Here is a 57,671-nt window from a genome sequence, read left to right on the forward strand (position 1 = left end):
AATATATATAAAAGCGCAACAAACAGACTCAAATACATTTAAAATAACCAAATTTAACGAAAATTTATTCAAATTTAGTATATAAAAGTATTTTTACGGCTAAAAAAACAACTGCAACCGCCTAAAAACATGTCATAAAAGATATGATTAAACACATCAAAAATTAACATATTTAACATTCATCAAAGAAGGCAACTTTAGCACCGATGACGAGATAATGTTGTTCTGTTAATGCGGCAGGTAAATCAATCGCGGATAAGATCAAGTAGGTGACTAAGTGCACACACTACGTGCAAGATCAGTAAGGTGATAAACAGATAAACAAACGAATGGTGCCAACTTCGCCAGAACAGCGCTTCGTTACTGCCCTGCTCAAAAAACCACATACCACCGCTAAAGCAGACTGCCAATAGCGCCACCATAGTCAATCCTTCCACCAGACTGAACAGACCGACCCCACCAGCTGCTGGAATTCGACCAAGTCTCAGGCCGTTAAGATCATGCCATAGCGGCTGCCAGTTCCCGACAAACACGCCAAAGTACTGGCGCCAGCTACCGCCAATGATGTTGCTGATAAAAAAGGTCGTAGCGACAACACAGCATACAAACCCCAGCCAAACATGACTCAGGTTCCAGAACCCCGGATTCGCAGGTAGAGCGCGTAACATGACCAACTGCCCACCTTCTGCCAACAGGAAGATGCAAAGCACCATCAGCAACAAATGTTGCAACCGTTGATACAAGGCCAACAGGCTATTCATTATTAGCTCCTATGCTGCAGTCGCAAACTTATCGGTAAACGCGGCGACTTTCTGCCAGTCGGTATATTCCACGCAGGTGTTCGGATCTGTTGGCCCTTTCGTTATCCACATGATGAAACGGATAATATTACGATCCATCGCATCATATCCCTGATAATTCAGATTACCGCCGAACACCGCCAACAACTTCGGCCGCCAACCGGATTTAGCAAGAAAAGCTTGCATATAAGGGTTGGTTTCCGGAGTATTTTTCGCTGGTTTACGGGCCACTAAGCTCACCGAAAAAAAGCCATTAGGCTTAGTGTCCAGAAGCGCCTGATGCTGGCGAATAAAATCATAAACGGCGGAATTATGTTTGCCATGGCGGATACTGGCACCGATCAGAATACGGTCAAATTCCCCCAATTCCGGCGCTTCACTAATGGCCGCCAAGGTCACATCCTGCCCCTGCTGCTGTAAGCGTTTGGCCATAAATTCACATATTTTACGGGTTTGCCCATGCACGCTGGAAAATAGAATGAGGGTTTTGTTCACCTTAACACCTGTATGTTCAATCTGTTAGCTATAGATAATGGTAGGGAAATAATGCCATAGATTTCATGAATCAGATCACGAGCATTGGCAGTGGTGTCCAGTAAAAGTCATTAATTAAAAGCAGTTCACAAAATAAATAATGCTTGTGACAGCTTGAGGTTCATCCGCGCAAATTGCTGCAGAGATCTGGACAGCAGACCGCCCTTTCCGCTTATAGTAAGCCATATCAAGCTTAATCCAGAATGATGCTATGGCAGAAAACCGTCAGCTGAATGATGCACCTCAGGTCGAAAATGCGCTAGACATGTCCGCACGTAAAAAAGTGCTGCGGCTCGGGCATCTGTTGGGGCTAGCATCCGAACAAGATTATCATCCTGCCAGCGCTACCTTAGGGCAACGCGCCAGTTTCCGCTTAGCCCAGCAGCAACAACAATATCAGCAGAATCTGGAAAATATCTATGCGATGGCGTTGAGCTATTCCTCTTCAGAGGTAGCGGGGGCAGAACTGGATCCAGACTGGATCCATCAGTTTTTCCAGATGGCGGAGCAGATCCATAATCGCAAAATGCAGGATCTTTGGGGCAGGATCCTTGCCAGTGAAACGGTAAACCCAGGCAACTTTAGTCTACGCACGTTAGCGACATTGCAGCAACTGACACTGCGAGAGGCACAGTTAATGGAAAAAGCCCTAGGAATGACGGTAAAAATCAATAATGAACAGCGAGGCAAGCTACTAGGCAACTACCGTGTTGCCGGAGGGTTAGGACAATATTTCCGTAAACACAGTGCAGTAAATCTGGGATTGTCGCAGTTTGGTCTGCCTTACTCTAACTTGCTAACACTTATGGACGCTGGCCTCATTCACAAGAGTGAATTTGAAACGGGCATCTTGCCTGCAAAACAGGCCATGACATTACAGTTAAACCAGCAACAGCTGACGATTACACCGAAAAATAATCATCTGCTGTTTGGCTATTACCGCTTCACCGCCATTGGTGAAGAACTGGCGCAATTGGTACCTCCGCGGCAAGATCTGGCGTACGTTGATGCCTTAAAGACCTTGCTCCAACAGGATTTCCAGGTCAACTAACAGTTGTGATAGGTCATTGTGCCAGAGCTGCGGGCACAGTCATTGCCTGAGGTTCAAACCAATTGAGCTGTGCAGCGAGACTAGCAACCTGACCTATCACCATCAGTGCTGGCATTTCTAACTGTGGATGGCTGGCTAATGTCCCGAGTTCGTTTAACGTCCCGAGAAAACACTGTTGCCGTGGCGTGCTGGCACAAGACACCAGCGCCACCGGTGTATCAGCCGCCCGCCCTGCCGCTAACAGACCATCACGGATAGCCGTGGCGTTGAGTATTCCCATATACACTACCAACGTCATATCGGCATCACAGTATTGACGCCAGTCGACTGGCATACCGGGACGCTGGCAATGGCCGGTGATAAAAGTTACCGATCGCGCGAGGTCACGATGGGTAAGCGGAATACCCGCATATGCTGCAGCACCACTGGCAGCGGTGATTCCGGGCACGACTTCAAAGCGGATACCAGCGGCGGCTAACGCTTGCAGTTCTTCACCACCACGACCAAAAATAAACGGATCACCACCCTTCAGACGTACTACCCGTTCACGGCTATAAGCTTTAGCAACTAACAATTGGTTGATTTGCTGCTGAGAAGCACTATGGCTACCAGCACGTTTACCCACAGCAATTTTTTCAGCCGACGCCGGGAGTAGTGACAGGATCTGCTCACTCACTAACGCATCATAAAGAACCACATCGGCGCTTTTCAAAAGCCGCCAGGCTTTGAGGGTCAGCAGTTCAGGATCGCCAGGGCCGGCCCCCACCAGATAAACTTTTCCTTTAACCTGTGCATCGGCTAGATGTAGTAACGCCATATCGATGAACCCCGCTTGTCATTAGCGGCAATATAGCGGCTTAAATATTCTTTATTAAATATATAATTATTAGTTTTTATGCCTATTGGTTATTTAAAGCCGCTATTAGTTGTTACGATGGCAGTTGCATTTACCATGTTCGTCAAGCTGCAATCCCCGACGTAAATTCAAGCGACTGTTAAACCAATTATTTTCAATGCTACACTGCTGACGCACGCTTAACTATTGATAGGTCTCAGGGAGAAAGGACGCATGAATTTTCCATATTTCGCCGCTTCGATTCTTGGATTCAGCAGTGCGCTATGCAGCTACCAAACACTCGCAGCTGACGATGGAGAAAACCAGACATCTTTAGTGGAGCAGAGAGTTAATCAGGAACTGAAAGCGTCTGATAATCCGTTTGTTATCATGCCGCATAAGGTCAACTATTTCCTCCCCGTTACTTACAGTTCATCGCCTAACAGCAAGCCATTTGTCGAAGATATGGAACAACAAGGCTACAGTCTCGATCATGTGGAAGCAAAATTTCAGATCAGTTTTAAATTTCCGTTAGCCTACAACATCTTTGGCAATAATGGTCATCTGTTTTTCGCCTATACCAATCAATCCTGGTGGCAGGTATATAACAAAGACAGCTCATCACCTTTCAGAGAAACCAATCATGAACCAGAGCTGTTTATGTTGTTCAACAATGATTGGAAAATCGGCGACTTTACCAACTCCTTCTGGGGATTTGGTGTTGTGCATCAATCTAACGGGCGTTCGGGATTGCTGTCACGCAGTTGGAACCGCATCTATGGCAACATGATTTTTGATAAAGGACCGATGGCGATATCACTCAACGTCTGGTGGCGTATTCCAGAAAGCGATAAGCAATATGCCGGTGATCCCGAGGGGGATGACAACCCAGATATAAATGACTATATGGGTAATTTTGAATTAACCGGGTTATATGGCCCTGGGAAACATCGGTTCAGTGTGATGCTGCGGAATAATCTCAACACCAGTGACAACCGTGGTGCCGTGCAACTGACCTGGAGTTATCCGATTTTGGGAAATCTGCGGTTCTACGCGCAGTACTTCAATGGCTATGGTGAAAGTCTCATCGACTACAACGCTCATACGGAACGTTTGGGCATAGGTGTGGCTCTTAACGATTTGCTGTAACACGAGGTAACAACGCTGCAATGGCAATGAGGTCTGGCTTCAGGGAGATTTTTTATCTATTTTTGCTGATGCTGTTGATTAGCAGCCTGCAACTATTGCGATTTGTACTGCAACGACCATTACCTCAAGGTGTGTTGACTCACGAACAAATGGTGTTGGATCTTCAGCTATTACAACAACAGTTGAGTGATTATTCAGCTTTTGTGGTACTACGACCCGACCGCCTCAAGCTATTGCAGCAACGGGTAAGTCAAATCACCGCACGCTATCCTCAAAATATTAGCCTTAATCGTTTTAATACCGAGGTCCGTAAACTGGTGAGTCTGATAGACGATCCAGGTGCCAGTGTTTCAGCGTTGCCCTTAGCCTCGGCATTACTGCCAATCACTGTGCAACAGATGCAACAACAGTGGCTGGCACTGGATGATAGCGGACAACCACTAGATTTATCACGCCCATTTCTGAGTCATATCGATGGATTACCGATAGCGCTGTGGCTGCAAGCAGCAAGCACTATGGCGACACCAAAACAGCCGCTGGCACCGCTGCTGCAACAGTTACAGGTACTGCGACAGGAACTCGGACTACGCGACAAAGACACCGTCACCTTAACGCTGACAGGTCATAACGTCGACACCGTAAATATTGAACTGCCCATCAGATATAAGCTGACGACTAAACGCAATCCGGCAATCAGCCAGTGGCAGTGGTTGGATACAGAAACTGAATTATTCCGTTTTGGCGATCTGGATAGGCTGGAGAACGATCGGCAACTACAGCGGGATTTCCAAAAGGCATTACAGGCCAAAACGCTGATCCTAGATATGCGACAAACCAGTGGTTTCAGCCCAGTGCTACTACAACTGCTAGCTAAGGGCCGACAATATCCCGCCTCGCAGCCAATGGGATATGCTCGTTATCGTCGGGCATCGCAGCTACGCAGTGACTTTCTCAATCCTTTGGGGTACGTACCGTTAAATCACTTTCAGTTATTTCCGCCAATCAGTGCAGTATTAAGCCGCCAACCACAACCAGAACTCAGTCAATGGTATGCTCGGCCACCGATGGTTACCCCCAAGGATGTGGTGCCGCTAGCGACACAGCAATTGCTGCTGTTAATTGGGCCGGGATGTCGCCATGAATGTGAGTGGTTGGCTTACTATGCTAAGGGCTGGCGTAAAACATTGCTGATTGGCGATTCCACTTCTGGCGATTTAGCGCGCAAACATGATTTCAGGCTGCCAGCCAGCGAAATTACCGTGAGTATCAGTGCCTCACTGGTATATGACCAATACGGTAACTTACTATCGGGTAAAGGCACCACGCCAGATCTGCAACTGCCACTACCACAAACATTACCATGGTCCAAATTGTTACAGGCGCTAAGGCTACATTTTACAAAAACGCCCACGGGACAATAATCGAACACGGCCCAGTCTCAGCCAGTTAGGACAGTAAAAAACGCGGGCAATCGTGGTCGGCAAGTCAATTAAAGCGGCGCGCAGGTCAATAGCGCAGTTATCACCTTCAACATCAGCTTATCGTCAAAGGCCCGTATCGACCTTGCCCGCCAGCGTTTAGCCTAGACGGCTAACGGTGGGCCTCGTTTCCCACACGAGAAGACATAATGTTTATGGATAACGCTGTAAACAACCTGCCTCCCGTTTGTTTGACAAGCGATAACGATTGCAGCATCACCATTAACGCACTGTTTATTCTGCCTTTAGATTTCAAAATGCAGGCCACATTCCCGTTTAAGGCCATTGAAACGGGTTTCCTCTTCGCTCATTCCAGGCTGAAGTGGTTGGCTAGAATGGGTATCCCCTACTGACACATAATTTTGGTACCACAAGGGGTGGTAAGGCAGTTCGTGCTGTTGCAGATAATAGTGCACATCGCGATTGCTCCACTCAACGATAGGCAACAGCTTGTAGTGACGGCCATGAATCGCCAGCAACGGCAGCGCTTCTCGGGTAGATGCCTGGCTATGCCGCAACCCCGCAAACCAAGTGCCTACCTGCAACTCTGCCAGTGCCCGTTTCATCGGCTCGACTTTGTTGATGCGATTATAAAACTCAAGCCCCTCTAGCCCTTTTTCCCACAGTTTGCCAAAGCGTGCCTCTTGCCAGGCTGGCGTCAATTCCGAGCGATACACCTTAAGATTCAAGTGCAGTCGGTCAGTCAGCTCATCAATAAACTGATAGGTTTCTGGAAACAGATAACCGGTGTCGGTAAGGATCACTGGCACATCAGCGCTGATACTACTGACCAGATGCAACATGACCGCTGCCTGGATGCCAAAACTTGAGGAAAGCGCATGATTTCCCGGCAAATAATCTAACGCCCACTGAACACGCTGCGCAGGCGTTAATTGCCCAAGGAAAAGATTGATAGCCGCCAGTTGCCGCTGCTGCTCAGTTTCATCCGCTCGCAATAACGCAGTTAGCTGAGCGGCCGTTAGTGGTGAATGAACTTCAGCCATGGAAATCCTTAGCCGCGTCCAGCACCGCCTTAACAACACCAACGCGCACCACGAAATCGCCAAAGTGTTCGCCAGCATTACGTTCAACAGCATAACGTGCGAATAACCCATCCAGTTCGCTTAATATTTCCGCTTCCTGAATATTTTCTCGATACATTTTATTGAGCCGGGTGCCCTCGAAACTTGCGCCCAAATACAGGTTGTAGCGTCCTGGTGCCTTGCCCACTAAACCGATTTCTGCGGCAAATGGGCGAGCACAACCATTAGGACAGCCGGTCATACGCACAACAATCGGCTGCTCGGCAATATAATGTTTATGTTGCAGCGCCTCAATTTTATCCATGAGTTCCGGGAAATAACGTTCTGCTTCCGCCATCGCTAGCGGACAGGTTGGCAATGCCACGCAGGCGATGGAATGCCCGCGGCTGGCACTGATCACTTCTCCCAGTAAACCGTGTTGACGGGCGAGGTCTTCAATCTGTTGTTTGGCCCCGTCTGCCACCCCAGCGATGATAATGTTCTGGTTGGCGGTCATGCGAAAATCCCCCTGATGGATTTTGGCAATCTCCCGCAAACCGGTTTGCAGTGTTTTTCCGGGGAGATCCTTGATGCGGCCGCCTTCGATAAACAGTGTCAGATGCCATTGGTTATCGACACCTTTGGCCCAGCCATAACGATCGCCGCGATCGCCGATAACCACTTCACGCTTGGGCTGAAACTTCACTCCTGCACGGTTTTCGACTTCCGCTTTAAATGCCGCAAAACCGCGATCGACGATGGTGTATTTCAGGCGCGCGCGTTTACGGTTACTGCGATTGCCCCAGTCCCGTTGTAACGTCATTACCGCTTCCGCAAACTTAATGGTGTCTTCGGCGCGGATAAAACCAAAATCATCGGCCAATCGTGGGAAGGTTTCCACCTCACCATGGGTCGACCCCATGCCGCCACCAGCAACTAAGTTAAACCCAACCAGTTCCTCGTTTTCAGCAATCGCAATCAGGCCAAAGTCGTTGGTATAGACATCCACATCGTTATCCGGTGGCACGGCCACTGCCATTTTGAATTTACGTGGCAGATAGGTGTTACCATAAAGCGGTTCTGCTTCCGTTTCGGTACTCAGCAGTTTTTCGTCATCCAACCAGATCTCGGCATAGGCCTTGGAGTGCGGCAACATATGGTCCGACAGCTTTTTAGCCCAGTAATAAGCCTGCTGATGCAGTTTGGATTGCACCGGATTAGGATTACACATCACGTTACGGTTAACATCACCACAGGCGGCAATGGAATCCAGCGCTTTACGATCCAGCCCTTGAATAATGGTTTTCAAATTGCGCTTGGGAATACCGTGATACTGAAAGGTCTGGCGTGTCGTCAAGCGAATGCTATTGGAGGTGGTCAGCTCGGATGCAATACGGTCGACTTCCAACCACTGCTGTGGCGTGCACACGCCACCAGGAACTCGAGCCCGCAACATAAAGCTGTAAAGTGGCTCCAGTTTTTGCTCTTTACGCTCATTCCGCAGATCGCGGTCATCCTGCTGGTAGAAACCGTGGAATTTGATCAGTTGCTGATCGTCCTCGCTGAAGGCGCCGGTAACATCAGTCGCTAATCCCTGCTTAATGGTGCCGCGCAGATGCTGACTGTGACTTTTAATACGCTCATTGGCTGATAATTTTGGCTCGCTCATAACTCACTCTCTTTGATGTCAGCCGGCCCATTAGCACAGCGCTGACCATAGCACTCAGTAAACGTCTTTTTGGAAACGCCCCTGCAACCGCAGATTTTCCAGATATTCAGTGGCCGCCTCGACGGCCAAACCGCCGTGTGTCACCACCACATCCAGTAAAGCCTGCTGCACATCCTTTGCCATGCGCTCGGCATCGCCACACAGATACAGGTAAGCACCACGTTGCAGCCACTGCCACACATCCTCACCTTGTTCACGGATCCGTTGTTGCACATAAATTTTCTGTTGCTGATCGCGGGAAAAAGCCAAAGAAATTCGGCTTAGCTGGCCATTTTTGAGGTATTGTTGCCACTCGGTCTGATACAGAAAATCCTGTTCAAAGTGAGGATTGCCAAAGAATAACCAGCTGTCAGCGGTTATCCCTTGGGCTGCCCGCTCCTGCATAAAGGCGCGGAACGGCGCCACACCGGTACCGGGGCCAATCATGATCACTGGCGTGTCAGGTTCCGTCGGCAAACGGAAATGTTTGTTTGCTTCCACATAAACCCGCAGTTTCTGCCCTTCTTGGGCGCGCGCCAGAAAACCAGAAGCGGCGCCATAACGCAGAATGCCATCTCGTAACTCCGCAACTAACCCGACGGTCAGATGCACTTCAGTATCGACTTCACGTTGGCTGGAAGCGATGGAATACAGGCGCGGGGTGATAGGCCGCAGCACATCGACAAGATGTTGGGCGTCAACCTGAGTGATGGGATACAAGCGTTGCAGATCCGCTAACTGATGATGTTTGATAAATAACCTGGTTTGCTCGCGGTCAGCGGCAATTGCTTGCAATTCTTCGCTTGCGCTGTGTTCGGCCCAGAATTGCACCAATCCCGGATACAACTGTGTCAGCTCTTTTACCTCGGTCAGTGCCTGACGCAGACTATATTCTTGCTGCTGGATGGCAACTGTGGTTTCACCATCAAGCTGGAGGCTTGAGAGCAGTTCATCCACTAATGTCGCGTAGTTGCTGAAATACACTCCAAGGGCATCGCCAGGTTGATACTGAATGCCCGATTCGCCCAAATCAATTTCGATGTGTCTGGTATCTTTTATCGAATCACGCCCGGTAATCTTCTGGCTGAGCAGGATCTCCGCTTCGTATGGTTGCTGCTTGCTAAAGACGGCGGAGGCACTTGCCTGTTTGGCACTATCGATAGCAACCACCTGCGCTGATGATTGTAAGTGAGGCTGCACCGCTGTTAGCAATTGCTGCTGCCATTGTTCAACAGCTTGCTGATAGTCCACATCGCAATCAACGCGCGCTAACAGCGACTGAGCGCCCAACGCTGCCAATCGCTCATCAAACTCTTTACCGGTCTGACAGAAAAATTCATAGGATGAGTCACCCAGTGCCAGCACAGCGTAATGCAACTGTTCGAGTCTTGGTGCTCGCTTTGATGCCAAAAACTTGTGTAACTCAATGGCATCGTCAGGAGCTTCTCCTTCACCTTGAGTGCTGACGATCACCACCAGTAACCGCTCTTGCTTGAGAGAACGTGCGTTATAGTCTCCCATAGCACTGAGGTTTACCGCATAACCTTGCGCGCTCGCCTGCGCTGCCAATTGGCTGGCAATCCCGCGGCCATTGCCCGTCTGACTGCCATACAGAATAGTTAAGGTATAACCGGGCTGTGTTTGCGCAGATGCCGATATAGGTGAAGCAGCGCCAGCGCTGGCCGCGAGATAGCCACTCACCCACGCCTGCTGTAACGGTGTTAACTCACTGGCAAATTGCTGTAGTTGAGCGACCTGAGAAACCGACAAGGGTGACGCCAGTGGTGAGAGTTCTTTTAATGACATGCAGCGGAGCCTTGAGACAAACAGATAATCGCAAGCTTATCTGTCACAGAGAAAGTCAAAAAAGAATAATATTTAATTTTTTATATTTTTTTTGAATATGAGATTGATAGTGGTTAAGTTAAAAAAGTGTGGCATAGCGCAAATTATTTGCTCCGACCAGCCAAGAAAGAGTCAGCTAAAGCAATCTGTGCTTGTTTCCATGTAAAGAGTTGCGACAATGCCCTAGCACTGTTTGTGCAGCAAAAGGAAGACTGTCGGTTCTCAAAAAATAGAGTAGTCTAGTATTCTGATGCTGCAGGCATTGTGTGACCGCGCTGCGGTATCTGCATTGTCTTCAGTTGACCGGACACACAGATTTTTATCTGCCTGCTTACGGAACAACGCGGGCAGATGTTTATTTACCAATCATCAGGAATCAGTCATGCAAATTGGAATACCGAGAGAAATTCTCCCCGGTGAAACCCGAGTCGCTGCGACCCCGGCCACCGTTGAGCAATTGAAAAAACTCGGCTTCGAAGTCGTCGTTGAGGCGGGCGCGGGGGCGCTGTCCAGCTTTGACGATGCAGCCTTTGAAGCTGCTGGGGCCAACGTCGCACCAGAAGTGTGGCAAGCGGATTTCATCTTCAAAGTCAATGCACCCACAGATGAAGAAATTGCCAAAGTGAAAGATGGTGCCACGCTAGTCAGTTTTGTCTGGCCCGCGCAAAACCCTGAATTGGTGGAAAAACTGTCTAAGCGCAACATCAATGTGATGGCGATGGACATGGTTCCACGTATTTCTCGAGCCCAATCCATGGATGCATTGTCCTCCATGGCCAACATTGGCGGTTACCGTGCAGTGGTTGAAGCGGCCCATGAATTTGGTCGTTTCTTTACCGGTCAAATCACCGCTGCTGGTAAAGTGCCACCCGCGAAAGTACTGGTTATCGGTGCTGGAGTTGCGGGTCTGGCAGCCATCGGCGCAGCCGGTTCGTTAGGCGCAATTGTCCGTGCTTTCGATACCCGTCTGGAAGTGGCTGAACAGATTGAGTCGATGGGCGGTGAGTTCCTCAAACTGGATTTCGGCGGTGAAGACGGCGCTTCTTCTGACGGTTATGCCAAAGTGATGAGCGAAGAGTTCATTAAGGCTGAAATGGAACTGTTTGCCAAACAAGCCAAAGAAGTCGATATCATCATTACCACTGCGCTGATCCCGGGCCGCCCGGCCCCTCGACTGATCACCAAAGAAATGGTGGATACCATGAAACCGGGGTCCATCATCGTGGATATGGCCGCAGCCACAGGTGGTAACTGTGAATACACCCAACCTGGTGAACTGTTTGTCACTGGTAATGGGGTAAAAATTATCGGCTACACCGATCTGCCCGGCCGCTTGCCAGCACAGTCTTCACAGCTTTACGGCACCAATCTGGTGAACCTGATGAAGCTGATGTGCAAAGAAAAAGACGGTAACGCGGTCATCGACTTTGAAGATACTGTGATGCGCAATATGACAGTGATCAAGGCCGGGGAAGTCACCTTCCCACCGCCAAAGATTTCTGTTTCGGCAGCGCCACAGCAACAGCCAGCAAAAGTGGCAGCGAAAGATGCCGCCGCGCCTAAAGCGCCATCTAAACTGAAATACGTGTTGGGTGCCGTGGCTGCCATTGCTTTTGGTGCCGTGGCGTCAGTTGCGCCACCAGAGTTTTTATCACATTTCACCGTATTTCTGCTGTCCTGTATTGTCGGCTACTACGTAGTATGGAACGTTACACATTCACTGCATACTCCGCTGATGTCCGTCACTAACGCTATCTCCGGGATTATTGTAGTAGGTGCATTGCTGCAAATTGGTCAGGGTTCGGCGCTGGTTACTGGCCTGGCCTTTTTTGCTGTGCTAATCGCCAGTATTAACATCTTTGGTGGCTTTACCGTCACGCAGCGCATGCTGAAGATGTTCCGTAAAGGTTAAGGGGGAAGATATCGTGTCTCAAGGACTGGTAACAGCGGCCTATATCATTGCAGCGCTGTGTTTTATTCTGAGTTTGGCCGGACTTTCTAAGCAGGAAACCGCTAAACAGGGCAATATTTTGGGGGTCACCGGTATGGCGATCGCCCTGATTGCCACTATCCTTAACCCCGAAACCACAGGTGTACAGTGGATCATTCTGGCAATGGTGATTGGCGGCGCAATTGGCGTGCGGCTGGCTCTAAAAGTTGAGATGACCCAGATGCCTGAACTGGTTGCTATCCTGCACTCCTTCGTGGGTCTGGCAGCCGTACTGGTCGGATTCAACAGTTTTATCGACCTGCATCCGGCAACCACCACCAGCGTGGTCGTAACCGCCGGTTCAGATCTGCAAGCAACATTGGATGCAGCAGCCGAAGCCTTTAAAGAAGCGGCCAAAGCGGCGCAGCATGCCCAGCTAACGGGGGCTATGCTCAATATCCACTTAGTGGAAATCTTCCTCGGCATCTTTATTGGGGCGGTTACCTTTACAGGTTCTATCGTGGCTTTCGGCAAACTGCGTGGCATTATCTCCTCCAAACCGCTGATGTTGCCACAGCGCCATAAACTGAACCTGCTAGCCGTTGTGGTGTCTTTTGTCCTGTTGCTGTACTTTGTGAATGTTGGTGGGAGCACCTTTGCCGTCTTGTTGATGACGCTAATTGCCTTAGCCTTCGGCTGGCATCTGGTGGCTTCTATCGGTGGTGCCGATATGCCAGTGGTTGTCTCAATGCTGAACTCCTACTCTGGCTGGGCCGCCGCTGCGGCAGGCTTCATGCTGTCGAACGATCTGTTGATTGTGACTGGCGCATTGGTAGGTTCATCAGGGGCAATTCTGTCTTACATCATGTGTAAGGCGATGAATCGTTCATTCATCTCGGTAATCGCTGGCGGTTTTGGTACTGATGGTGCCACGAGCAGCAGCGACGAAGAGCTAGGTGAATATCGTGAAACTACCGCCGAAGAAGTGGCTGATCTGCTGAAGAACTCCAGCTCAGTGATCATCACCCCCGGATACGGGATGGCGGTAGCGCAGGCACAATATCCTGTGGCCGAAATTACCCAGAAACTGCGCGCTATGGGCATTAAAGTCCGCTTTGGTATTCACCCAGTTGCGGGTCGCTTGCCAGGCCATATGAATGTACTGCTAGCAGAAGCTAAAGTGCCTTATGATATCGTGTTAGAGATGGATGAAATTAACGATGATTTCGAAGACACAGATACCGTTTTGGTGATTGGTGCCAACGATACCGTTAACCCGGCGGCGGCAGAAGATCCAAGTAGTCCGATTGCAGGGATGCCTGTATTGGAAGTGTGGAAAGCGCAAAACGTCATTGCTTTCAAGCGCTCGATGAACACTGGCTATGCGGGCGTGCAGAACCCATTGTTCTTCAAGGATAACACCCAGATGTTATTTGGCGATGCCAAAGAATCTGTTACCGCGATTCTGAACGCATTGTAATTTTACTACTTTGCGTTACAACTAAAAAAACCGGTGGCATGCCACCGGTTTTTTATTAAGGAGTGCAATTAGCCGTTAACCACTTGTAATTGCTCCAGCCCATGACTTGCCCGTAACTGCCGTAAAATCTCCAGCACTTCGCCGCCTTTATCACGGAATGTCGGTGCATGTTCCAAACGGCCGATAATATCTTCCGCACTTAACAAGCCGCGCATTTGCCCATTGCCATCCAACACCAACATAAAATCCCGCTGGATACTGCGGAACGTTTCCAGCACATCAAGGACGGTAACGTCCTGTAACTGCGCGTCATCTACTGCTGGCAGTTCAGAGATGGGCAACATCAAGTCAAACACGCTCCAAAAGGATGGCCCATGACTCTTATCGGTGTACTTCATTAGATTGTCGTTGGATAACCAGTTACGACTGACGATCCCCAACAATTCGTGATGATCATTAATTACGTAATTGATCTGGCTATTTTCAGCCGCCATGATTTTGTATGCCTCAGGCACTGGCATATCGGCATGCAGCGTCATACGGGTGGAATGACTGAAATTCATCAACGCCGCCGATGCTGGGGAATTTTCGCTTAAAGAAAAGCTATTATCGTTAATTTCCAGTGTGTTAAGAGTATAAGTTTGCAGTGTTTTCATGATACACCTCTGCTTGAATCCAAAATTTATTAAATATATTGAGGGATTTTCAAGCAAAGGCAGGCGGCGCACGAGTCAACGCCTGTGGGAAAACCGAATTTTTTAGAAGGGTACGTTTATATTCAGATTCAGGTAATACGCTAGCACTAACACGCGGAGTGACAAGTTTAGTGCGGGTGCGCGGTATAACCGGCTCAATGGGTTCAAAGCTATTTTCCGGCAACAACGCTGGCAGCGGATTATCCGGCAATACTGACTGCAACAGCACCTGTTGTTCAGCCAACAGTAACGGCTGCTCAATAGCCGACTGAGGCGCAGAAATAACAGCCAGCGACAGGGTCAGCATTACGCTGGCCAGCCACAGGGTGATTGCTTGCTGTATCCGCCTCATATGTGACCCATGTCTCAGTTTTTAAGATAACTTGACACTAGCACAGATTCTGATAGGGATGCAACGATTAAAAAACGGTAGTCAGATAACCCTGACAACCGTTTCCAGATCCACACCTTTAATCTTATGGGGTAGCACTTATATGGGGTTTCAAGCCGCTTTTGCCAGAAAAGAACAAGAAGACAACTGCAAGGCACTGGCGCCTAACAACTCCTGTACCTGTTCCCGCCCACTCAAACCGAGGACGGCTTCTGCCTGCTGCATTGCCTGTTCAACTGCGATAAATTCCGGCATTTCATCTTCAACACGGCCACACAAGCTAAAAAATAACCGTAAAACAGCTTGTTGTTCAGGTCTGATCATCGCCTGCTGCCAGGAACGTTGTAATGCCGCATTGCTGGAAAAATCCAGTGCTGAAATAAAATGCTCGCCAATACGCTCATTAAGCCGCAGCAGGAAATCTATTTTCCGCGGGAAATGGTGGCTCACACCAGTACGGCTGATGCCCAGCGCATCGGCCAGGGTGGAATAGGACATGGTTTCGAAGCCAATGGTCAGAATTTGACGGAATGCTTCATCCATGATCTGCTGAATGGTAAGTTCGGTCTGCGCCTTGGATCGCTTCGCCATGTGTTGTCCTCCGGTGAAAATCTCCTGTTAACCGCACAAAAGCTTACCAAAGGAATATCCTGATAGCTCGCACCAAAACCGCTTGATGGCGGGGTTTTTAAGATCTGTTCAGGGCAGATTCAGTTACCTGAACCGTCGATGAGCTTTGTGGCCACATGCGTTGCTGTTGTAACCAATGTTCAGCCGCTGTTGCCCCCATCAAGCGTACCAAGGTGGGTTTTAATACCGCTCCCAGCGCGGGGCGACGCCAAAACATGTAATCGGGTAACGGCAACACACTACCGGCACCAAACACCCGTTGCAACAAGCTGGAAAACTCGGCTATCGCGTCTTTATCGTAACGCTGTAAATTGGGGAAGAAATCACTAACAAAATCGGCATAGGAAGGAAAAGCGGCGATTTGCACTGCGCTATATCGTGTCAATATCGGCAACAGATATAACGAACTCCAGTGTGACAGATTATTAATATCGGAAATTACTCCAAGATTGCGACGATCATACTGTTGCCAAGCCAACACCAAATTGCCACTGTTTCTGACACTGCGCCACACCATATAACAGTCTGCCAACCACTCGTGTTCCAATGGCGTCAGTTGCGCAGGCAACACGGTTCCCTGCAGTCGGTGGATTTCCAGATGCCCTAGCTCATGCCACAACGTCAGCAAAGGTTGCTGTTGCAGTGGCAGTTGATACACTCGGCCATTCCATAGCGCGCTTTGGCTATCAGCCAACTGTTGTGGTGCCCACAGCACAATACCTGCAACACGGGAATCAGAGACGGGAATTGCCATTGCCGCCCACAAGGCTAACGCGTCACTATAGCGAGTAGAATCACTCGGGAGTTGCTGACGTACCGCTAATGGTAGCCAGCTCAAACACTGGTTGATAGCTGCTGGTGGACATACCAGCGCTTGTTTTGGCCCAACGTCGGCCCAAAACAATGCAGAGGCCAGCAAGCCGCCCAGGATCATGGTTTGTCCATGATCCGCTGAATAATGGCAGTGGTGGAAATCCCATCCTCAAACCCCAGCACCTTAACGCTACCACCCGCCGCGATCACTTCTTTACCGCCAGCAATTTCTTCGACCCGGTAATCGCCGCCCTTGACTAACAAATCAGGCAACAGACGCGCAATAATCCGTTGCGGCGTATCTTCGCTGAAAGGCACAACCCAATCTACCGAAGCTAAGCCCGCAAGCACTGCCATGCGGCGATTGATATTATTGACCGGACGTCCCTCACCTTTCAGGCGCCGCACAGAATCATCATCATTAACAGCAACAATCAGTCGGTCACCCAAGGCCCGCGCCTCTTTCAGATATGACACGTGCCCAGCGTGCAAGATGTCAAAGCAACCGTTGGTCATCACCACTTTTTCTCCGCGCAGCCGCGCCTGCTCCAGCGCGTAAGCCAGCTGTTCTTCCGTGACGACACCGAAACCTGATTCACCGTGATGCAATGATAACGCTTCAATAAGCTCAATACGGCTGACTGTAGATGTGCCAAGCTTGCCCACCACCACCCCAGCGGCGGTGTTGGCAATGGCACACGCCTGTGGCATTTCGCTGCCAGCGGCCAAGGCACTAGCTAACGCAGAGATCACCGTGTCACCGGCGCCAGTCACATCGTAAACTTCTCTGGCAACAGTTGGGATATGCAGCTCATCGCCGCTGCTAGTAATAAGTGTCATGCCCTGCTCGGAACGAGTCACCAGCATGGCTTCCAACTGATAAGTCGCAATCAGTTCGTGAGCTTTGCGCACAAGTTCAGCTTCTGAACTAACAGGGCCGGCTACCGCTTCAAACTCACTCATATTGGGAGTTATTAGTGTGGCCCCTTGATAGCGAGAGAAATCACTGCCTTTGGGATCGACTAACACCCGCACCCCTTTGGCTCGCGCCAATTGAATAAACTGTCGTGGATCGCCAATAGCACCTTTCGCATAATCTGACAGGATCACTATGTCACAGCTATCCAGCTGTACCGAAGCATCGGCCAACAACTGCTGGCTTTGTTGAGCAGTGAAAGTCTCTTCAAAATCAAGCCGAATAAGTTGCTGATTGCGACTAAGCACCCGCAGTTTGGTAATTGTGGGTTTATCTTGCACCTGCAACCATTGCGGCTGCACCCCCTGAGCCTTCAGCCCATGGGATAAGGCAGTAGCTGCATCATCGTTACCGACAATACCACACAAGGTGACCTGACCACCCAGTGCGGCAATATTTAGCGCCACGTTGGCAGCGCCACCGGGTCGGTCCTCCAGTTGATTAATCTTAACCACAGGCACGGGGGCTTCTGGAGAAATACGGCCCGTTGGCCCGGTCCAATAGCGATCCAGCATTACATCACCCACAACCAGCACTCGCGCTTTCTCAAAAGGTGGCAGTGTCACTTTCATCTGCAGCTTATCCAAGTCTTGGCAAAATAAAGCCGATTGTACCTAATTTTCCGCAAGAATTGCGTTAGAATACCGACTAATTTTTTGTAAACTTTTGGGGTTCACGTGGTAGAAAAAGCGCAGTTTTCGGCTTATTTGTTACATCCCAGATACTGGTTATTGTGGCTCGGTATCGGCGTAGCAAAACTCACCAGTATGTTGCCAATGCGCTGGCAGATGGCGTTAGGAGCCGCCATTGGTCGGCTAGCAATGAAACTAGCAGGTAGCCGGGTGGATACCGCTAGGCGCAATCTGGAACTGTGTTTCCCAGAAAAATCGGCTGCGCAACAGCAGCAATTGCTACAGCGTAATTTTGAAGAGACTGGCAAGGCAATTTTTGACACGATAAATGCTTGGTGGTGGAGTGATGCCCGCATTCAGCAACATATGCAGATCAAAGGGCAAGAGTATGTGCAGCAAACCCTAGATGTTGGGCAGGGTGTTATTCTGTTTGCAGTACATTGCCTACCACTAGAAATGGGGGCCCGTATATTTGGGCAGTTTAATCCTGGCGTTGGCGTATACCGTCCACACAATAACCCTTTAATGGAATATTTACAGGTACGAGGCCGTCTGCGCTCAAATAAGGCGTTGATCCCTAAACGCGACTTGCGTCAGATGGTGCGTTGTCTACGCAATCCTGATGTTATCTGGTACACCGCCGATCAGGATTTTGGCCGTTCTAGCGCGGTATTCATTCCCTTTTTTGCCGTCAAAGATGCAGCAACGATTACTGGCGGCACCACACTCGCCAAATTGGGCAAAGCCAGAGTCTTACCTTTCTTTGTTGAGCGAAACGCTGACGATGCGGGTTACACCATTGAAATTAAAGCACCTCTGGAAAACTTCCCAGGTGAAAATGAGCTGCAGGATGCTATCCGAGGCAACCATATTATTGAAGAGCTAATAGGCCGTAATATTCCTCAATACATGTGGCTGCATCGACGCTTTAAAACTCGGCCAGAGCCCACAGACCCATCGTTGTACCAGTAACTATTGGCCAAAAAACCAGATCAGAAACAACGGTGCCTTAGATGCCGTTGTTAAAGATCTGGCGTAGGTAGGCGAATACCAACGCGCATCACCTGTCCATCCTGCACATCCGCCACAATCCAACCAATCCCTTGCCAAGTAAATTGATCCCCAATCACAGGAGAACTGCTCAGTTGCTCGTGCACTAGGTCATCCACGCTCATACCGATATGGGCGTCATCCAGCGTGAAACCATAAATTGGGGCCATATCCGCCAATTGTACATCCATCGCAATAAAGAAATCCCCGAAAAAACGCGGCAGATCTTGCTTTTGCGGCGCTTCACTGAACAACTGGCTGAGCGGTCCCAGATCCTTTTCCTGTGCCAATACACACAGAATATCATCGGCTTCCAGCCGCGTACTGCCTGACGGATGCATTAGCTCATGTTGCCGAAAAACCGCTGCAATACGGGTTCCGTTCGGCATCGCCAGATGGCGCAACGGCTCACCAATACACCACTTGTTGGCACTGAGCCGATAGACAAAAATTTCCCATTCGCTGGTCGGATATATCTCAATACCTGAACGAGATATTGGTTCAGGCTTTGACGGTAATTCAATTTTTGCCATGCGAGCGGCGGATGTCAGTGTACTGCCCTGTAATAACAACGAGACCAGCACCACGAAGAATGCCAGATTAAAGTACAACTGCGCATTAGGCAGCCCCGCCATCATAGGGAACACCGCCAGAATAATCGGCACCGCGCCCCGCAACCCGACCCAAGAGATGAAATGTAATTCTCGCGGCTGGAAACTACGAAAAGGCCACAAACTTATCCATACCGCGATGGGCCTGGCAATAAAAATCATGCCGAAGGCCAACAGGAGCCCAGGCAACCAGATATCCGTTAGCTCAGAAGGCGTCAGTAACAGCCCTAACACGAGGAACATGCCAATCTGCGCCAGCCATGTCATGCCATCCAGCACGTTGAGAATCGAATGTTTGCCTCGAGTTGCACGATTACCAAGCAATAGCCCAACCAGATAGATGGATAAAATGCCACTGCCACCGAGCGCGTTTGAAATGGCGTAGACGATTAATCCACCACTCAAAACTAGGATCGAATATAAGCCATCGGCTAATTGGGTACGGTTCACCGCCAGCCAGATCAACCAGCCACCACCAAATCCAAATAAAGCACCAAAACCAAACTGCTTGACAAAATTCAGTGCCAAAAATCCTGCGGATACACCTTCTTTATTTACATTGGCTAGAATGGCGATCAGTGTGACCGTAAGAAATACTGCCATCGGGTCGTTACTACCGGATTCAATCTCCAGTGTTGCGCCAACACGCTCGTTGATGCTGCGCCCTTTCAACAGACTGAACACCGCCGCCGCATCGGTAGATCCAACAATGGCACCTACCAGTAATCCCTGCAAAGGTTGTAGATTAAACAACCACGCCGCCAACATACCAGTAAGCCCGGTCGTTACCACCACGCCCACTGTCGCCAGAGACAGTGCGGGCCATAAAGCCACCCGAAAACTCGCCACGCGGGTGCGCATACCACCGTCGAGCAAAATAACCGCCAACGCCAGATTACTGATCATGTAGGCAGTGGAGTAATCATCAAAGACGATACCCCCAGGACCATCTTCTCCGGCCAGAATTCCGACTGCCAGAAACACGACCAGAATTGGGATCCCCAGGCGCGACGAGACCGGGCTGACCAAAACACTGATCGCCGTGAGTAGAGCACCAATGAGAAAAATACTGTTGATCGTGTTTGCGTCCAAAATGCCCTCCCTTTCCCACACATTCAGCCCGATATTAACCCGCAAAAGGTCACTTTCGATGACGTTGTGGCGCATTGAATATGACTTGAAAGACTATATCATGCCGCAATAATAACTTTCAGTTATTAAAATGATTTTTTCTGCAGATTTTTCATTATCCATCGCAGATAGTTGTCGTTATAGATACAAACATTGTAATTTTTCACAGTTTTTTCGCAAATTAGGTAATTAACATCCATTAACGATATTTTAGTGACGTTTCAATGTCCGTTGGTACTACCTGATGCTGTACATAGAATATCTGTCACAACCTCTGTAGTTTCCCCTAGAATTTCACTAAAATGCTTCGCCCGGTTGAAATTCCATAATAAATAGGGAAGGATCCCGCTTCGGGTTGTAAAAATCAGCGGTTACTTTCAGCAGGTGAAAACCAAAAATCCTATGCGTAATTTGTTTTGTACTGCCCTGTCACTGGGCCTGATGATATTTTGTGTCAATGCAGTAGCGCTTGAGTATAAGCTGCCTGCAGATGGCAGTCGTCTTATCGGTCGTAACGAATATTATGTTGTTCCCGATAAAAAAATGACCCTTGAGGGTATTGCTGCTGATTTCCAGTTAGGGCTTACCAACATGCTGGAAGCCAATCCTGGGGTAGATCCTTTTCTGCCACTGCCGCGTAGCACTTTGTTAATCCCACATAAACTGATCCTGCCAGATGCCCCCATGGAAGGCATAGTGATCAACGTGGCAGAAATGCGCCTTTATTACTATCACAAAGAGCGCAATACCGTAGAAGTATTACCTATCGGTATTGGTCAGTTAGGTAAAGATACACCAGAAAATTGGGTCACTAAGGTACAACGCAAGAAAGCTGGCCCCACCTGGACGCCCACCGCTGCCATGCGTAAAGAGTACGCGGCGAAAGGGGAAACTTTACCGCCGGTATGGCCAGCAGGCCCTGATAATCCTATGGGACTCTATGCACTTTATGTTGGCCGCCTCTATGCGATTCACGGTACCAACGCCAGTTTTGGTATTGGTTTACGCGTAAGCCACGGCTGTGTGCGACTACGCAACAACGATATCGAACATCTGTTTAAATCTGTTCCAGTGGGTACCCGTGTGCAGTTTGTCAACCAACCCATTAAAACATCTCTGGAACCCGATGGCAGTCGCTGGTTAGAGGTACATAATCCGCTGTCACGTACAGAAGCGGAATTCAACTCGGCAGAACCAACAGTATTGCAGTTAACCCCAAAAATCAGCCGGTTTATTGCCCAGCATGATACCGACTCTCTGGTGTTAAAAAGGGTGTTGGATGATCGCAGCGGTATTCCTATCCGTATCAATCCTTAAACTTGCCTAGAGCGCGCCCGCTAAATGCGGGTGTTTTTATGCACATAAGGCAGTGATGAACTGCTGCATCACCGCGCTGTTCGCAAGAATACGTCGGTCAAAATTGGCTTTGGCTGGCGTTTCGCTACAAGCACCATTCTTGGCACCACTGCGCACCAACCAGGCTTCAAATGAACTATCAAAATGGTTAAATATAATCCCTTCCTGTACGGGACAACCGTCGATAGCCGGCGCTTCGGTGATCGGGAAATAGTTTGCCAATGCTGACAATAATCCGTGGCTAAAGGCGCCAGGCTGTTGCCTAGGTTCAAAAGCATACAGATAAGTTTGTTGTGACAGCACATCTTCATGGCAAGTGAGGATACCGTCGCGGCTCGCCGCTTGTAAGAGTTGTCCGTGCGCTAGCAGCAACTTTCCTTCCACGGAGGGTTGCGCACCATCGCCCACCGATAGATAACCACGATTAGGATTATCCCCAAACCGATTAAATCGATGGCCCTTACTGAATCCAGTGGGATTGGCCAGTGGTAATAGCGTCAGGTTCACTTGGTCGAACAGCGCTTCTGAAAGCTCAGACATGAAATGCAACATGCCCCAAGGGCCAGCCGCCTCCTCACCATGAAAACCACTGCTGATCAATACCGATGGCAGTCCGGCTCTGGCTGATGGCGATTGCCACAACTGCAGCGGCCAACCATCGATGTGCCCAAGCACTCTTGGTTTTAGCCTTAGCCGAGTGGTTTCTTGCAACAACTGGCGCTCAAATTGCTCAATATCATTGCTATAGCAAGCAAATATTTCCGAATGCCAGCGAAATGTTTCAAAAGGGGAACGGCTGTTCATACACATCCTTGGTTATTGCCGCCATCATTGACCTGCTGATGGCTGAGCATCATTCAATTGCAGCACCCGCGCATAAATCTCGCTGACTTGCTTAACCTGAGGCGCCACGTCTGCCACCGCCAACTGGCCCGGTTTTCCGGCAAGTGTCAGTCGATGGTTGTCATCACGCAACTGACAATATACCTGGGTCAACAATTGCGCGGTCATAGTAGGCAACAGTTCCAGATCGGCCAAGACTTCAAATATTCGCACATTGTCTGACCACATACACAGTTCAGGATGCTCATGGGCATGAGCCAGCACCAGGAATTGGGCAATAAACTCAATATCCGTGATGCCTCCCGCACTCTGTTTGAGGTCGAACATTCCAGATGGCGCTTTTAACAGATGCTCGCGCATCTTCTGCCGCATCTCCCGAACATCACGCGCCAGTTGCTGCATTTCTCTGGGTTGCTGCAATACCTGATTACGGATTTCCACAAAACGCTGCGCCAGACTGTTATCACCATAAATAAAGCGGGCACGCACTAATGCCTGATGTTCCCAGGTCCAAGCTTCATTAAACTGATAATCGGAGAATGCCTCAATACTGCTGACCAGCAGACCCGATGCGCCGGAAGGTCTTAATCGTAAATCGACATCATACAAGGTGCCGGAAACCGTGCGGGTGGTAAACAGGTGCTGGATCCTTTGTGCCAGTTTCACATAGAAATGCCCAACATCTAGTGGCCGCTCACCATCGGTGACCGTGCCGCTTTGACCATGATGCAGGAAGACTAAATCCAGATCTGAACCATAACCCAGTTCAATGCCACCTAGTTTACCGTAACCCACCACCGCAAAGCCGGTTTGCCCCGATGCCAAGCCTGCAGGCGCACCGTGACGCGCAGTCACCTGTTGCCACGCCTGTTGTACCACTTGCTCAATAATGGCTTCAGCAAGGAAGGTCAGATGATCACTGACTTCCATTATCGGCAGTACACCGGTGACATCTGCAGCGGCAATCTTCAGTTGCTGTGACAGTTTGAACTGCCGCAATGCTTCCATCTGCTGTTCCAGATCATCTTCGGGAATGCGCAACAGATACTGACGCAGCTCACTGGCATAATCATCTAATGAGGTGGTGTTATATAACTGCGCTGGATCGATCAGTTCATCCAGCAGTACCGGGAAACGTGCCAATTCGGAGGCGATCCAAGGGCTGGCAAGGCACAAACTGATCAACTGCTGTCGCGCTCCAGGATTTTCGTACAATAGTTCCAAGTAGGTAGTGCGGGTGAGAATTTGCTCCAACACGCCTAACACCGGTTTCAATGCCTGCGATGGCAACGGCTGCAAGCCGATCTCTTCCAACAACTTCGGCATCAGTTTATCGAGCGTTTCACGACCTCGCGGACCGATGGTGCGATGACTGATGTTGTCACACCAACTGCGCAATAACGGGGCAAAATCTGTATCTTCGATACCATGCTCGGCCAACATGGCTTGTGCTAACTCGGGTGTCTGACAACTCCATAGCTGTACGGTCCAGCAATCATTAACCACATCTTTGCTTTCTTCACCGCCAACGGCGGCGCGGAAATGTCGATGGACGCTACGCATCGCCGTATTGATGGCGTCAAGCAGTTGCGCTTCCTCTGGAATATCCAGCGCATAACACAACCGCTGCCAGTCAAGCAGGTTATCAGGTAATGTCTGTGTCTGCTTATCGGCAATCGCCTGCAACAAGTTTTCTACCCGCCGCAACAGCTGATAGCTTTGTCGCAGTTCCTCAACCGCTAGGTAATCCATCTGTCCTAACTCGTAGAGGGTTTTGAGCGCGGTAAACAGGTTCTGCACCCGTAGAGCGGGTTCGCGACCTCCACGGATCAATTGAAAACTCTGCACCACGAATTCTACTTCACGGATCCCCCCCGCCCCGAGCTTGATATTGTCGGTAAGCTGGCGACGTCTAACTTCCTGGGCAATCAGCGCTTTCATCCGCCGCAAAGAATCTATTGCCGAAAAATCGATGTAACGCCGGTAAACAAAAGGGCGTAACAGATCATGCAGCTGATCGGAAAATCGATTCCAAGGCCCCAACGCCCGCGCCTTAACCATGGCATAGCGTTCCCACTCACGCCCTTGCTCCTGATAATAGTCTTCTAGGGCGCTGTAACTAACCACTAATGGCCCACTATCACCGTAAGGCCGCAAGCGCATATCGACCCGAAACACAAAACCATCAGCAGTCACCTGACCAAGCAGATTCACCAACCGTTGCCCCATACGGATAAAAAACTGTTGGTTATCCAGAGTACGTCTGCCGCCTTGAGTTTCACCGTGTTCCGGGAAGGTAAAAATTAAATCAATATCGGAGGAAAAATTCAGTTCACGCCCGCCAAGTTTTCCCATCCCTAGGATCATCAATGGCTGTGGCTGCCCCTGTTTGTCACAGGGCGTGCCAAGAGCACGACACATCTCATCATATAACCAGTCACGTGCCGCAATGATTAACGCTTCTGCCAGCACAGACAGATCCAACAGCGATGACTCAAGCGCTGCTCGCCCCATAAAGTCGCGCCAGGCCAGACGGGTCATCTGCTTGTTGCGATACAACCGCAGAATATGCTTCGTCTGCTCCTCATCGGTGATGTCATGCAGCAACTGCTGCAATTGCTCACCAAAAAATTGCCGCTCAGGCTTGGCAAAGTCCTCCGCAAAAAACTCGGACAGCCACTCTGGGTGACGACATAGTTGTTCCGCCACAAAATCGCTTAGCCCCAAGGCTTGCTTTAGTTCGTGCCGTTGTTCTGGGGTCAACCCTGTCTCTAAGTCCGGCCAGCGGCTTTGCAACTGTTGCAGCTGTTTATCGGCAACCTGTTCGAGAAGTGGATGAAAAGGCTTTAATTCGCCTGTGGTTGTCCCCATATTGCTCCCAGTGTATGAAATTGAATTCGACATATTATGTCAAAGGTGTTATAGATAACCCCATTGTGGCTTGCCCCACGCAAGCGAACCGTAATCTTTGCGGCAAGGTACTGTTAATATACGGAATTGCCTCGTGTACAGATTACACCAACTTGACGGTCCGGCCTATGCTCCCGACAAATTCCGCGAGAACGCCGGTCTAACAGCTAATGATGGAGAAAACATGGCAGGGATACTCACCCGTATTGTCACAGTGCTCATGTTGTTGTCTCTCACCGCCTGTGGTGATGACCGCCCCGAACAGATAGCCCAGTTACAACAACTCGATAGCCAGAGACTACAGAAGTTATCACAGCAGTTGGACAACGGACAGATACGCAACGCCATGCTGTTAACCCAATATACTCAGATACTCGCATCTGAGCGGCCCGACCTGCAACCGCTGATGACAGAAATGGCCAAAGACGGTGGCAGCAGTGGCCCTATGTTCAGTTCACTGAAACAGCGGCTGCAAGATGCTAGCAGTGTCAGTAACTTTCCCGGTCTGGATGAGCAGTTGCAGGAGCTGAAAAATATCTTTCAGGCAACCGATCCCAGCCAGTACAACGACATGCTATCCGATCAGGTGAATGTGGTTGCCGATATGTCTAACGGTAAGCTGGCGCGGGTCAATGCTGTCAGCAAAGAAACCTCGACCGTTGCCAACAATGCGCAAAACTTCGGCCCTGGCAGTCAGTTGGTGGGCAATCCGGCATATGGTCACTGGGCTAGCGGTTCCAATGGCACTTCGTTTTGGGAGTGGTATGGCATGTATGCCATGTTCTCCAACCTCTTTAACCGCCCGATTTATTACGACAACTGGTCACGTGCCCGCGATTACAGCTATTACAATGATGTCGGACGCTACCGCTACACTTCGCCCAAACAGGCCAATAGCCAGGATCAGCTGTATCAACGCACGAAAAAACGCTTCGATTCACAAGGGAAACGTTTCGACAGCCCTTATGCCAAATCGCGCACCGGCTCAACAGCGTTGTCACGGCAGAGTATCCGTACCCCCAAAAGTAGCAGTGGGAGTAGCAAGTTCCGCTCTAATTATGCCAAAGACAGCAGTTTCCGTAATTCAAGTTTCCGCACCAGCCGTGGGATCAGTCGCGGTAAGTAAACAGCAACAGTAAAGGAATCAAGATGACACTCTTTCAGGAATTCGGTATCACATCACAGCTGGCAGGTATCCTTGCCATCGATCTTGGGATTGCGGTGATCCTGCTGGCACTGATGCGTTACATGCAGGGCTGGAGCGTAAAGGTCAACAGTAACGAGGAGCTTGCCGTACGTGATAATTTTGCCTTTGGGATCAGCACTGCTGGTGCCGTGGCGGCGTTAGGCATAGTGCTTACCGGGGCCATTACCGGGGCTGCAGCACACAGCTACGTGCAAGAAGCCATTGGTATGAGCGCTTATGGCATCTGCGGATTAGTGCTGATCAAACTCGGACGCTTTCTGCATGACAAAATAGCCCTTAACCAGTTCGACAAAGATGCGCTAGTGCTGAAAGGCAACATTTCGGTCGCCATTGTGGATGCCGCCGCGGCGATAGCGACAGCACTGGTGATCCGCGCCGTGTTGTTGTGGGCAGAAGACTTGACACTCAACACCTTCATCGCCATTTTTAGCGCCTTTGCAGTATCACAGTTGATGCTGGTATTGCTGACACGCGGGCTTGAAATTGCCTATTCACGTCGCAATCAGGGAGCATCATTACAACAAGCATTGGTGGAGGGTAACACCGCATTGGCGTTGCGCCACGCCGGCACCATGATTGCTATGGGGCTAAGTTTTAATGCTGCCAGCCACTTTATGGACTATGCGCCAACCGCCTATATCAGCAACCTGTTGGGATGGCTGCTGTTTTCTATCATCATGCTGCTGGTATTAACGTTGCTGACAAAAGTGGTGAAGTGGTTGGTGCTGGCCAAAATCGACTTGTCAGAAGAGGTAGAGCGGCAACTGAATATCGGCTTGGCTTCGGTAGAAATGGCTATCAGTATTGCGGTCGCGCTGATCCTAACCGGTTTGATGGCGTAAATTGTGACAACGGATACTCCAACCGTCACCCATAATGGCCTGACCCGACTCGATGACATTCTGCTGCTGGGGATCATGGGCATTCTCGCCGCCTGTGGTCTCATATACGAATATCTGTTGTCGCATTATGCCGGGCGGATCCTGGGAGCACTGGAAGCTGCTATCTACACCATGATCGGTCTGATGATCGTCTCGATGGGATTTGGTGCCTTTGCCGCCCGCAAAATCAAATCAGCGTTTGACGGTTTTGCCAGACTGGAGCTGAGTGTGGCGCTGCTGGGTTCCTTAGCCATACTCATCACCGCTGCGGTCATCGGTTTTGGCCACGAATTGCCTAAACTCATCGCCCAGACCATGGAATTACCCCCCGATCAACTGCCGGATGGCGGTTTTATCGGTAAATTTCAATCCGTCGCCGTCTACCTGCCTTATGTGTGGGGTGTATTATTGGGCTTGATGATTGGGATGGAAATCCCGCTGATCGCCCGAGTGCGCCAGGCATTAAGCGATGAACATCTGCTACATAATGCTGGCACCATTTACGGTGCTGATTACATTGGTGCGGGCATTGGTGCCGCCATCTGGGTCGCCTTTATGCTGGCGCTCGACACCCAGTTAGCTGCGGCGCTGACAGCGGGCTTTAACTTACTGGCAGGCTTGCTGTTTATTTTGCGTTTCCGTGAGCGGATCCAGCATGCCAACTGGCTGCTAGCCGGGCACCTGCTGGCAACGGGATTGCTGTTAATCCTCGCGACCAAAGGCCCAATGTGGGAACAGTCGTTCAACAACCTGTTGTATAAAGACAATGTTATTTACAGTAAGGCCACGCGCTTCCAGCAATTAACATTTACTGAGCGATTAATGGGCAACCATCTGCCGCCGGTATATTCCATGTATATCAACGGCCGCCTGCAATTTTCCTCAATTGACGAACATATTTATCACGCCTATCTGGTACATCCGGTACTAGCGGCTAGTGCCCGCCATGACAAAGTGCTAGTGATTGGTGGCGGTGACGGCTTAGCACTGCGGCAAATCTATAAATGGCAGCCACAACAAGTGACATTATTGGATCTGGATAAAGAGGTGGTCACCTTATTTAAGAATCCACCAAGTGAGATGCCAAAACGGCTGGCTCATGCATTATTGGCCTTAAACGGTAATGCCTTTAACGATCCGCGAGTACAGGTGATGTTCAATGATGCCTTTAATGGCGTTGATACACTGATCCAACAAGGACGTAAATACGATGCCATTATTGTAGATCTCCCGGATCCATCTCATCCCGATCTCAACAAGCTGTATTCCGACCTGTTTTATCGCAAGCTGGCACAGTTGCTCAGTGCCGATGGCGCGATCGGAATCCAGTCCACATCCCCCTACCACGCCACCAAAGCGTTTATCTCTATTGGTAAAACCTTGGCATTGGCAGGCTTCAAAGTCGATCAGTATCATCACAATGTGCCCAGTTTTGGTGAATGGGGCTGGAGCATAGGCACCCTCACTGGCAAAGATGCGCGCAGTCGCCTACAAACATTGCAGACACTACCGGTAGATGACAGCTGGCTGACACCGGGGCTTATCCGAGCAGCGTTTGAATTTCCGAAAAATTTTTACAGTAAAAATGATCAAATTAAGGCGAATACCATAGGCTCATTGCAGTTGTATCATTACCATCTGCAAGCTTGGAGCGACAGTCAGGGCGTCGCCACTTTTTAACGCGAGATAATACTTGACATAATATGTCTCGGTGTTATCTTTAATCACGGACATAATATGTCAGTGAGGACAATAATGAATATTCACACTATTGCCAACCACCTGAATGGACTTGGCGACAATAGCTCAACCGGACAGCGGTTCGATTGTTATCCCATTGATGGGGATGTGGAAGTTTTGCAAGTCAACGTGGTAGGCCGTGAAGAGATCCCGATTTTCGTGTCCGTAACCGAGAATCAAATCCTGTGCATCAGCTACCTCTGGGGAGAAGACGAAGTGGTACAGGAAAGCCGCACTGAAATGTTCGAAACCATGTTGGGGTTGAACATTCCAATGCCACTGTCATCCTTCGCCAAGATTGATGACAAATATGTATTGTTTGGTGCTCTGTCGCTGGATGCCAGCATGCTGGAGATCGAGCAAGAGCTGTCGGTACTGTCAGACAACTGTCTGGAAGTGATCGACGAAATGGCCGACTATTTAAAATAAGGAGCCTACTCATGGGTATTTTGAATAAAATTCTGACAGCCTTCCGTGGCGGTGCCACTGAAATCGGCCAAAACATCGTAGATGCCAATGCCACCCGTATCTTTGAACAGGAGATCCGTGACGCAGAAAAACATCTGACCAAAGCCAAGCGTGAATTGACTGATGTGATGGCCAAAGAGATGCAGGCAGCACGCGAAATTGAACGCTTAAAACGCACCATTGCCGAGCATGAAGGTTATGCCACGCAAGCGCTGGAAAAGCACAATGAAGCGCTGGCGTTGGAAGTCGCGCAGAAGATTGCCGAGCTAGAACAGCAGTTAGAAGAACAACAGACTGCCAATACCAGCTTCAGCGACCATGCCGCGCGGTTGAAAGATCTGGTGAAGAAAACTGAACGGCAGTTAGCGGATTATCAGCGACAGTTGTCGATGGTGAAAACCACCGAAAGCGTACAAAAAGCTACCGCGTCTATCACCGACTCATTTGCTTCCAGCAACTCAAAACTGCTCAATGCCAAAGATTCACTGGAACGCATTAAAGCGCGTCAGCAGCAGTTTGATGACCGTTTGAAAGCGGCAGAAGAACTGGAAACTGAAAACAGTGATAAATCACTGAAAGCCAAGCTGGCAGAAGCCGGTATCGGTGAGCAGAAAACCTCTGCTAACGATGTACTGGAACGCCTGAAAGCCAAAAAAGGCTCATAACTTATGAGCTTTATCGGTAAATGGTTTGGCAAAGAGGCACCGGTGACACGTCAGCTCACACAGCCGATGGATCTGCGTGTAGGCGATATGGTCACGCTGGATGACAGTTTCGCCCTGCCCCCGCAGTTGCGGGGGCAACAACTCAGGGTAGAAGCCATCAATACCTACGAATATGAACATAGCCAAGAACCTGAGTTTGTGCTGAAAGGCAACTCGGGTGATGCCGTTTATATGGGGCTGGAACAGGATGACGAAACCTGGTTGGCATTTTCCATCAAGCTGCATCGCTCACAAGTAGAAGCATTGTTTGACCTAGACGCATTTGCTGAAATCTTTGACGAGCCCGGTAAAGCCACTCTTCGCACGTTGCCGCTCACGGATGCCACAGAACCCTATGCACAGTGGTTGGCTGACGAATATCATCAGGTTACCTTTGCCCAATTCGGATATTTTCATCGACAGGATTATCGTCATGGTAAACCGTCGCAATTTATGGAAAATAACCCAGGTGACGCATTTGAAGCCTACGAGTTATTGGATGGTGACGAAAGCAGAGCAGTCGATATCGAAGTCTATCAAGACGGAGATACCGACGTGTTGCTGACCCTTTACCGCCCGTTATCCGATATTCGAGAGTATTGGCCAGGAGAGTAGTGCCAGATGAGTAAAAACCACCCGTTTCCAGAGAAATGGCTGCAAAACCAAAAAGCTGCCAAAGCAACACAGGTAGCGTTTGACCTGGATGAGCGCTTTCAGTACTCCATCCGTAAAGCCGCCCTGGATACGGGCGTAAGCCCATCTGATCAAATCCGCATGATCCTCGGACTGAGCGTGGCTAAAAGGCCTAAACGACCACGTCTGACTGTTTCATTGAGCGCCGAAGATTATGTACAACTGGCAGAAAAATACGGTTTACCACCAGAATCTCAGTTGGAAATCAAACGGCGGGTACTGGAAGATCTGGTTAACTTTGTTGACGATAAGTCGTAATCCAGACATTTACAGGGCGCGGTAACTTTTCTACCCTGTTGTTACCGCACAGATTTTCCCCTGGAATCGCGCATGAAATTGAAAGGACGCTGGGCTAACAATATTCAGTTGTCGCCATTCGAACTGGTGATGATGCTGCTATCGCTGTTTTCAGTGGTGTTGATCCTGTGTATGGCGTTACTGCCAATGGACAAGGAAACCCGTAAGCTACTGTTTTTTATTGACACCAGTATCTGTTGCATCTTCCTGATCAATTTTTTCGTTGGCTTGCTAAGGTCTGATAACAAGTCATTGTTTTTAAAAGAACACTGGATCGATTTTGTCGCCAGTATTCCCGCCATAGAACCCTTGCGCTTTGCCCGATTATTCCAGATTTTACGAGTCATCCGGCTGCTGCGGATGAGCCGCTCTATCTTGGGCTCACTGCTAAAACAGCGGCGTCAAACAACATTGGCCAGTCTGTTGCTGGCGATGGTTACCATCGTGGCATTTGCTTCAGTGCTGATATTGTTGGTAGAAAACGGCGAACCCGGTGCCAATATTAAAACTGCGGAAGATGCCATCTGGTGGTCATTGGTGACTATCTCAACCGTTGGTTATGGTGATTTTTATCCGGTCACCACCATTGGTCATGTGATTGGCGGGTTGGTGATCCTCTGCGGCGTCAGCTTTTTCGGCGTGATATCCGGTTATATGGCGTCCCTGTTCGTCGCGCCAGATGAACAGGAAAATTTGGAAAACCAACGACAAGCATTCAAACACCAGCTTGATGATGTCCTGCAGCGAATGGAACATAACCAGCAGCAGATGTTGCAGGAGATCACTGCCCTCAAACAACAACTGACAGCGCAGCAGCATAAATAAGGCGGCAACCTGCCGCCTCGCTGATTCAACGCCAATAAGGTGTTTGCTGCAACGCTTCTCGGCACGACCGTTCAATCGATAAACCCAAACCATGCTGTATGTCGTTTAATGCAGCGGTAGCGGCAGGCAGCAACTGCGTAGCTCGGCGACAGGCACCGAGCAACACTATTTGTTGGTTCACATCCTGCCACTGTGCACAAAATTTATCGCGTGCAGCGTTGGGGTACAAATGACCGAAAGCCACCCCAAGCAAGTGCCCTTGTTCCAGTACATCGGCTAACGCAAGATACTGCGCAGTCGCCCCCGCTTTTGCCGACATGAACGCCTGTAACTGCTGCCAGAAGCCTTCCAACAACTTGCCGCTGACGTTCGGTAAATCCTCGGTAACTGACGGCAACAGCTGTCGCCGTTGCAAATCGAATAACAGCCGGACCAATGCCAACTGCAACACGCCGTAGCGACTGTCCTGCCATAATGCTTTTAAGTGTCCCGCAACATCCAGCTGTTGCAGCGACGCCTGCGCCAAGAAGGCTATCTCCTGACCTTGCCCAGCCTCTTGCAATGGCTGTGGCACGGCGCACAGATAAGCCAGTTCAAGCGCATCGTCAATAAAGCGCAACTGCGATTCCAACCAAGCAAAACCATTAAGGGTTAGATCGTTATGCAAGGCAAATTGTGTCAGTACTAGACGCAACAGGCGCACACAATCACGCAGTTGCTGCCATAATGCGGCTTGCGGCACAACGTTATCCAAGGATAGCTGTAACCTTTCTTCCAACAACTGCCACCGTTCTATGGCGGTTTCAACGATAACAGTCAGACCGGCGTTAACATCACCGCCGATAGGCAAGGGGATATCATGCAAAGTATCTAACGGCCGCGCACGCCCTTGCTGCGCTAGGCGATAGCCGCGTTGCGCTTTGCTGGCTCTTCCGAGCCGCAGCGGCAATTGCTGCGCCACTTTCTGAGCTAACGGCAACAGGTCAGCGGCTGAACCGGAAATAAGTTCAAACTCCACCTCACATAAAGGCTCACGTTGGTTGCCAGCGGCAATCACGCCTTGGTCCAGCGCCACTTCGATGAGGCTGGCACCTTCTTGTACCCACCAGCAATGGCGCTGAAAATCGGTACTGAACAGACAGTGTAGCTGCTGTTGCAATGCCGCAATATCTTGTGTTTGCGGCCAAATCTCTGCCGGGAACAACGCTAGCACAGGCGTTGTGCCGTTGATATCAATGTTATATTCCGGCCTAGAGTGCAGGCCTCCCACTACAGTGCCAGCGGTCTTGATAGTTTGTTCATAGTTACCGTCACAGCCGCGCACGCGCAGCCCCATATCCATTCGCCGCAACGCCAGCCCCGGCGTATCAAAATAACGGTTAGTTAACTGGCGGCAACCTTTGCTTTGACTGCCGGGAAGTTGATTAAGAAAGGTGATCAGGGGTTGCTGGTACTGTGGCAGAATGAACAACTTAAGTTCAATTTCTGTATGATTTCCGTCATTTTCCATTGGAAAAACAACCTGTTTTGTCATTAAAAATTCATCAATGCGTCATCATGAGAGCACAATGTCATATTGCTGTCATAAAACTGTCTTAATATTTCCGCCGGGTGATATATAGCCCAATTGTATAAAAGCTGTCATATTTTCAGTGAAAACACAGTTTCAATACGCGGACGCTTAAGGTACCATTCCGTCCGCGTTTCCAATAGTGGAATGAGCTAATAGGTAAACGGCTATGCCAGTAAACTCTATTTTAGGCGTGTTTGCAAAATCGCCGATCAAGCCTCTGCAAGAGCACATCGATAAGGTTTTTGATTGTGCTTCGCTGCTGGTCCCTTTTTTTGAAGCAACGTTCGCAAAGGATTGGGACAGTGCTGTTGCCATCCGGAAGAAAATTAGTCAGGAAGAAAAAGACGCTGACAATCTGAAACGTGAAATACGTCTCACCCTCCCCGGCGGTTTATTTATGCCGGTTGAACGTACTGACCTGCTGGAACTGTTAACCCAACAGGACAAAATCGCCAACAAAGCCAAAGACATTTCAGGCCGCATCATCGGCCGTGAATTATTGGTTCCTGAAGTCATCCAGACCCCTTTCCTCGCATATCTGCAACGTTGTCTCGATGCAGTAGCGCTGGCCAAGGAAGCCATTAATGAACTGGACGATCTGCTGGAAGCGGGATTTCGTGGCCGCGAGGTAGATCTGGTAGCCAAGATGATCAGTGAACTCGACGTGTTGGAAGAAGACACCGACGAGTTGCAGATCCAGGTGCGTCGACAGTTATTCGCCATTGAATTGGAGTTAAACCCCATCGACGTCATGTTCCTCTACAAAATTATTGAATGGGTAGGAGACCTGGCAGATCTTGCCGAGCGTGTAGGTTCCCGCCTCGAGCTGATGCTGGCTCGCGTCTAATAATAAAAGGTATACAAGGTTATACAGCATGGTTGATGTATTAATCACTAGCGGGCCCTGGCTTATAGGTACCGCGGCCGTTTTCGGCTTTCTGATGGCTTGGGGCATCGGAGCCAACGATGTAGCCAACGCGATGGGTACTTCGGTAGGGGCTAACGCCGTTACCATCAAACAGGCAATTTTTATTGCCATGATCTTCGAATTCGCGGGTGCGTATCTGGCTGGCGGTGAAGTGACCAGCACCATTCGCAACGGGATTATTGATCCTTCCTATTTTACGGAAGTACCTGAGTTGCTGGTATATGGCATGATTGCCTCATTATTAGCCGCCGGTATCTGGCTGGTGGTAGCGTCGGCCCTTGGCTGGCCGGTGTCGACCACCCACTCCATCGTCGGTGCCATCATTGGTTTTGCGGCGGTGGGAGTGGGCCCCGACTCGGTAGCCTGGAGTCAGGTCACCGGTATCGTAGGTTCCTGGATAGTCACCCCCGCCATCTCTGGCTTTATCGCCTTCTGCATTTTCCAAAGCGTTCAAAAACTGATATTCAACACTGACAACCCTCTAGCGAATGCCAAACGTTATGTGCCTTTTTACATGGCGTTTGCGGGCTTTGTGATGTCACTGGTGACGATTACCAAAGGGCTTAAGCATGTAGGTTTTAAAGTCTCGACCGGAGAGGCTTACATGCTTGCAATACTGATTGCAGTGCTCATAGGTATCGCCGGTAAAATTGCCATCTCCCGCTTGCATCTCTCCAGTACCCCCAGCAAACAGACCAACTTTAATAACGTTGAAAAGGTATTTGCCATTCTGATGTTGATGACTGCGTGCTGTATGGCGTTTGCACATGGTTCTAACGATGTTGCTAACGCTATCGGCCCATTGGCTGCCGTGGTCTCCGTCGTCAACAGTGGCGGTATTATCAGCGCCAAGTCACCGCTGATTTGGTGGATCCTGCCGTTGGGTGGACTGGGTATTGTGTTGGGTCTGGCGATTTTTGGTAAACGGGTTATGCAAACCATAGGCAAGAATATTACACATCTGACACCCAGCCGTGGTTTTGCTGCTGAGTTAGCGGCTGCCAGCACTGTGGTGATTGCTTCTGGTACAGGTTTACCAATTTCCACTACCCAGACCTTAGTGGGCGCAGTACTTGGCGTGGGAATGGCCCGTGGTATTGCTGCGATTAATATTGGGGTGGTGCGTAATATTGTCGTGTCCTGGGTGGTGACCTTACCAGCAGGCGCAGGATTATCTATCCTGTTTTTCTTTACCATCAAAGGTATTTTCAACTAATTTATTCCGTGCAATCTGCGGTAAATCAGCAAGATATGAGGGAAGTCAACTGACTTCCCTCTTGCATTGACAAGCACAAATCCATAGCATGTTGACAATATTCTGCGACAGAGAAGATTTACCGTGCTGAGAGTGCTGATGCTAATGGGAGCCCTGCTCCTTTCCCCTTCATTACTGGCTGATGGTCAGACCCGCTATATCTCTGATAATATTTACATTTATATTCATGGCGGTCCGGGCAGTCAGTACCGCATTATCGGCAGCATTGAAGCCGGAGAGAAGATTACACTGATGCCGGAAACCGAAGGCGAATTTTCTAAGATTGTTGATCACAAAGGCCGTGAAGGCTGGATTCGTACCGATAAACTACAGCAACAGGTATCGATGCGCTATCGCATGGCGGATATGGAAACACAATTGGCCGCTGCGCAAACCAAACTCCAGTCAATTTCCAGCCAGAACAACAATGTCTCAGATGAGCTCAATAGCCTTCAGGCGAAACTGAGTAAAACTGAAGCAGAGTTACAAAAAGCCACTACCGAGAGAGATGCAGCGCTGGCTCAGGTAGATAACATACAGGACACTGCCCGCTTCCATATGTGGCAGCAAGGCGGGCTAATCGCGGCAGGCGGTCTGATCCTTGGGGTGATCCTGGTCTATCTGCCACGGCCGCAACGGCGCCGTCGTGATCGCTGGATGTAAAGCGTACAATTTTGCTGACAGGCCGCTGAATTCAAACAGCGGCCTTTTTATATGTGCAGTAACACCAATTGATAAACATACTTTTTAAACAATTGTCACATTTCATTTCCAGACAGTGCCATAGCTCACACTTTACTTGTATAATCGGCGCGCGCAAGCGCCTTCTTAATGGTATACAACAACGATAAGCGCCCTTTGCGTCTGAGATGCTCCGCAGCCCTTAACTGCCTAACCGGCTTGGATGGAAGCGATAATTATGTTTAAAGCGAGTGAAGTACTGGCTGGCTATTATGATAATGCCAATCTCGACGATCTCTTTTCCGCTATCAGTGACAACTATATTGTTGACGAAGCAGAATATCTGTCCGATCTACTGAAACTTATCCCCGCTGATGATGCCACTATCGAACGTGTTACTCAGCGGGCACATGATCTGGTTACCCGAGTTCGTCAATACGATAAAAAAGGCATGATGGTTGGCATTGATGCCTTTTTACAACAATACAGCCTAGAGACACAGGAAGGGATTATCCTGATGTGCTTGGCTGAAGCGCTGCTGCGGATCCCTGACAGTGAAACCGCCGATGCCTTGATAGAAGATAAACTCTCCGGTGCCAAGTGGGACCAACACCTATCAAAAAGTGATTCCGTGCTAGTTAACGCCTCAACCTGGGGACTGATGCTGACGGGCAAAATTATCAAACTGGATCGCAATATTGACGGGACACCAAGTCATCTGCTGAAACGACTGGTCAATCGCCTTGGCGAACCAGTAATTCGTCAAGCCATGTATGCCGCCATGAAAATCATGGGCAAGCAATTTGTGCTGGGACGCACCGTCAAAGAAGCGTTGAAAAACAGCGAAGCCAAACGAAAACTAGGCTATACCCACTCCTACGATATGTTGGGTGAAGCAGCGCTCACCATGCAGGACGCGCAGAAGTACTATACGGATTACTCCCACGCTATCAATGAATTAGGCGCACAAGAATATGATGAAAACGACGCGCCCAGGCCCACGATTTCCATCAAACTGTCGGCATTGCACCCACGTTATGAAGTGGCGAACAAAGCGCGGGTGATGAGCGAGTTGTATGCCACTGTTATCAAACTGATAGAACAAGCGCGGGCACTAAATGTGGGCATTTCTATTGATGCAGAAGAAGTGGACCGGTTGGAATTGTCGCTGCAATTGTTCCAGCAGCTGTATCAGTCAGAAGCCGCCAAAGGTTGGGGCCTGTTAGGTCTGGTGGTACAAGCTTATTCCAAACGGACCTTACCGGTACTGTTATGGATTACCAAGCTGGCAAAAACCCAAGGCGATATCATTCCCGTGCGCCTAGTAAAAGGTGCGTACTGGGATAGCGAACTGAAATGGGCGCAGCAGGCGGGTGAGCGCGGTTATCCGCTGTATACCCGTAAAGTAAATACCGATCTGTCTTATTTAGCCTGTGCCCGTTACCTGTTGTCAGCGCGTACCGAAGGCGCCATCTACCCCCAGTTTGCCACTCACAATGCCCAAACTGTGGCGGCAATCAGCGATATGGCCGGTGAACGGCAGTTTGAATTCCAGCGGCTGCATGGGATGGGACAGGAGCTGTACGATACACTGTTAGCAGAAAACCGTCAGCGGCCAGTGCGCATTTATGCACCGATTGGTGCCCATAAAGATCTACTGCCTTATCTGGTTCGCCGTTTGCTGGAAAATGGCGCTAACTCCTCCTTTGTGCACAAGCTAGTGGATCCCAAGACCCCTATCGAATCGTTAGTCACACACCCAGTGGTAACCGCCCGCAATTACGCCTCGCTGGCCAATAATAATATCGCGCTGCCCGCAGACATATACGGGAATGCGCGCAAGAACTCCAAAGGTCTGAATATGAATATCATCTCTGAAGCCGAGCCGTTCTTCAAAGCACTCGAACCTTTCCAGCAACAACAATGGCAGGCGGGACCGCTAGTAGGCGGAGAAACCCTGGGCGGCACCCCACAACCAGTCGTTAGCCCTTATAACACTCAAGAGCAAGTGGGCACAGTCGTGTGGGCCGATAGTGCTAGTGTTAAACAAGCCATCACAAATGCGGTTTCTGCTTTTCCACAATGGTGTCGGACGCCCGTTGAAAACCGCGCTGCAGCATTGCAGAAGCTGGCAGATCTGCTAGAAGAAAACCGTGAAGAGCTAATTGCTTTGTGTACCCGCGAAGCAGGCAAGAGTCTGCAAGATGGCATTGATGAAGTGCGCGAAGCGGTGGATTTTTGCCGTTATTACGCACTTCAAGCCAAAAAACTGATGGCAAAACCGGAGCTGCTGCCGGGACCAACTGGCGAATTAAATGAACTATTCCTGCAAGGTCGCGGCGTCTTTGTTTGCATCAGTCCTTGGAATTTCCCTCTGGCGATTTTCCTCGGGCAAATTGCAGCGGCACTGGCGGCTGGCAATACGGTGGTAGCAAAGCCTGCCGAACAGACCTCCATTATTGGTTATCGTGCCGTACAACTGGCTCACCAAGCCGGAATACCTGTCAATGTGTTGCAACTGCTGCCCGGTAAGGGGGCTGAAGTCGGTGCCGCCCTGACAGCAGACCCACGGATTGGCGGCGTTTGTTTTACCGGTTCCACTGCAACAGCTAAGGCTATTAACCGGACTCTGGCAGAACGTGAAGGCGCTATTATTCCGTTAATCGCTGAAACTGGCGGCCAGAATGCCATGGTGGTGGACTCCACCTCGCAGCCAGAGCAAGTGGTCAACGATGTGATAGCCTCGGCCTTTACCAGCGCAGGCCAACGCTGTTCAGCATTGCGAGTATTGTATGTGCAAGAAGACATTGCAGAGCGCGTTATCGAGATCCTCAAAGGCGCTATGGAAGAGTTGACGCTTGGGCACCCAGGGGAGCTGAAAACCGATGTGGGACCGGTGATTGATGCTGCCGCCAAAGCTAACCTCAATGCCCATATTGAGCACATCAAACAGACGGGCAAACTGATCAAACAGGTTGCCCTGCCTGCGGGTTTTGAGCACGGTCATTTCGTTGCCCCTACTGCGGTGGAAATCAACTCCATCAAAGTACTGGAGAAGGAAAACTTCGGCCCGATCCTGCATGTGATCCGTTACAAAGCCAGCGAACTCCAGCAAGTCATCGATGATATCAACAGCACTGGGTTTGGGCTGACATTAGGGATCCACAGCCGTAATGAAGGACAAGCATTAGAGATTGCCGATAAAGTAAATGTGGGTAACGTTTATATCAATCGTAACCAGATTGGTGCGGTAGTAGGCGTGCAGCCATTTGGTGGTCAGGGATTATCCGGAACCGGACCCAAAGCCGGTGGCCCACACTATCTGCCACGCTTTATGACCGAGAAAACCCGAACCAATAACATCACAGCCATTGGCGGTAATGCCACCCTGTTGTCGTTGGGTGACGCTCAGTAATTAGCGATTATAGGTGATAGCAAAAGGCCACCTTCTGGGTGGCCATTTTAGTGGTAACAACACAACTCAGTCGGCTTCGTCTATGAGTATCGGTTGCGCTTTTTCTGGCGCATACTTGTCCATAATCACTGCACAAGCCGCATCACCAGTAATATTTAATGCCGTACGGATCATGTCAAAAATACGATCCAGCGCGAACAGTAACGGCAAGCCATCGATCGGGATCCCCGCCGACAACAGCACAGCAACCACCAGGAATGTCGGACCCGGCACCCCTGCCTGACCGACAGCACCGAGGGTTGAGGTAAGGATAATCGCGGCATAAGCAGTCATATCCAGCGGGACGTGGTACATCTGCGCAAAGAAAATCGCCACCAGCCCGTAATAAATGGCATTGCCGCTCATATTGACCGTAGCCCCTAGCGGTAAGACAAACGATGCGGTGGCATTACTGACTTTCAGATCCTGTTCGCAGGTCTGCATGTTGACTGGCAAGGTCGCCATCGACGACGCCGTCGACAAGGCCATCACCTGCGGCTTTTTCATCACCATGATGAATTTCAATGCGGAGACCGGTGACAGCAGTTGCACCAACGCAGGGAAAAACAAGAAGGTGTAAATGATAATCCCCAGCAGATACACCCAGAACAGATTCAGCACCACTTTCATCGCACCAAAACCGAAGCTGCCTACCGCATCGGCCATCAGCCCGAACACCCCTAGCGGCGCTATCAGCATCACTTTAGAGATCATCCACACCAAGGCTTCTAGTACGGTATTGAGTGCTGATTGCACCTGCTTAGGCCCTGCACCTTTTACCTTGGTCAGGGCAATACCAAAGAAAATGCTGAACACCAGGATCTGCAGGATATTACCACCGGTCAGGGATTCAAACACATTCGTAGGGATCATGCCAATCAACGTGTCTACGGCCCCGGGCAACGCCCCTTGGTCAGCGGTCACAGGGTCAAATGCTTTGGCATGTGCGGTAATATCGGTACCCAATCCAGGTTCAAACAGATGTCCCAGCACTAGCGCCAGCACGACGGCAAGCGCTGAAGTTCCCAGAAAAAACACAAAAGTGCCAAGGCCAATTTTACCGGCAGATGGTGTGTTACCAAGACTAGCGGAACCCGCAATAATTGCGACCAGCACCAACGGGATCACCAGCATTTTAATCAGATGAATAAACAGCGTTCCCAAAGGAGCGAATATTGAAGCACTGCTGCCCATCGCCCAGCCCACTAACGCGCCGAGGATCATGGCTATTACTACCTGCAGACCAATATTGCCAAGCCAATGTTTGCTTTTCATTATTGTTATCTTCCTTTTCAGACTTCCGGGGCAATCCCGGTATGGCAAACTGTAAAAAACAAGTTAAGTTACCATAGAAAATTCCGCAGATGGATAAAAAGGCCGGGGCGGAGGAAGAAAATCACATTTCCACCACCGGTAACAGCGAAAAGCTGATAAGCACAAACAACAAGGGACAACTGGCAGGAGTCTTAACCCACAATCAATACAGAGAATGCTGACTATTTTTGCGGACGGAAGCCACTAAAATGAATCTCATCACTACAGCAATGCTGTGGCCGACACAGTGAGCTTTGCGGCACTGTCGAGGCGTGATGATGGCAACCACCACTTCCGCCACAACCACAACTTTCACCACACCCACCTTTATTCTGATGTTGCAATGATGGTCTGGCAGTGCTGGTATCCAACAAGCGTAACCGTGTATCACAGGCATCGTTCAATAGTTGCTGCAAACTGCCGTTACGTTCTCTGGGGCGGCAAACACTGATCCCGGCATCCAACAATTTACCCAGCATACGTTCGCCAATCTGGTGTACCAGCACTATCTGAGCCCCTTGCTGTTTTATCAGATTGAGCATCGCACTCTTGTCCGCACAATTGCCACCTAAGGCCGGATTATCGACTAATTGCTGCAATTGACCGTCTGCGCTAAAAAAGGCCAACTGCTGCGCTTTGGTAAAATGCCCGGACAAGTGCCCCCGACTCATAGGAATAACTATCATCGTTTCTACTCCGATTACGGCGTCGTCTGTATGACAACGCGCCTTACAATTATTAGCATATGCCAATAATTGTATTATTGAAGATCGATACGTCAGCTTCTGTGATCTGCTAGCGATTTTCAGGCTCAACTTGATTAAATATTGCCGGGGCATGGACATAAAAAAAGGATGCCAAAGACATCCTTTTGTAAGCGTTAATAACGCCGCCGCTATCAATCCTGCAATTGCCGGTACAGACTCGCATAAGCAGGTGTGGTGTGCAGCAGTTGCTCATGCGACCCACTGGCCGTAATCTGCCCACCTTCCAGCAGATGAATAGCATCCATCTGTGCCATGCCGGTCAAACGATGGCTGATCATCAGTAACGTCTTACCTTGGGCATGTGTCAGTAATAATCGCAGGATCTCTTGCTCGGTACGCCGATCCAGTCCTTCGGTTGGCTCATCCAGCAACAGCAGCGGAGTATCACGCAGCAATGCTCTGGCAACACCAATACGCCGCTGTTCACCACCGGACAGCTGCCTGCCACCTTCGCCAATCCAGGCATTCAAGCCTTGATCCTGCAACAGATTAGCCAAGCCCACCTGTTGCAACACCTGTGACAATCGCTCATCGCTCACTTTCTCTGGCAGCGCTAATTGTAAATTGTCCCGCAACGAGGCACTCAGCAAAGCCACACGCTGGCTCACCACCGTCATTGAAGCTCGCAGACTCTGTTCGTCATAATGCTCCAATGGTGTTCCTGCAAGTTGGATAGTGCCGTGCTGCGACTGCCACTGGCGGGTAATTAACGACAGCAAGGTTGATTTGCCACAGCCGGTTTTTCCCAACAACGCCACTTTGCTGCCAGCCGCAATCCGTAGCGACAACTGTTGCAAAACGGGCTGCGCTTGCGGGTACGCAAACACAATATCGTTAATCAGCAACTCGCCGTTAGCTGCCTTGCCATTGCTGGTCGTCGGGAAGGTGATATCGGGTGTCTGCCCGGTAATATCGGCAACCCGGCTGGCGGCCAGCATAGTGGCAGATAGATGTTGAAACGCGCCCGCTAATGGCATCATTAATTCAAAGCTGGAGAGCACACAAAATACCACTAATGCCAACAAGGGGCCTGGCGGCACTGCAGCACCGACACCACTGGCAGCGTACCACAACATCAGCAATACCAAGCTTCCATGAAACAGGATCAGTAATCCCTGGCTCATACCACTAATCGCGGCCATTCGCTGCTGACTATCAAGCCAGTGTTGTTCCACGTGCGCCAATGTGCGGCGGGAATCATCGGCAGCAGCGAATAGTGTTAGCTCCGCTTGTCCCGATAACCACTCCAGCAACCGCACCCGGTAATGGCGTCGCTGCTCAATAATCTGACGCCCCGGCGCTTGTCCCAACTGATAGAATAATGATGGCAACACAATGGCAGCTAGCAACAAACCGCCACACAGCAAACATGCCAAATGCCAGTCAAACCAGCCGATAAACACAAACAGTAACAACAGCATCAGCAGATAACTGGCAAGAGGCGTCAGTAATCGCAGATACAGATGATCCAAAGTATCAATATCCGCGACCAGGCGGTTCAGCAGATCGCCGCGACGCATGCCACTCAGGTTGCGTTCACTCAGTGGCAACAGCGATTTCCAGGCCCAGCAGCGCAGATCGGTCAGAATGCGGAACGTTGCCTCATGCGTTAGCACCCGCTCACCATAGCGGCTGGCAGTGCGCATAATCGAAAACATCCGCACGCCCCCGGCTGGCGTAAAGTAGTTCATGCCCACGCCGGCCAGTCCAGCCACGGCAGTAGCAGAAAGAAACCAGCCCGAAAGTGACAACAGACCAATGCCAGCAATCAAAGTCAGCACGCCAAGCACCAGCCCTAACATCATCATCAACCATTGACGACGGAACAATTTTAGAAACGGTAATAACACTTTCATGCCTGTGCGCCTCCAGCCACATCGTCCAACGACAGGGCTAACGGCAGCTGTGCCAGCATAGTTGCCAGCAAGCCCGGCTGCTGCGCTAACTCGGCAAAGCGCCCTTCCTGCACTAACTGACCATGATCCAGCACCAGCACGCGGTCCATACGATCCAGTTGATCCAGACGATGTGTCACCATCAGGCAGCTGCAATGCTGCATTGCCTGCCATAACGCATCAAGGACCCACTGCTCATTCTGACTATCGAGGCTGGCACTGGGCTCATCCAATAGGTACAACTCAGCGTTACGCGCCAATGCCCGCGCCAATGCAATCCGCTGCGCCTGACCCACTGATAAACCGCCGCTAAATTCCTGCACCCGGTGTGCTAAGCCTTCTGGCTGGGACCGCACAAAATCAGCAATCTTGGCCTGTTCCAGTAATGCCCAGATGGCGGCATCGTCAAGTTCAGGCCGCCCAAAACGCACATTGTCAGCAATTGAGCCATGAAACAGCTGGGGATTCTGTCCTAGCCAAGCCAGTCGTTGCCGCCAACTGGTAGGTGCTAGCTGTTGCAATTCCACACCATTCACCTTAAGACTGCCCGTATAGGGTAAAAAACCCAGTAAGGCGTTGAGTAAACTGCTTTTACCAGCACCACTTGGGCCAACCAATGCCAGCTTTTCCCCCGCCTGCAATGTAAAACTCAGCGGGCCTACCAATGACTGCCCATCCATACTGAGTACCTGCAGATCGCGCGCTTCGATGCTGACTAAGCTCGCCGACAACATTTCGTTGCCCTGACTCAAGGGTTCTGGGGCTTCCAGCAATGCAATTAAAGATTCTGCCGCGCCAATCGCCTGTGCTTTGGCGTGATAATGAGCCCCAAGGTCACGTAGCGGTTGATAAAATTCCGGTGCCATGATCAGCACAAACATACCGGTGAATAAGCTGATGGGCACGCCATAATGACCGAAGTTCAGTTCCCCCAGATAAGAGAAACCAAAATACACCGCCACCACTGCAATGGAGACTGCCGCAAAAAACTCCAATACCGCCGAGCTGAGAAAGGCCAGTCGCAGCACCGCCATGGTACGCTCACGGAAATCTTCCGAAGCCTTGGCAATTGACCTTTCTTCCGCTGCCGCGCGATAAAACAACTTAAGCGTTGGCAGTGCTTTCAAGCGATCCATAAAATGTCCGCTCAACTGCTGTAATGCGGTGAAGTGCTTACGATTAGCATCAGCAGCACCCATGCCAACTAAGATCATAAATAACGGGATCAACGGCGCGGTGGTTAGCAAAATCAATCCTGCTGCCCAATTTAGCGGAAAAGTACAACCAAGAATGATCAACGGGATAAATCCCGCCAGCGTCATCTGCGGCAGATAACGGCCATAAAAATCTTGTAGGTCTTCCACTTGCTCCAGGACAATACTGGCCCAAGCTCCGGCGGGTTTGCCGTTAACCCAAGCAGGCCCTAGGCGACTGAGTTTGTCCAGCACGGCCGCCCGCAGCGTACTGCGTAAACGCCGCCCGGCAACAAAGCCCACCTTTTCCCGGCCCCAGGCTAAGGCGCCGCGCAACAAAATTAGCACCGCGAAGGCGATAAAATGCGGGACAAACTGTTGCCGTGGCAGGTTATCGATAATCAGCCCTTGCAGCATGGTCGCCAGTAACCACGCCTGAACCACCAACGCCACTCCGTTAGCAATCCCGAGCATCATTGAAAGTTTCAGATAGGGGCCACAAGCGCCCTTTTGCAGTCTTAGCCATCCGGCTAGTTGTTTTTCAAGGGATTTATCCATGAATATCCAAACTAATTACAGCGAAATACAGGGATATATCATCGGCATCAACGCCATAAATCCATGGCTTGACCGATGCGTTTAAATTCGCTAGGCAGTATCGCAGGCATTGCCATCGGAATAAACCTTCTGGCTGCTATTTTTGCAGGGAATATTGTACCGTGTGATTGCCGCCCAAAACGGCTGAAACATTCAGGCGCCCACAGCCCCAAAACGCACCAGCACATGCCAGAGCAATTTGAACTGTTGGAGTAAATCCGCTTCATTGCCAAGCCCGCGCCAGCGTTCCGGCTCACGTCGTACCGAGACCTCGGCCTCGCCAAGAATCGCTGGGGTCAACACCCCTTCTCGCGCCACTTTAGCCGCCAATTGCGGCATGGTAGCACCACGGAAGTCCGCCGGAACATCTGCCGCCGCCATCACAAAGCCTTGATGCCAGCATAAGTGGATCTGATAACGATCGCACAATCGCTGCATCAATACTTCAATCGCAGTATCTTTATAGGAAGGGTCAGCCACCAGCACATCGATATCCTGGGTCAAGGATAATTCGCCGTGACATTGCGCTTCAATGTAATGATCCAAATCTCGGCTCATCGGCCGTAAAAAACGTGCATCCACACCACGCGGCAGTTCTTCACAAAGATAATCCACCAAGGCCGGCGGACGCAGTGCATTTACGCCTAACGTAGCATCACGCTCAAAGGATTCATTAAACAGCGCCGCAAATACGTCCTCAAAACAGGCAAGGGTGCCCTTTTCCCGTGGTTCACGGCAGGAATCCAGATAACAGAACGTGCACTGACTTAACAGCTCCGGTGTAGACAACAGATAACAGCTGCCAAAACGCGCTGAGGGGCCACTCTGATGCAAACCAATATCCAGCGCGCCGTATTTGGGTCGCAACTTGGCGCCGACATAACAGTGGCCGAACAGTTGATTTTCCCAGTGATCACGAGCACCACCGAGCTGCGGTGACAGCTTGCCATTGGAGACACGGGTTTCAAACTGACTGCGATATTCGCCATCAGACAGTAAACCGGCAATCACCGGCCAGCCGCGATAATCCAAACGATCGGGATGGAAATGAAAAGCCACTCGTCCATGCTGCGCCAGATTCAGCAGCCCATGATTAAGTCTGGGAGTGGCAATAGCAGACATCTGCTGCACATTGCGGATCAGCCCGAGGGCATAGTCCCGTCGAGTCTGTGCTTGTGCGCTGATAAACTCAATTGCTGTCATTGCCTGCATTCCTTGGTTGCAACAGCATCAAGATACTGCAATTTTCTTGGCATTGGCAGTCCGAACCGTGATCTGGTTCAGCTAGCTGACAGCCTCGGACAAATTCTGCACTGCTCATGGCACTACCATCACTTTTGCTGTAAACTTGCCGCCCGCCTGAAATGGCTCCAGCTTCCGGCTTCCATGCCACCTAATATTGAGATTATTGCATGAGTTTTGCCTCCCTTGGCTTATCTACCCCAATCCTAAATGCGGTTATAGAACAGGGTTACAACGACCCGACCCCGATCCAACAACAAGCGATTCCCGCCGTATTACAAGGCCATGATGTGATGGCCGCCGCGCAAACGGGCACCGGCAAAACCGCGGCGTTTACCTTGCCAATTTTGCACTTGTTAAGTGGTGGCACCCGCCCTAAAGCCAACCAGATCCGCACCCTGATCCTGACGCCGACCCGGGAACTAGCGGCACAGATTGCCGACAACGTGCGTGATTACAGTAAAAACCTCAATCTGCGCAGTGCCGTGGTATTTGGTGGGGTATCGATTAATCCGCAGATGCTGGCATTGCGCCGTGGCGTCGATATTCTGGTTGCCACGCCAGGACGATTACTGGATCTCTATCAGCAGAACGCGGTGAAATTTGATCGTTTAGAAATTCTGGTGTTGGATGAAGCCGACCGCATGCTGGACATGGGCTTTATTCACGACATCAAAAAAATTCTGACCTTGCTGCCGGCAAAACGGCAAAATCTGCTGTTCAGTGCCACCTTTTCCAATGATATCCGCACACTGGCAAAAGGGCTGGTCACCAATCCAACCGAGATCTCGGTTGCACCGCCCAACAGTACCGCCGAACAAGTTACCCAGACCTTGTATGCCGTCGATAAGGCCAAGAAAACCGCCTTGTTGATCCAGCTTATCCAACAACAGCAGTGGTCACAGGTACTGGTATTTTCCCGTACCAAACACGGTGCCAACCGTCTGGCAAAACAATTAGAGGCCGCCAAAATCAGCGCGGCAGCCATCCACGGCAATAAAAGCCAGGGTGCTCGCACTCGCGCATTGGCAGATTTTAAAAATGGTGTGGTGAAAGTACTGGTAGCGACCGATATTGCCGCCCGCGGACTGGATATTGACTTGTTGCCACAAGTGGTGAATTTTGACTTGCCCAACGTCGCCGAAGACTATGTCCACCGTATCGGTCGTACCGGTCGTGCTGGCGCTTCTGGACATGCCGTATCGCTGGTGAGCGACGACGAGCAGAAACAACTGGCTGACATCGAAAATCTGATTGGACAGCATATTCTGCGGGAAACTATGGCAGGATTTGAGCCCAACAAACCGCTGCAAGAAACGCGCTTGCGCGCCGATGGGCCGAAAAAACCCAAGAAGCCGAAGCAACCCAAACAGCCAAGAGAAGTGCAAACCGGTGAAACCACGGCTGAACGCCCAGCTAAAACTAAGGCACCACGACGCAAGCCCAGTGCTGACGGACAACAACGTCCGCCCGCTAATAAGCCGAGAAAACCCGGAGAGCAACAAAGTCGACCTGCAGCATCCAATCGCAATGGTAACAATCCCCGCCGCGGTAATCACACGCCATCACGTGGCTGATGACTGACGCAAAACGTGTTGCGCTGATTTACAGGGCAACACGTTAATTCACGATGCCCCAGATAACGAGACTCAGCGCAACTGAACCGTATCCAGCAACCTTGTATGTTGCTGCTGTTGGTACCAGTTATTGAATACCAGCGACAGTTGCGTCACCGCATGCCGACCAAAGTCATAGTCACGATACTGCGCCAGATAATCCAGCAGCCGCTGAGGTTGCTGCAGCGGCGCATTAAAACGAACTAAGGTGGCATGAGCCGTGGCAATTTTATAGCGACTGTCGATACTGCAAGGCAAGCCCGAGTCACGATACGCTTGCCGTAAGCGTTCACGCAGCGCCGATAACTGTCGCTCATCAACCACAAAGCCTTGCAACAAAATACAGCTCGGCGATGCGGTAATGCCGCGAAACGCTATATCAAAACTATCGACCTCCGCTAATACCCGCTGAAACACCTCGCAATAAGCCGCAACATTGAGATTCCGCAGCTGCAATCCCGAAATACAAGAGATTATCGATAGCACGGTCACATGCAAATCTGCGACGGGTTGCCGGTATTGCTGTGGTTCAAGCTCGCTCACCCCCTGTAAAAAGCCATTAATCTCATTAACCAGCGGCTGACTCGCTTGCAGGTAAGACAGTACGGTAACCCCGCGCCTGTCATCGGTGGGATTATTAATTAACGCATCGGTCTGATACTTGCCATGGTCAATGGCCGCCGTAGCCTGTTGCCACATGTCTTGATAAATTGCCTGCATCTTGCCCTGTTTTACTGCAATGATTAAGGTTGACGCTATACCTCAACCCCGAGAAAATACTTCACCGCGTAACCGATAAAGAACGAGATAATCGCCACCCCGAAGGTGATGGACGACATCTCCAACACGCGACTTTTGAAACTCAGGTCTTTGGCAACCGAGATGTAAAAGGTGTACAGCACAATAGCAATCAGTGCTAAGACAAACATCAGCGCTAATGCCGCCACCATCGAGTGCAATACAAAAAATGGCAACACCAGTACTGCGGTGGTGATGATGTACGACACCCCCGTATACGCTGAATAAGACAGTGCACTGATATCCGGGTTGGGATTTTCTTTCGACTCAAGATAAGCTGAACCGGCCATCGACAGCGAGGCGGCGATGCCCATGATCAAACCAGTCGCTCCAACCACTAGCGTTTTATCAAATGCCAGCGCAATACCACTAAGTGTCCCGGTCAGTTCCACCAGCGCGTCATTCATCCCCAAGACGATGGCTCCGGTATACAGCAGCTTTTTATCGTGGAGCATATCGATAAGCTCCAGCTCATGACTAACTTCTTGGTGATAAATGGCCTTCGCCTGCGGGTAAAGATCAAATAGCTCTTTGTAAAACGCTTCAGCGCCGCACTCTTTTTTCTCCAGACTTTTCAGCGCAAAAGAAGTACCGAGCAATTTCACCAGCAACACATACCACATCACCAGCCAGTTCTGTGGTGCCAACTGCCGTTGCGTAATGCCAACCCAGAACTGGTAATGCTGCTGTTCTTCTCTGGCAATTTTTTCAAAGATTTTCTTGTTTTTATCTTCGCGCTGTAGTGCCGCCAGTATGCTGTAGATGGTGAAATCATTAATTTCATTCTGCTGTTGTCGCAAGGCTTTTTTGAGATCGGCCGGGCCGAATTCTTGGGTCATTGAGTTCACCATTAGTGGTTGTCATCAGATACGATTGTTGGCCTGATAAGCGCACAACCTGTTACTCGTGATATTGCGGCGAGATCGCCAAGAGATAAAGCGCCTTTGTGCGAAAAGGCGCTTTAGAGACCAGATAATTGCCACACTTATGCCTGCGGTGCTGGCCCTTTGACAGCAGTGACAAAGTCGTTAGGACGAATGTACTGCGCATAGGCTTTACGAACATCTTCCGCCGTTAACTGAAAATAGGCTGCAGCGGCTTTTGACATGGCATCCAGCGGTTTACCTTCAATAGACAACTGCAATAATTGCTCAGCAATCCCCTCGAAGCTGGATTCCCCCAAGGGGATCTGGCGCAGCATAATGCCTTTAGCCTGTTTAAGCTCAGTTTCAGTGACTGGCGTTTGCTGCATCTGTTGCAAGTTTTTCACCACCAGCGCCTTAGCTTTCATCACCTTGTCAGGATCACAGCCGTACGCCACCTGATAAGTGCCACGATGTTTGTCCAGTGAAAAACCGGAAGCGACAGTATAAACCAAGCCATTTTTCTCACGCAGATCTTTCACCAACCGTGAGGCGTAAAAGCCACCGCCTAGCACTTCATTCCCCAGATTCAAAGCAAAACGCGCCGGGTCATTCTCAGTGACGGCAACCGTCTGCACTAAGGCAACACTGTCTTGTACCGCCGATTTATCCGGGGTATTAAATTGCGCAGCTTGATTATTGGGAACCGCAGGATAATCAACGTTCGGTTTAACGCCGCTGCTATGCCAGTGCCCAAAATACTGACTGACCACCTGTTTTACTTGTGCCGGCTTAACATTCCCAACCACTACGAGGGTCGTCATATCGGGGCGGAAAGTTTGTTGATAATACTGAACTACATCTTGATAAGTCAGTTGCATCAATGACTGCGGCGTTGCATAGCGCAGACTCGGGTCAGTTTTAGGATACAGAGCCTGTAACAGGTGTTGATGATTCAGATAATCTGGCGATTGCAACTCACCAGCGGTACTGGCGGCTTGTTGCTGCTGCACAATCTTAAACGCCTGTGGTGGCAACGCCGGATGCAGCTGGTTATCTGCCAGCAATTGCATACCTTGGGTAAAGTTAGCTGCTGGCACCGACAAGGAGAAATGACTGCCAGCCATCGCCTCAGCAGAAATATTGTCTAGTGCTTGCTGGTATTGCAACCGATTGAGATCTTTTGTACCAAAGCGGAATAAACCATCGAGAATATCGCTGATCCCTTCCTGTCCGACCTTAGCCTGCAGATCTTCATTGGTCTTAATTTCCCCCGTTACCAATACCGTATCACTGACAGTTTCCGGCTGGACGATCACTCGTAAACCATTGGGTAAAGTGAAATCATCAGGATGTAAATCGGAGTTTGGCACTGATAGTTTGGCAAACGCCTGTTGCGCCCAATCTGGCAACACTACAGGTTTATCTGGTGCACTACTGAAGTTTTCCGCACCACCAAAGCCTTTACTGGCAACCGGTTTACCGGAACTTTGCGGCGTTAAGGTGGCGCTGATCGTCGCATCGGCTTTAAAGGTGCGCGCCGCTAATGCATTGACTGCCGCGGGCGTGACGGCGGCAATGGCATCGCGAATAGCATCCGGTGACGACAATCCTTGCTCGACCAGCGCATCAGACCACGCATTAGCTAGACCATCGACAGAATTTTTAGCAAATTCTAGGCTAGCGATGGCATTTTGTTTTGCCGCTATGACCAATTCAGGATCAATCCCCTGAATGGCGGCAATGTGCAGAATACTGTCGATATGATGCCCCAGTTTGACGGCATCGGCACCTTTGGGAAAAATGCCAATGGCGTAACCGATCCCCGCATGAGGCAAGAACTCGGTATCAAAACCACCCGCCAGTGCGCTGCCATCCATGCCCATGCCATACAACGCGGCACGTTGAGAACCCAATGCCCGACTCAGCACCAGTGCCGTAGCGTATTCGCTGGAGGTTAATCCTGGCATACGAAAGGCTCTGATCTCATACCCGTAGGGCGTATCGGTATCCAGATGAATCTGTTTTGCCGCTACCGGTTGGAAATGGAATTCCGCTTTTGCCGGTAATGCCCCGGCAGGAATATCACCGAACAACTTTTGCACTTCCGGCAACACATGCTGCGGCTCAACATCGCCAGCTATCACCAACACGGCATTGTTTGGCACATACCAGGTATCACGAAACTGCTTGAGTGCAGCGGCAGTGGTTTTATCAAAAGAGGCACGGGTTCCTAAGGGCGAATGCGCATAAGGGGTATAGGCAAACAACGACTGACGAATGTCGGTCATCGCCTTAAACACCGGACTGGACATATCCCGAGACACTTCCTGCTCAATGGCACCACGCTCATCTTTCCATTCGGCAGGACTCATCTCCACACTCTTCATCCGAATGGCATGAATACGTAGCGCGACATCCAGATCCTGCTTCGGTACGGTAAAAAAGTAGCGCGTCAAGTCCTCGCGGGTTTCGGCATTAAAATGGCCGCCCATATTGGCTGCCAATGCAGAAATTTGCTCTTTGTTCAGCCCCGGACTCCCCCGGAACATCATATGCTCGACCGCATGTGCGGTACCCGGAAAGCCATCTGGCACTTCATTGCTGCCGACTAAGTAATTCACTTGGGTGGTGACGACAGGGGCCAATTTATCCTGCACGATCACCACTTGCAGGCCATTTTTTAACGTAGTGCGGGTGATTTGCTGCTGTTGAGCCTGCGGTTGCTCCGTGGCCAACGCTGGAATAGTAATGGAGCCAAACGCCAGCGCAATGGCCGCCGCGAGTTTAACTGATTTATGCATAATTCTTCCTTTATGGGAACCGATGCAGAATGGCGAGGTGACGAATCAATTACCGTACGGCGTTTTGTGATGACCAAGTTTAAGCCTGATACAGACGGTTGCTGCGGACACTATGTCACCACAAGACGCTCAAACACTGGCTTAATGGGTAAGCAACAACTTACTTACGGTATTGCCCAATATCGCCGCATCGATTGCTATCTCATCCAGACCCACGTCAATAAACTCAGAAACACCTGAATATTGTCTTAGGTCCATGTGATCTACGACCAATACAACCGCCGTCAGTTCAGCCAAGAAAAAATTTGTTGCAATTACAAGACGAAGAAGTGCGCTGCATAAAAAAAGCCTGGGTCACAATGCCCAGGCCTCAATACTCAAAATTTCGCTATCAGTAGCCGACTGCAGCGCCTTGCGGCCGACGCGCATCATTGGCACCGTAGATATAGCCTTCACGGATTTTACCGGATACCGAGGCATCGCTGACGTTCGAGTGTTCGTCACCGCTGACCACGCTGGGTAAACCGATCATTATCGCTTCCGCCGCACCCCATTGGCCTTTTTCAACCATGTTGTAGCCACGCGTTTTGAGAATTTTCAGCGTGTCAGGTGAGATGCCGTTCTTTTCATACAGCACTACATCTGGCAACCACTGCTGATGAATCCGTGGCGCGTTTACTGCTTCCTGTAAGTTCATACCATAGTCGATCACGTTCATTACCGTGTTCAGCGTGATGGTGATGATCAATGAACCGCCTGGAGAACCTACCACCATAAAGGTTTTACCATCTTTGGTAACAATGGTCGGTGACATAGAGGATAGTGGCCGTTTGCCAGGGGCAATGGCGTTAGCCTTGCCCTGAACCAGACCGAACATGTTTTTCTCACCGACTTTTGAGGTGAAATCATCCATCTCATCGTTCAGCCAAAAACCATAACCCGGAGCCATCACCCCAGCCCCAAAGCGCCCATTGATTGTGTAAGTAGTAGACACCGCATTTCCCGCTTTATCCAATACTGAATAGTGCGTGGTTTGTGGCTTTTCATGGGGAGGCACCCCAGATGCCAGTTCGCTAGAAGGCGTAGCTTTCACTGGATCGATGGTTTTACGGATCTCCGCCGCATATTCCTTACTCAACAACTTCTCCATCGGGATTGTTACAAAGTCTGGATCGCCTAACAGACTGTTACGGTCAACAAACGCATGACGCATCGCTTCGGCAGTGAAGTGAATCGCATCAGCAGAACCATAGCCCATGGACTTCAGATCGTACCCTTCCAAAATATTCAGGATCTGACACATAGTCGTGCCCCCTGAGCTTGGCGGTGGCGCCGAAATGAAGTCATAGCCCCGGTAAGAACATCTGACGGGAGTACGTTCTTTAGCAACATAGTTGGCAAAATCTTTGGCTGTGATATAGCCGCCGTTGGCTTTCGAGGCTTGCTCGATGGCTTTGGGGATATCCCCTTTATAGAAAGCATCTGGGCCATTTTTCGCAATCTTTTCCAGTGTGTCTGCCAGCGCTGGCTGTACTAGGCGATCACCAGGTTCTAACGGCGTCCCATCCGCGTGCAAAAAGATTTTTGAAGCTTGTTTATCACCGCGCATCTTGCTTAAGCTGGAGTCGATGACATCGGTATCACCACGGGTCAGAATGAACCCTTCACGCGCTAATTTGATCGCTGGCGCCATAATTTGTGCCCGCGTCAGTTTGCCAGAACCATATTTGGTTAGCGCCAACTCCATGCCACGCACAGTACCGGGTACGCCTACCGCGCCCCAACCTAACGTGCTGGCATGTGGAATAAGATTTCCGTCTTTATCCTGATACATTTTGGCTGTCGCCGCTGCCGGTGCCATTTCCCGGAAATCGATAAAGTGATCCGAGCCATCAGCCAGATGCAGCGTCATAAAGCCACCACCGCCGATGTTACCGCAACAAGAGTTCACCACCGCTTGGGCGTAACCCACAGCAACAGCGGCATCTATGGCATTGCCACCCATTTTAAGAATTTCCACTCCCGCTTCTGAGGCAAAGCGTTGCGAAGACACCACCATGCCGTTTTTGGCTTCAACAGGCGGTAATGAGGCAGCCAAAGCATAGGTAGTGACAAAAGGTGAAATAGTGGACAGAACCAACAGTGAAGCCTTTAACAGGCGTTTTTTATAATACATTCCTTATTCCTAGCAATGAACTCAGATAGCCAACCCTATGGCAGCGCGTTCCAAATAGCAATAAGGCATTATTTATTTAACAGATAATGAGCGGCACTGACAGGATATAGTGCAGTCAATCAGTAAATTAACAGGTATTTATTCAAATTTACTACAACGTTATTGCATGCTCATCAGTGACGCCCCCTAATCTTGGCTGGCACCGAGATTAGGGGTACGCCAAGACCATCGATTATTCAATGATCAGTTCAACCCGAATATTGCCGCGAGTGGCATTGGAATAGGGGCAAACCTGATGGGCTTTTTCCACCAAAGTTTGCAACTGAGCTTTATCCATACCGGCAACGCTGATATGTAGTTCGACATCAATGGCAAAACCTACGCCGTGAGGATTAGCACCAATCCCCACATGCGCGGTAATTTGCGGTTCTTGCGGCAAACGGAGTTTGTCCTGTGCTGCCACAAATTTCATAGCACCGATAAAACAGGCAGAATAACCTGCCGCAAACAGCTGTTCTGGGTTAGTCCCCTCACCACCAGCGCCCCCCAACTCTTTAGGAGTACTAAGTTTCACATTCAAATGTTCATCAGAAGAAACTGAGCGACCGTCACGGCCACCGGTAGATGTTGCTTTAGCGGTATAGAGAATGTTCATAAGATTTGCTCCAATTAATTATTGCGATAACTATATACGTTAAAAAAATAGCCAGCCCGGCTTTACGACATAAAGTTATCGCAATAATTGTTATCGCGCAAACATTATTTTGAATGCTGTTGCAAATTATCCCGTAGGGAAATTATTTTATCTTTTAATTCAATCAGTTCAGATTGTTCCATGGCGCATGCCTGGAACAGGCACTGATTAATATGTAATGCTTGTGTCCGCAAAGCACTCCCAGCCTCAGTTAAGCCTATACGCAATGCCCGCTCATCCAACGGATCTTTTAGGCGTTGTACGAGTCCTTCCTGCTCCAAGCGTTTAATCACCGGGGTTAACGCCCCAGATTTTTGCCCCAATTGCGCTCCGATATCCTTGAGATTTAACTTATCTTCTTGCCATAGGATCAACATCACCAAGTACTGTGGGTAAGTCAGACCTAATGGTTCCAGCAGGGGTTTATACAATTGCGTCATTGTCAGCGATGCTGAATACAGCGCAAAGCAGAGCTGATTATCCAGCGCCAGCGGATCTTTACTGGGCATGTGCGTTCTCTCATCACCTATAATGTTACCTATCTTACCTTTGAATCCGCTTGCCACAGAAGCTTTAAAGCGAGGAAAGCGTAACAACTTTGTACCAAAGTCCAGCTTGAGATCGCACTAGATAACCGCCTATGGTGTTATTTTGCACAGCGCCGAACTCACAACAACTTAAGGGAATTAGCATGCCAACACCATATCCACTACAAGGAGGTTGTGATTGCGGTTTTATCCGTTATCGCCTCAACTGCAAACCGCTGATAGTGCATTGTTGCCATTGCAGTTGGTGTCAACGTGAAACAGGGTCGGCCTTTGCGGTGAATGCCATGGTGGAATCAGAACAGGTGGAACTGCTACAGGGCGAACCTGAGCTGATCAATACCCCCTCTGCCAGCGGTCAAGGGCAGCAGATTGCCCGTTGTCCTAAATGTCATGTGGCATTATGGAGCCACTATGCGGGCAGCGGTCCTCTGACCAAATTTGTCCGTGTCGGCACCCTCGACCAACCACAGGTACTGCCGCCGGATGTCCATATCTTCACGTCAACTAAACAGCCCTGGGTAATACTGCCAGAGCATATTCCTGCGTTTGCTGAATATTATGATCGCCAGTTGGTGTGGAGCGCTGACA

General features: G+C 50.1%; 48 protein-coding genes (1 of these 48 running past the window's edge). 22 read left to right on the forward strand and 26 right to left on the reverse strand.

Annotated features, from left to right (window positions below; all coding sequences use genetic code 11):
• Positions 1-245 precede the first annotated feature (245 nt).
• Complete coding sequence (locus J3L11_RS04270; protein ID WP_207570235.1) at positions 246-761, reverse strand: cytochrome b/b6 domain-containing protein; 516 nt, start codon at positions 759-761, stop codon at positions 246-248.
• Positions 762-770: 9 nt separating this feature from the next.
• Entirely contained in the window at positions 771-1,295 is a 525-nt protein-coding gene (gene hemG / locus J3L11_RS04275) for a menaquinone-dependent protoporphyrinogen IX dehydrogenase (protein ID WP_207570236.1), read from the reverse strand.
• 250 nt (positions 1,296-1,545) lie between these two features.
• Here hemG and J3L11_RS04280 point away from each other — a divergent pair, with 250 nt between their 5' ends.
• Positions 1,546-2,385 carry a TIGR03899 family protein gene (locus J3L11_RS04280; protein WP_207570237.1) on the forward strand — a complete coding sequence of 280 codons (840 nt, stop codon included), beginning with the start codon at positions 1,546-1,548 and terminating at the stop codon, positions 2,383-2,385.
• Positions 2,386-2,398: 13 nt separating this feature from the next.
• Here the strand turns inward: J3L11_RS04280 and cobA are convergent, their stop codons facing one another.
• The gene (cobA, locus tag J3L11_RS04285) at positions 2,399-3,202 is read right to left on the reverse strand and encodes a uroporphyrinogen-III C-methyltransferase (RefSeq protein ID WP_207570238.1); all 804 of its coding nucleotides are present in this window, start codon (positions 3,200-3,202) and stop codon (positions 2,399-2,401) included.
• Between the two features lie 252 nt (positions 3,203-3,454).
• On the opposite strand from cobA, the gene J3L11_RS04290 reads away from it, so the two are divergent.
• Entirely contained in the window at positions 3,455-4,369 is a 915-nt protein-coding gene (locus tag J3L11_RS04290; protein WP_189618210.1) for a phospholipase A, read from the forward strand.
• 20 nt (positions 4,370-4,389) lie between these two features.
• A complete protein-coding gene (locus tag J3L11_RS04295) occupies positions 4,390-5,790 on the forward strand; it encodes a S41 family peptidase (protein WP_207570239.1) in 1,401 nt (466 codons plus the stop codon).
• Positions 5,791-6,092: 302 nt separating this feature from the next.
• Here J3L11_RS04295 and J3L11_RS04300 read toward each other — a convergent pair whose 3' ends face one another.
• Genes J3L11_RS04300 through J3L11_RS04310 form a run of 3 tightly spaced genes read right to left on the reverse strand, consistent with a single transcriptional unit; the run spans position 6,093 to position 10,383 of the window.
• On the reverse strand, positions 6,093-6,851 hold the full coding sequence (locus J3L11_RS04300; protein ID WP_207570240.1) for a phosphoadenylyl-sulfate reductase: 759 nt from the start codon (positions 6,849-6,851) through the stop codon (positions 6,093-6,095).
• A complete protein-coding gene (gene cysI / locus J3L11_RS04305) occupies positions 6,844-8,538 on the reverse strand; it encodes an assimilatory sulfite reductase (NADPH) hemoprotein subunit (RefSeq protein WP_207570241.1) in 1,695 nt (564 codons plus the stop codon). The genes J3L11_RS04300 and cysI overlap by 8 nt, the downstream gene beginning before the upstream one ends.
• Before the next feature lie 54 nt (positions 8,539-8,592).
• Positions 8,593-10,383, reverse strand: a complete 1,791-nt coding sequence (locus J3L11_RS04310; RefSeq protein WP_207570242.1) for an assimilatory sulfite reductase (NADPH) flavoprotein subunit — start codon at positions 10,381-10,383, stop codon at positions 8,593-8,595.
• 421 nt (positions 10,384-10,804) lie between these two features.
• Here J3L11_RS04310 and J3L11_RS04315 point away from each other — a divergent pair, with 421 nt between their 5' ends.
• Both J3L11_RS04315 and pntB read left to right on the forward strand, forming a co-directional pair.
• Positions 10,805-12,334, forward strand: a complete 1,530-nt coding sequence (locus J3L11_RS04315) for a Re/Si-specific NAD(P)(+) transhydrogenase subunit alpha (protein ID WP_207570243.1) — start codon at positions 10,805-10,807, stop codon at positions 12,332-12,334.
• 13 nt (positions 12,335-12,347) lie between these two features.
• The gene (gene pntB, locus J3L11_RS04320; RefSeq protein ID WP_133037854.1) at positions 12,348-13,832 is read left to right on the forward strand and encodes a Re/Si-specific NAD(P)(+) transhydrogenase subunit beta; all 1,485 of its coding nucleotides are present in this window, start codon (positions 12,348-12,350) and stop codon (positions 13,830-13,832) included.
• A 68-nt stretch (positions 13,833-13,900) separates the two neighbouring features.
• On the opposite strand, the gene J3L11_RS04325 is transcribed toward pntB, so the two are convergent.
• The 5 genes from J3L11_RS04325 to hldE form a co-directional block, all read right to left on the reverse strand.
• Positions 13,901-14,488, reverse strand: a complete 588-nt coding sequence (locus J3L11_RS04325) for a CBS domain-containing protein (RefSeq protein WP_133037855.1) — start codon at positions 14,486-14,488, stop codon at positions 13,901-13,903.
• 49 nt (positions 14,489-14,537) lie between these two features.
• Positions 14,538-14,879 (reverse strand): hypothetical protein, encoded by a 342-nt coding sequence (locus J3L11_RS04330; RefSeq protein ID WP_133037856.1) that lies wholly within the window; start codon positions 14,877-14,879, stop codon positions 14,538-14,540.
• A 150-nt stretch (positions 14,880-15,029) separates the two neighbouring features.
• The gene (locus tag J3L11_RS04335; RefSeq protein WP_133037857.1) at positions 15,030-15,509 is read right to left on the reverse strand and encodes a TetR family transcriptional regulator; all 480 of its coding nucleotides are present in this window, start codon (positions 15,507-15,509) and stop codon (positions 15,030-15,032) included.
• A 97-nt stretch (positions 15,510-15,606) separates the two neighbouring features.
• On the reverse strand, positions 15,607-16,482 hold the full coding sequence (locus J3L11_RS04340; RefSeq protein ID WP_207570244.1) for a hypothetical protein: 876 nt from the start codon (positions 16,480-16,482) through the stop codon (positions 15,607-15,609).
• Positions 16,479-17,909 (reverse strand): bifunctional D-glycero-beta-D-manno-heptose-7-phosphate kinase/D-glycero-beta-D-manno-heptose 1-phosphate adenylyltransferase HldE, encoded by a 1,431-nt coding sequence (hldE, locus tag J3L11_RS04345; RefSeq protein WP_133037858.1) that lies wholly within the window; start codon positions 17,907-17,909, stop codon positions 16,479-16,481. Before hldE ends, J3L11_RS04340 begins: the two co-directional genes overlap by 4 nt.
• 105 nt (positions 17,910-18,014) lie before the next feature.
• Between hldE and J3L11_RS04350 the strand changes: the two genes are divergently transcribed.
• Positions 18,015-18,941 (forward strand): LpxL/LpxP family Kdo(2)-lipid IV(A) lauroyl/palmitoleoyl acyltransferase, encoded by a 927-nt coding sequence (locus J3L11_RS04350; protein ID WP_133037859.1) that lies wholly within the window; start codon positions 18,015-18,017, stop codon positions 18,939-18,941.
• A 50-nt stretch (positions 18,942-18,991) separates the two neighbouring features.
• On the opposite strand, the gene J3L11_RS04355 is transcribed toward J3L11_RS04350, so the two are convergent.
• Complete coding sequence (locus tag J3L11_RS04355) at positions 18,992-20,722, reverse strand: potassium/proton antiporter (RefSeq protein ID WP_207570245.1); 1,731 nt, start codon at positions 20,720-20,722, stop codon at positions 18,992-18,994.
• A gap of 441 nt (positions 20,723-21,163) precedes the next feature.
• Here J3L11_RS04355 and J3L11_RS04360 point away from each other — a divergent pair, with 441 nt between their 5' ends.
• Positions 21,164-22,078, forward strand: a complete 915-nt coding sequence (locus tag J3L11_RS04360; RefSeq protein ID WP_133037983.1) for a L,D-transpeptidase family protein — start codon at positions 21,164-21,166, stop codon at positions 22,076-22,078.
• Between the two features lie 36 nt (positions 22,079-22,114).
• Here the strand turns inward: J3L11_RS04360 and J3L11_RS04365 are convergent, their stop codons facing one another.
• Both J3L11_RS04365 and glnE read right to left on the reverse strand, forming a co-directional pair.
• Positions 22,115-22,921: a M14 family metallocarboxypeptidase gene (locus tag J3L11_RS04365; protein ID WP_133037861.1), complete on the reverse strand. Its 807-nt coding sequence runs from the start codon at positions 22,919-22,921 to the stop codon at positions 22,115-22,117.
• Positions 22,922-22,945: 24 nt separating this feature from the next.
• Positions 22,946-25,831: a bifunctional [glutamate--ammonia ligase]-adenylyl-L-tyrosine phosphorylase/[glutamate--ammonia-ligase] adenylyltransferase gene (gene glnE / locus J3L11_RS04370; protein WP_207570246.1), complete on the reverse strand. Its 2,886-nt coding sequence runs from the start codon at positions 25,829-25,831 to the stop codon at positions 22,946-22,948.
• Positions 25,832-26,054: 223 nt separating this feature from the next.
• On the opposite strand from glnE, the gene J3L11_RS04375 reads away from it, so the two are divergent.
• From J3L11_RS04375 to J3L11_RS04410, 8 genes are all read left to right on the forward strand, one after another.
• On the forward strand, positions 26,055-26,996 hold the full coding sequence (locus tag J3L11_RS04375; RefSeq protein ID WP_207570282.1) for a hypothetical protein: 942 nt from the start codon (positions 26,055-26,057) through the stop codon (positions 26,994-26,996).
• A 23-nt stretch (positions 26,997-27,019) separates the two neighbouring features.
• The gene (locus tag J3L11_RS04380) at positions 27,020-27,919 is read left to right on the forward strand and encodes a DUF350 domain-containing protein (RefSeq protein ID WP_133037863.1); all 900 of its coding nucleotides are present in this window, start codon (positions 27,020-27,022) and stop codon (positions 27,917-27,919) included.
• Positions 27,920-27,922: 3 nt separating this feature from the next.
• On the forward strand, positions 27,923-29,638 hold the full coding sequence (locus J3L11_RS04385; protein ID WP_347566495.1) for a polyamine aminopropyltransferase: 1,716 nt from the start codon (positions 27,923-27,925) through the stop codon (positions 29,636-29,638).
• 75 nt (positions 29,639-29,713) lie between these two features.
• Positions 29,714-30,127, forward strand: a complete 414-nt coding sequence (locus J3L11_RS04390) for a DUF2170 family protein (protein WP_133037864.1) — start codon at positions 29,714-29,716, stop codon at positions 30,125-30,127.
• A gap of 11 nt (positions 30,128-30,138) precedes the next feature.
• Positions 30,139-30,831 carry a PspA/IM30 family protein gene (locus J3L11_RS04395; RefSeq protein WP_133037865.1) on the forward strand — a complete coding sequence of 231 codons (693 nt, stop codon included), beginning with the start codon at positions 30,139-30,141 and terminating at the stop codon, positions 30,829-30,831.
• Positions 30,832-30,834: 3 nt separating this feature from the next.
• The gene (locus J3L11_RS04400) at positions 30,835-31,485 is read left to right on the forward strand and encodes a hypothetical protein (RefSeq protein WP_207570247.1); all 651 of its coding nucleotides are present in this window, start codon (positions 30,835-30,837) and stop codon (positions 31,483-31,485) included.
• Between the two features lie 6 nt (positions 31,486-31,491).
• On the forward strand, positions 31,492-31,821 hold the full coding sequence (locus tag J3L11_RS04405; protein WP_133037867.1) for a hypothetical protein: 330 nt from the start codon (positions 31,492-31,494) through the stop codon (positions 31,819-31,821).
• A 72-nt stretch (positions 31,822-31,893) separates the two neighbouring features.
• Positions 31,894-32,685: an ion transporter gene (locus J3L11_RS04410; protein ID WP_207570248.1), complete on the forward strand. Its 792-nt coding sequence runs from the start codon at positions 31,894-31,896 to the stop codon at positions 32,683-32,685.
• 25 nt (positions 32,686-32,710) lie between these two features.
• On the opposite strand, the gene J3L11_RS04415 is transcribed toward J3L11_RS04410, so the two are convergent.
• On the reverse strand, positions 32,711-34,219 hold the full coding sequence (locus tag J3L11_RS04415; protein ID WP_207570249.1) for a CYTH domain-containing protein: 1,509 nt from the start codon (positions 34,217-34,219) through the stop codon (positions 32,711-32,713).
• Between the two features lie 205 nt (positions 34,220-34,424).
• On the opposite strand from J3L11_RS04415, the gene J3L11_RS04420 reads away from it, so the two are divergent.
• The 4 genes from J3L11_RS04420 (at position 34,425) to putA (ending at position 40,537) form a co-directional block, all read left to right on the forward strand.
• Complete coding sequence (locus J3L11_RS04420; protein WP_133037870.1) at positions 34,425-35,105, forward strand: TIGR00153 family protein; 681 nt, start codon at positions 34,425-34,427, stop codon at positions 35,103-35,105.
• 28 nt (positions 35,106-35,133) lie between these two features.
• Positions 35,134-36,402, forward strand: a complete 1,269-nt coding sequence (locus J3L11_RS04425) for an inorganic phosphate transporter (RefSeq protein WP_207570250.1) — start codon at positions 35,134-35,136, stop codon at positions 36,400-36,402.
• 123 nt (positions 36,403-36,525) lie between these two features.
• Positions 36,526-37,104: a TIGR04211 family SH3 domain-containing protein gene (locus tag J3L11_RS04430; RefSeq protein ID WP_207570251.1), complete on the forward strand. Its 579-nt coding sequence runs from the start codon at positions 36,526-36,528 to the stop codon at positions 37,102-37,104.
• Positions 37,105-37,345: 241 nt separating this feature from the next.
• Positions 37,346-40,537, forward strand: coding sequence for a bifunctional proline dehydrogenase/L-glutamate gamma-semialdehyde dehydrogenase PutA (gene putA, locus J3L11_RS04435; protein WP_207570252.1), 3,192 nt, complete (start codon positions 37,346-37,348; stop codon positions 40,535-40,537).
• Positions 40,538-40,603: 66 nt separating this feature from the next.
• Here putA and J3L11_RS04440 read toward each other — a convergent pair whose 3' ends face one another.
• From J3L11_RS04440 to J3L11_RS04460, 5 genes are all read right to left on the reverse strand, one after another.
• Positions 40,604-41,851, reverse strand: coding sequence for a dicarboxylate/amino acid:cation symporter (locus J3L11_RS04440; RefSeq protein WP_207570253.1), 1,248 nt, complete (start codon positions 41,849-41,851; stop codon positions 40,604-40,606).
• Positions 41,852-42,072: 221 nt separating this feature from the next.
• A complete protein-coding gene (locus tag J3L11_RS04445) occupies positions 42,073-42,576 on the reverse strand; it encodes a NifB/NifX family molybdenum-iron cluster-binding protein (RefSeq protein ID WP_207570254.1) in 504 nt (167 codons plus the stop codon).
• 212 nt (positions 42,577-42,788) lie between these two features.
• Entirely contained in the window at positions 42,789-44,513 is a 1,725-nt protein-coding gene (gene cydC, locus J3L11_RS04450) for a cysteine/glutathione ABC transporter ATP-binding protein/permease CydC (protein WP_207570255.1), read from the reverse strand.
• Positions 44,510-46,303: a cysteine/glutathione ABC transporter permease/ATP-binding protein CydD gene (gene cydD, locus J3L11_RS04455; protein WP_207570256.1), complete on the reverse strand. Its 1,794-nt coding sequence runs from the start codon at positions 46,301-46,303 to the stop codon at positions 44,510-44,512. Before cydD ends, cydC begins: the two co-directional genes overlap by 4 nt.
• Before the next feature lie 192 nt (positions 46,304-46,495).
• Positions 46,496-47,545 (reverse strand): DUF3626 domain-containing protein, encoded by a 1,050-nt coding sequence (locus tag J3L11_RS04460; RefSeq protein ID WP_207570257.1) that lies wholly within the window; start codon positions 47,543-47,545, stop codon positions 46,496-46,498.
• Between the two features lie 209 nt (positions 47,546-47,754).
• On the opposite strand from J3L11_RS04460, the gene J3L11_RS04465 reads away from it, so the two are divergent.
• Entirely contained in the window at positions 47,755-49,161 is a 1,407-nt protein-coding gene (locus tag J3L11_RS04465; protein ID WP_207570258.1) for a DEAD/DEAH box helicase, read from the forward strand.
• Positions 49,162-49,233: 72 nt separating this feature from the next.
• On the opposite strand, the gene J3L11_RS04470 is transcribed toward J3L11_RS04465, so the two are convergent.
• The 3 genes from J3L11_RS04470 to J3L11_RS04480 all read right to left on the reverse strand — a co-directional run bounded on the left by J3L11_RS04470 (position 49,234) and on the right by J3L11_RS04480 (position 53,665).
• Complete coding sequence (locus J3L11_RS04470; protein ID WP_207570259.1) at positions 49,234-49,920, reverse strand: hypothetical protein; 687 nt, start codon at positions 49,918-49,920, stop codon at positions 49,234-49,236.
• Positions 49,921-49,955: 35 nt separating this feature from the next.
• Positions 49,956-50,837, reverse strand: coding sequence for a VIT1/CCC1 family protein (locus J3L11_RS04475; protein WP_207570260.1), 882 nt, complete (start codon positions 50,835-50,837; stop codon positions 49,956-49,958).
• A 146-nt stretch (positions 50,838-50,983) separates the two neighbouring features.
• Positions 50,984-53,665: a pitrilysin family protein gene (locus tag J3L11_RS04480; RefSeq protein ID WP_207570261.1), complete on the reverse strand. Its 2,682-nt coding sequence runs from the start codon at positions 53,663-53,665 to the stop codon at positions 50,984-50,986.
• Here J3L11_RS04480 and J3L11_RS04485 point away from each other — a divergent pair.
• Positions 53,660-53,905: a hypothetical protein gene (locus J3L11_RS04485; RefSeq protein WP_133037883.1), complete on the forward strand. Its 246-nt coding sequence runs from the start codon at positions 53,660-53,662 to the stop codon at positions 53,903-53,905. The two genes, J3L11_RS04480 and J3L11_RS04485, sit on opposite strands and share 6 nt — an antisense overlap.
• Positions 53,906-54,056: 151 nt before the next feature.
• Here J3L11_RS04485 and ggt read toward each other — a convergent pair whose 3' ends face one another.
• The 3 genes from ggt to J3L11_RS04500 all read right to left on the reverse strand — a co-directional run bounded on the left by ggt (position 54,057) and on the right by J3L11_RS04500 (position 57,044).
• Entirely contained in the window at positions 54,057-55,841 is a 1,785-nt protein-coding gene (ggt, locus tag J3L11_RS04490; protein WP_207570262.1) for a gamma-glutamyltransferase, read from the reverse strand.
• 232 nt (positions 55,842-56,073) lie between these two features.
• Positions 56,074-56,496 carry an organic hydroperoxide resistance protein gene (locus tag J3L11_RS04495; protein WP_207570263.1) on the reverse strand — a complete coding sequence of 141 codons (423 nt, stop codon included), beginning with the start codon at positions 56,494-56,496 and terminating at the stop codon, positions 56,074-56,076.
• 104 nt (positions 56,497-56,600) lie between these two features.
• Positions 56,601-57,044, reverse strand: coding sequence for a MarR family transcriptional regulator (locus J3L11_RS04500; RefSeq protein WP_207570264.1), 444 nt, complete (start codon positions 57,042-57,044; stop codon positions 56,601-56,603).
• A gap of 182 nt (positions 57,045-57,226) precedes the next feature.
• Here J3L11_RS04500 and J3L11_RS04505 point away from each other — a divergent pair, with 182 nt between their 5' ends.
• Positions 57,227-57,671, forward strand: the 5' portion of a protein-coding gene (locus tag J3L11_RS04505; RefSeq protein ID WP_207570265.1) for a GFA family protein. 68 nt of this gene lie beyond the right edge of the window; the window shows 445 of its 513 coding nt (coding positions 1-445); the start codon lies at positions 57,227-57,229; its stop codon lies beyond the right edge, outside the window.

It is taken from the genome of Shewanella sp. 4t3-1-2LB (genome assembly GCF_017368415.1).
In the GTDB taxonomy this organism is placed as follows: domain Bacteria; phylum Pseudomonadota; class Gammaproteobacteria; order Enterobacterales; family Shewanellaceae; genus Shewanella; species Shewanella fodinae.

Excerpts from the sequence above, each read along its gene's own strand:
- J3L11_RS04270 (WP_207570235.1), bottom strand. The coding sequence starts at position 761 with ATGAATAGCCTGTTGGCCTTGTATCAACGGTTGCAACATTTGTTGCTG.
- J3L11_RS04280 (WP_207570237.1), top strand. The coding sequence starts at position 1,546 with ATGGCAGAAAACCGTCAGCTGAATGATGCACCTCAGGTCGAAAATGCG.
- cobA (WP_207570238.1), bottom strand. The coding sequence starts at position 3,202 with ATGGCGTTACTACATCTAGCCGATGCACAGGTTAAAGGAAAAGTTTAT.
- J3L11_RS04290 (WP_189618210.1), top strand. The coding sequence starts at position 3,455 with ATGAATTTTCCATATTTCGCCGCTTCGATTCTTGGATTCAGCAGTGCG.
- J3L11_RS04295 (WP_207570239.1), top strand. The coding sequence starts at position 4,390 with ATGGCAATGAGGTCTGGCTTCAGGGAGATTTTTTATCTATTTTTGCTG.
- J3L11_RS04300 (WP_207570240.1), bottom strand. The coding sequence starts at position 6,851 with ATGGCTGAAGTTCATTCACCACTAACGGCCGCTCAGCTAACTGCGTTA.
- cysI (WP_207570241.1), bottom strand. The coding sequence starts at position 8,538 with ATGAGCGAGCCAAAATTATCAGCCAATGAGCGTATTAAAAGTCACAGT.
- J3L11_RS04310 (WP_207570242.1), bottom strand. The coding sequence starts at position 10,383 with ATGTCATTAAAAGAACTCTCACCACTGGCGTCACCCTTGTCGGTTTCT.
- J3L11_RS04315 (WP_207570243.1), top strand. The coding sequence starts at position 10,805 with ATGCAAATTGGAATACCGAGAGAAATTCTCCCCGGTGAAACCCGAGTC.
- J3L11_RS04325 (WP_133037855.1), bottom strand. The coding sequence starts at position 14,488 with ATGAAAACACTGCAAACTTATACTCTTAACACACTGGAAATTAACGAT.
- J3L11_RS04330 (WP_133037856.1), bottom strand. The coding sequence starts at position 14,879 with ATGAGGCGGATACAGCAAGCAATCACCCTGTGGCTGGCCAGCGTAATG.
- J3L11_RS04335 (WP_133037857.1), bottom strand. The coding sequence starts at position 15,509 with ATGGCGAAGCGATCCAAGGCGCAGACCGAACTTACCATTCAGCAGATC.
- J3L11_RS04340 (WP_207570244.1), bottom strand. The coding sequence starts at position 16,482 with ATGATCCTGGGCGGCTTGCTGGCCTCTGCATTGTTTTGGGCCGACGTT.
- hldE (WP_133037858.1), bottom strand. The coding sequence starts at position 17,909 with ATGAAAGTGACACTGCCACCTTTTGAGAAAGCGCGAGTGCTGGTTGTG.
- J3L11_RS04360 (WP_133037983.1), top strand. The coding sequence starts at position 21,164 with ATGCGTAATTTGTTTTGTACTGCCCTGTCACTGGGCCTGATGATATTT.
- J3L11_RS04365 (WP_133037861.1), bottom strand. The coding sequence starts at position 22,921 with ATGAACAGCCGTTCCCCTTTTGAAACATTTCGCTGGCATTCGGAAATA.
- glnE (WP_207570246.1), bottom strand. The coding sequence starts at position 25,831 with ATGGGGACAACCACAGGCGAATTAAAGCCTTTTCATCCACTTCTCGAA.
- J3L11_RS04375 (WP_207570282.1), top strand. The coding sequence starts at position 26,055 with ATGGCAGGGATACTCACCCGTATTGTCACAGTGCTCATGTTGTTGTCT.
- J3L11_RS04380 (WP_133037863.1), top strand. The coding sequence starts at position 27,020 with ATGACACTCTTTCAGGAATTCGGTATCACATCACAGCTGGCAGGTATC.
- J3L11_RS04390 (WP_133037864.1), top strand. The coding sequence starts at position 29,714 with ATGAATATTCACACTATTGCCAACCACCTGAATGGACTTGGCGACAAT.
- J3L11_RS04395 (WP_133037865.1), top strand. The coding sequence starts at position 30,139 with ATGGGTATTTTGAATAAAATTCTGACAGCCTTCCGTGGCGGTGCCACT.
- J3L11_RS04400 (WP_207570247.1), top strand. The coding sequence starts at position 30,835 with ATGAGCTTTATCGGTAAATGGTTTGGCAAAGAGGCACCGGTGACACGT.
- J3L11_RS04405 (WP_133037867.1), top strand. The coding sequence starts at position 31,492 with ATGAGTAAAAACCACCCGTTTCCAGAGAAATGGCTGCAAAACCAAAAA.
- J3L11_RS04410 (WP_207570248.1), top strand. The coding sequence starts at position 31,894 with ATGAAATTGAAAGGACGCTGGGCTAACAATATTCAGTTGTCGCCATTC.
- J3L11_RS04415 (WP_207570249.1), bottom strand. The coding sequence starts at position 34,219 with ATGACAAAACAGGTTGTTTTTCCAATGGAAAATGACGGAAATCATACA.
- J3L11_RS04420 (WP_133037870.1), top strand. The coding sequence starts at position 34,425 with ATGCCAGTAAACTCTATTTTAGGCGTGTTTGCAAAATCGCCGATCAAG.
- J3L11_RS04425 (WP_207570250.1), top strand. The coding sequence starts at position 35,134 with ATGGTTGATGTATTAATCACTAGCGGGCCCTGGCTTATAGGTACCGCG.
- putA (WP_207570252.1), top strand. The coding sequence starts at position 37,346 with ATGGAAGCGATAATTATGTTTAAAGCGAGTGAAGTACTGGCTGGCTAT.
- J3L11_RS04440 (WP_207570253.1), bottom strand. The coding sequence starts at position 41,851 with ATGAAAAGCAAACATTGGCTTGGCAATATTGGTCTGCAGGTAGTAATA.
- J3L11_RS04445 (WP_207570254.1), bottom strand. The coding sequence starts at position 42,576 with ATGATAGTTATTCCTATGAGTCGGGGGCACTTGTCCGGGCATTTTACC.
- cydC (WP_207570255.1), bottom strand. The coding sequence starts at position 44,513 with ATGAAAGTGTTATTACCGTTTCTAAAATTGTTCCGTCGTCAATGGTTG.
- cydD (WP_207570256.1), bottom strand. The coding sequence starts at position 46,303 with ATGGATAAATCCCTTGAAAAACAACTAGCCGGATGGCTAAGACTGCAA.
- J3L11_RS04460 (WP_207570257.1), bottom strand. The coding sequence starts at position 47,545 with ATGACAGCAATTGAGTTTATCAGCGCACAAGCACAGACTCGACGGGAC.
- J3L11_RS04465 (WP_207570258.1), top strand. The coding sequence starts at position 47,755 with ATGAGTTTTGCCTCCCTTGGCTTATCTACCCCAATCCTAAATGCGGTT.
- J3L11_RS04470 (WP_207570259.1), bottom strand. The coding sequence starts at position 49,920 with ATGCAGGCAATTTATCAAGACATGTGGCAACAGGCTACGGCGGCCATT.
- J3L11_RS04475 (WP_207570260.1), bottom strand. The coding sequence starts at position 50,837 with ATGACCCAAGAATTCGGCCCGGCCGATCTCAAAAAAGCCTTGCGACAA.
- J3L11_RS04485 (WP_133037883.1), top strand. The coding sequence starts at position 53,660 with ATGCATAATTCTTCCTTTATGGGAACCGATGCAGAATGGCGAGGTGAC.
- J3L11_RS04480 (WP_207570261.1), bottom strand. The coding sequence starts at position 53,665 with ATGCATAAATCAGTTAAACTCGCGGCGGCCATTGCGCTGGCGTTTGGC.
- ggt (WP_207570262.1), bottom strand. The coding sequence starts at position 55,841 with ATGTATTATAAAAAACGCCTGTTAAAGGCTTCACTGTTGGTTCTGTCC.
- J3L11_RS04495 (WP_207570263.1), bottom strand. The coding sequence starts at position 56,496 with ATGAACATTCTCTATACCGCTAAAGCAACATCTACCGGTGGCCGTGAC.
- J3L11_RS04500 (WP_207570264.1), bottom strand. The coding sequence starts at position 57,044 with ATGCCCAGTAAAGATCCGCTGGCGCTGGATAATCAGCTCTGCTTTGCG.